55 protein-coding genes and 4 tRNA genes (2 of these 59 only partly in view) are annotated in these 56,557 nt (G+C 52.4%); 23 read left to right on the plus strand and 36 right to left on the minus strand.

Annotation, left to right across the window (positions count from 1 at the left end; translation table 11 throughout):
- On the minus strand, positions 1-227 hold the 5' end (the start) of the coding sequence (locus tag ACJJI6_RS21695) for a class I SAM-dependent DNA methyltransferase (protein WP_444896314.1). 373 nt of this gene lie to the left of the window's left edge; 227 of the gene's 600 nt are visible here — the first part of the coding sequence; the start codon lies at positions 225-227; its stop codon lies beyond the left edge, outside the window.
- A gap of 364 nt (positions 228-591) precedes the next feature.
- Positions 592-1,605, minus strand: coding sequence for a Vgb family protein (locus ACJJI6_RS21700; RefSeq protein ID WP_475712029.1), 1,014 nt, complete (start codon positions 1,603-1,605; stop codon positions 592-594).
- Positions 1,606-2,012: 407 nt separating this feature from the next.
- Between ACJJI6_RS21700 and ACJJI6_RS21705 the strand changes: the two genes are divergently transcribed.
- Both ACJJI6_RS21705 and ACJJI6_RS21710 read left to right on the plus strand, forming a co-directional pair.
- Entirely contained in the window at positions 2,013-3,194 is a 1,182-nt protein-coding gene (locus ACJJI6_RS21705) for an MFS transporter (RefSeq protein ID WP_475712030.1), read from the plus strand.
- A gap of 197 nt (positions 3,195-3,391) precedes the next feature.
- A tRNA-Cys gene (locus ACJJI6_RS21710) sits at positions 3,392-3,466 on the plus strand.
- 81 nt (positions 3,467-3,547) lie between these two features.
- On the opposite strand, the gene ACJJI6_RS21715 is transcribed toward ACJJI6_RS21710, so the two are convergent.
- Both ACJJI6_RS21715 and ACJJI6_RS21720 read right to left on the minus strand, forming a co-directional pair.
- Entirely contained in the window at positions 3,548-4,108 is a 561-nt protein-coding gene (locus tag ACJJI6_RS21715; protein WP_475712031.1) for a disulfide bond formation protein B, read from the minus strand.
- A gap of 10 nt (positions 4,109-4,118) precedes the next feature.
- Positions 4,119-4,274 carry a DUF5993 family protein gene (locus ACJJI6_RS21720; protein ID WP_444896318.1) on the minus strand — a complete coding sequence of 52 codons (156 nt, stop codon included), beginning with the start codon at positions 4,272-4,274 and terminating at the stop codon, positions 4,119-4,121.
- Positions 4,275-4,702: 428 nt separating this feature from the next.
- Between ACJJI6_RS21720 and ACJJI6_RS21725 the strand changes: the two genes are divergently transcribed.
- Entirely contained in the window at positions 4,703-5,410 is a 708-nt protein-coding gene (locus tag ACJJI6_RS21725) for a SapC family protein (protein WP_444907459.1), read from the plus strand.
- Positions 5,411-5,549: 139 nt separating this feature from the next.
- Positions 5,550-6,632 (plus strand): sulfite exporter TauE/SafE family protein, encoded by a 1,083-nt coding sequence (locus ACJJI6_RS21730; RefSeq protein WP_475712032.1) that lies wholly within the window; start codon positions 5,550-5,552, stop codon positions 6,630-6,632.
- 118 nt (positions 6,633-6,750) lie between these two features.
- On the opposite strand, the gene ACJJI6_RS21735 is transcribed toward ACJJI6_RS21730, so the two are convergent.
- The 11 genes from ACJJI6_RS21735 to ACJJI6_RS21785 all read right to left on the minus strand — a co-directional run bounded on the left by ACJJI6_RS21735 (position 6,751) and on the right by ACJJI6_RS21785 (position 15,567).
- Positions 6,751-6,825, minus strand: a tRNA-Gln gene (locus ACJJI6_RS21735).
- Positions 6,826-6,864: 39 nt separating this feature from the next.
- Positions 6,865-6,941: transfer RNA gene (locus ACJJI6_RS21740), tRNA-Met, on the minus strand.
- A gap of 92 nt (positions 6,942-7,033) precedes the next feature.
- Entirely contained in the window at positions 7,034-7,987 is a 954-nt protein-coding gene (locus ACJJI6_RS21745) for a DMT family transporter (protein WP_475712033.1), read from the minus strand.
- Between the two features lie 58 nt (positions 7,988-8,045).
- Positions 8,046-9,137, minus strand: a complete 1,092-nt coding sequence (ychF, locus tag ACJJI6_RS21750) for a redox-regulated ATPase YchF (RefSeq protein ID WP_475712034.1) — start codon at positions 9,135-9,137, stop codon at positions 8,046-8,048.
- Between the two features lie 206 nt (positions 9,138-9,343).
- Positions 9,344-9,940 (minus strand): aminoacyl-tRNA hydrolase, encoded by a 597-nt coding sequence (pth, locus tag ACJJI6_RS21755; protein WP_444933993.1) that lies wholly within the window; start codon positions 9,938-9,940, stop codon positions 9,344-9,346.
- A gap of 5 nt (positions 9,941-9,945) precedes the next feature.
- Positions 9,946-10,566 carry a 50S ribosomal protein L25/general stress protein Ctc gene (locus ACJJI6_RS21760; protein ID WP_413663073.1) on the minus strand — a complete coding sequence of 207 codons (621 nt, stop codon included), beginning with the start codon at positions 10,564-10,566 and terminating at the stop codon, positions 9,946-9,948.
- A gap of 189 nt (positions 10,567-10,755) precedes the next feature.
- Positions 10,756-11,685 (minus strand): ribose-phosphate pyrophosphokinase, encoded by a 930-nt coding sequence (locus ACJJI6_RS21765; protein ID WP_282934570.1) that lies wholly within the window; start codon positions 11,683-11,685, stop codon positions 10,756-10,758.
- A 355-nt stretch (positions 11,686-12,040) separates the two neighbouring features.
- Positions 12,041-12,115 (minus strand) — tRNA-Gln (locus tag ACJJI6_RS21770).
- Between the two features lie 11 nt (positions 12,116-12,126).
- Positions 12,127-13,032 carry a 4-(cytidine 5'-diphospho)-2-C-methyl-D-erythritol kinase gene (gene ispE / locus ACJJI6_RS21775; protein ID WP_444933991.1) on the minus strand — a complete coding sequence of 302 codons (906 nt, stop codon included), beginning with the start codon at positions 13,030-13,032 and terminating at the stop codon, positions 12,127-12,129.
- A gap of 86 nt (positions 13,033-13,118) precedes the next feature.
- Positions 13,119-13,766 carry a lipoprotein insertase outer membrane protein LolB gene (gene lolB / locus ACJJI6_RS21780; RefSeq protein WP_475712035.1) on the minus strand — a complete coding sequence of 216 codons (648 nt, stop codon included), beginning with the start codon at positions 13,764-13,766 and terminating at the stop codon, positions 13,119-13,121.
- Positions 13,750-15,567: a tetratricopeptide repeat protein gene (locus tag ACJJI6_RS21785; protein ID WP_475712036.1), complete on the minus strand. Its 1,818-nt coding sequence runs from the start codon at positions 15,565-15,567 to the stop codon at positions 13,750-13,752. The genes lolB and ACJJI6_RS21785 overlap by 17 nt, the downstream gene beginning before the upstream one ends.
- A 237-nt stretch (positions 15,568-15,804) precedes the next feature.
- Here ACJJI6_RS21785 and hemA point away from each other — a divergent pair, with 237 nt between their 5' ends.
- From hemA to ACJJI6_RS21805, 4 genes are read left to right on the plus strand one after another with little or no spacing between them, the layout of a single operon-like run.
- Complete coding sequence (hemA, locus tag ACJJI6_RS21790) at positions 15,805-17,082, plus strand: glutamyl-tRNA reductase (protein ID WP_475712037.1); 1,278 nt, start codon at positions 15,805-15,807, stop codon at positions 17,080-17,082.
- Entirely contained in the window at positions 17,079-18,161 is a 1,083-nt protein-coding gene (gene prfA, locus ACJJI6_RS21795) for a peptide chain release factor 1 (RefSeq protein ID WP_475712038.1), read from the plus strand. Before hemA ends, prfA begins: the two co-directional genes overlap by 4 nt.
- A gap of 50 nt (positions 18,162-18,211) precedes the next feature.
- Positions 18,212-19,039: a peptide chain release factor N(5)-glutamine methyltransferase gene (gene prmC / locus ACJJI6_RS21800; RefSeq protein WP_475712039.1), complete on the plus strand. Its 828-nt coding sequence runs from the start codon at positions 18,212-18,214 to the stop codon at positions 19,037-19,039.
- A 42-nt stretch (positions 19,040-19,081) separates the two neighbouring features.
- Positions 19,082-19,981: a cation diffusion facilitator family transporter gene (locus ACJJI6_RS21805; protein ID WP_444892994.1), complete on the plus strand. Its 900-nt coding sequence runs from the start codon at positions 19,082-19,084 to the stop codon at positions 19,979-19,981.
- Between the two features lie 11 nt (positions 19,982-19,992).
- Here the strand turns inward: ACJJI6_RS21805 and ACJJI6_RS21810 are convergent, their stop codons facing one another.
- From ACJJI6_RS21810 to ACJJI6_RS21820, 3 genes are all read right to left on the minus strand, one after another.
- A complete protein-coding gene (locus ACJJI6_RS21810) occupies positions 19,993-21,459 on the minus strand; it encodes a succinylglutamate desuccinylase/aspartoacylase family protein (RefSeq protein ID WP_475712040.1) in 1,467 nt (488 codons plus the stop codon).
- A gap of 121 nt (positions 21,460-21,580) precedes the next feature.
- The gene (locus tag ACJJI6_RS21815; protein ID WP_475712041.1) at positions 21,581-23,011 is read right to left on the minus strand and encodes an MATE family efflux transporter; all 1,431 of its coding nucleotides are present in this window, start codon (positions 23,009-23,011) and stop codon (positions 21,581-21,583) included.
- A 172-nt stretch (positions 23,012-23,183) separates the two neighbouring features.
- Complete coding sequence (locus tag ACJJI6_RS21820; protein WP_444933985.1) at positions 23,184-23,897, minus strand: alpha/beta fold hydrolase; 714 nt, start codon at positions 23,895-23,897, stop codon at positions 23,184-23,186.
- A 144-nt stretch (positions 23,898-24,041) separates the two neighbouring features.
- On the opposite strand from ACJJI6_RS21820, the gene ACJJI6_RS21825 reads away from it, so the two are divergent.
- The 3 genes from ACJJI6_RS21825 (at position 24,042) to ACJJI6_RS21835 (ending at position 27,642) form a co-directional block, all read left to right on the plus strand.
- On the plus strand, positions 24,042-24,659 hold the full coding sequence (locus ACJJI6_RS21825; RefSeq protein ID WP_475712042.1) for an HvfX family Cu-binding RiPP maturation protein: 618 nt from the start codon (positions 24,042-24,044) through the stop codon (positions 24,657-24,659).
- A 47-nt stretch (positions 24,660-24,706) separates the two neighbouring features.
- A complete protein-coding gene (gene rhlB / locus ACJJI6_RS21830; protein WP_444940933.1) occupies positions 24,707-26,215 on the plus strand; it encodes an ATP-dependent RNA helicase RhlB in 1,509 nt (502 codons plus the stop codon).
- 461 nt (positions 26,216-26,676) lie between these two features.
- A complete protein-coding gene (locus tag ACJJI6_RS21835) occupies positions 26,677-27,642 on the plus strand; it encodes a hypothetical protein (RefSeq protein ID WP_475712043.1) in 966 nt (321 codons plus the stop codon).
- A gap of 53 nt (positions 27,643-27,695) precedes the next feature.
- Here the strand turns inward: ACJJI6_RS21835 and cysZ are convergent, their stop codons facing one another.
- From cysZ to gatC, 5 genes are all read right to left on the minus strand, one after another.
- A complete protein-coding gene (gene cysZ / locus ACJJI6_RS21840) occupies positions 27,696-28,526 on the minus strand; it encodes a sulfate transporter CysZ (protein WP_475707854.1) in 831 nt (276 codons plus the stop codon).
- A gap of 43 nt (positions 28,527-28,569) precedes the next feature.
- Entirely contained in the window at positions 28,570-28,866 is a 297-nt protein-coding gene (locus ACJJI6_RS21845; protein WP_475712044.1) for a PA4642 family protein, read from the minus strand.
- 66 nt (positions 28,867-28,932) lie between these two features.
- Complete coding sequence (gene gatB / locus ACJJI6_RS21850) at positions 28,933-30,384, minus strand: Asp-tRNA(Asn)/Glu-tRNA(Gln) amidotransferase subunit GatB (protein WP_475712045.1); 1,452 nt, start codon at positions 30,382-30,384, stop codon at positions 28,933-28,935.
- A gap of 11 nt (positions 30,385-30,395) precedes the next feature.
- Positions 30,396-31,841, minus strand: coding sequence for an Asp-tRNA(Asn)/Glu-tRNA(Gln) amidotransferase subunit GatA (gene gatA, locus ACJJI6_RS21855; protein WP_475712046.1), 1,446 nt, complete (start codon positions 31,839-31,841; stop codon positions 30,396-30,398).
- 71 nt (positions 31,842-31,912) lie between these two features.
- A complete protein-coding gene (gatC, locus tag ACJJI6_RS21860; RefSeq protein ID WP_413663057.1) occupies positions 31,913-32,200 on the minus strand; it encodes an Asp-tRNA(Asn)/Glu-tRNA(Gln) amidotransferase subunit GatC in 288 nt (95 codons plus the stop codon).
- Between the two features lie 357 nt (positions 32,201-32,557).
- On the opposite strand from gatC, the gene ACJJI6_RS21865 reads away from it, so the two are divergent.
- From ACJJI6_RS21865 to msrB, 7 genes are all read left to right on the plus strand, one after another.
- Positions 32,558-33,592: a rod shape-determining protein gene (locus ACJJI6_RS21865; protein WP_475712047.1), complete on the plus strand. Its 1,035-nt coding sequence runs from the start codon at positions 32,558-32,560 to the stop codon at positions 33,590-33,592.
- A 139-nt stretch (positions 33,593-33,731) separates the two neighbouring features.
- The gene (gene mreC, locus ACJJI6_RS21870; RefSeq protein WP_413663056.1) at positions 33,732-34,574 is read left to right on the plus strand and encodes a rod shape-determining protein MreC; all 843 of its coding nucleotides are present in this window, start codon (positions 33,732-33,734) and stop codon (positions 34,572-34,574) included.
- Positions 34,561-35,040: a rod shape-determining protein MreD gene (mreD, locus tag ACJJI6_RS21875; RefSeq protein ID WP_413663055.1), complete on the plus strand. Its 480-nt coding sequence runs from the start codon at positions 34,561-34,563 to the stop codon at positions 35,038-35,040. The genes mreC and mreD overlap by 14 nt, the downstream gene beginning before the upstream one ends.
- A 97-nt stretch (positions 35,041-35,137) precedes the next feature.
- Positions 35,138-35,749: a Maf family protein gene (locus ACJJI6_RS21880; RefSeq protein ID WP_475712048.1), complete on the plus strand. Its 612-nt coding sequence runs from the start codon at positions 35,138-35,140 to the stop codon at positions 35,747-35,749.
- The gene (gene rng / locus ACJJI6_RS21885; protein ID WP_413663053.1) at positions 35,746-37,233 is read left to right on the plus strand and encodes a ribonuclease G; all 1,488 of its coding nucleotides are present in this window, start codon (positions 35,746-35,748) and stop codon (positions 37,231-37,233) included. Before ACJJI6_RS21880 ends, rng begins: the two co-directional genes overlap by 4 nt.
- Before the next feature lie 36 nt (positions 37,234-37,269).
- Complete coding sequence (locus ACJJI6_RS21890) at positions 37,270-41,472, plus strand: YhdP family protein (RefSeq protein ID WP_475712049.1); 4,203 nt, start codon at positions 37,270-37,272, stop codon at positions 41,470-41,472.
- A gap of 74 nt (positions 41,473-41,546) precedes the next feature.
- Complete coding sequence (gene msrB / locus ACJJI6_RS21895; protein WP_444907481.1) at positions 41,547-42,089, plus strand: peptide-methionine (R)-S-oxide reductase MsrB; 543 nt, start codon at positions 41,547-41,549, stop codon at positions 42,087-42,089.
- A 59-nt stretch (positions 42,090-42,148) separates the two neighbouring features.
- Here msrB and yjgA read toward each other — a convergent pair whose 3' ends face one another.
- From yjgA to ACJJI6_RS21955, 12 genes are all read right to left on the minus strand, one after another.
- Positions 42,149-42,664, minus strand: coding sequence for a ribosome biogenesis factor YjgA (gene yjgA / locus ACJJI6_RS21900; RefSeq protein ID WP_475712050.1), 516 nt, complete (start codon positions 42,662-42,664; stop codon positions 42,149-42,151).
- A gap of 46 nt (positions 42,665-42,710) precedes the next feature.
- Positions 42,711-44,078, minus strand: coding sequence for a magnesium transporter (gene mgtE / locus ACJJI6_RS21905; RefSeq protein WP_413663049.1), 1,368 nt, complete (start codon positions 44,076-44,078; stop codon positions 42,711-42,713).
- Between the two features lie 99 nt (positions 44,079-44,177).
- Positions 44,178-44,447: an HPr family phosphocarrier protein gene (locus tag ACJJI6_RS21910; protein ID WP_444918013.1), complete on the minus strand. Its 270-nt coding sequence runs from the start codon at positions 44,445-44,447 to the stop codon at positions 44,178-44,180.
- A gap of 19 nt (positions 44,448-44,466) precedes the next feature.
- The gene (rapZ, locus tag ACJJI6_RS21915) at positions 44,467-45,327 is read right to left on the minus strand and encodes an RNase adapter RapZ (protein WP_475712051.1); all 861 of its coding nucleotides are present in this window, start codon (positions 45,325-45,327) and stop codon (positions 44,467-44,469) included.
- A gap of 105 nt (positions 45,328-45,432) precedes the next feature.
- Positions 45,433-45,894, minus strand: coding sequence for a PTS IIA-like nitrogen regulatory protein PtsN (gene ptsN, locus ACJJI6_RS21920; RefSeq protein WP_444896344.1), 462 nt, complete (start codon positions 45,892-45,894; stop codon positions 45,433-45,435).
- A 3-nt stretch (positions 45,895-45,897) separates the two neighbouring features.
- Positions 45,898-46,188, minus strand: coding sequence for a ribosome hibernation-promoting factor, HPF/YfiA family (hpf, locus tag ACJJI6_RS21925; RefSeq protein ID WP_475712052.1), 291 nt, complete (start codon positions 46,186-46,188; stop codon positions 45,898-45,900).
- Positions 46,189-46,384: 196 nt separating this feature from the next.
- The gene (locus ACJJI6_RS21930; RefSeq protein WP_475712053.1) at positions 46,385-47,851 is read right to left on the minus strand and encodes an RNA polymerase factor sigma-54; all 1,467 of its coding nucleotides are present in this window, start codon (positions 47,849-47,851) and stop codon (positions 46,385-46,387) included.
- Between the two features lie 194 nt (positions 47,852-48,045).
- Positions 48,046-48,771, minus strand: a complete 726-nt coding sequence (lptB, locus tag ACJJI6_RS21935) for an LPS export ABC transporter ATP-binding protein (RefSeq protein WP_413663044.1) — start codon at positions 48,769-48,771, stop codon at positions 48,046-48,048.
- A 92-nt stretch (positions 48,772-48,863) separates the two neighbouring features.
- Complete coding sequence (gene lptA / locus ACJJI6_RS21940; RefSeq protein WP_444940946.1) at positions 48,864-49,421, minus strand: lipopolysaccharide transport periplasmic protein LptA; 558 nt, start codon at positions 49,419-49,421, stop codon at positions 48,864-48,866.
- Positions 49,408-49,974 (minus strand): LPS export ABC transporter periplasmic protein LptC, encoded by a 567-nt coding sequence (gene lptC, locus ACJJI6_RS21945; RefSeq protein ID WP_475712054.1) that lies wholly within the window; start codon positions 49,972-49,974, stop codon positions 49,408-49,410. The genes lptA and lptC overlap by 14 nt, the downstream gene beginning before the upstream one ends.
- Positions 49,974-50,513, minus strand: a complete 540-nt coding sequence (locus ACJJI6_RS21950; RefSeq protein WP_445362329.1) for a KdsC family phosphatase — start codon at positions 50,511-50,513, stop codon at positions 49,974-49,976. The genes lptC and ACJJI6_RS21950 overlap by 1 nt, the downstream gene beginning before the upstream one ends.
- 66 nt (positions 50,514-50,579) lie before the next feature.
- Positions 50,580-51,551 carry a KpsF/GutQ family sugar-phosphate isomerase gene (locus ACJJI6_RS21955; RefSeq protein WP_444896349.1) on the minus strand — a complete coding sequence of 324 codons (972 nt, stop codon included), beginning with the start codon at positions 51,549-51,551 and terminating at the stop codon, positions 50,580-50,582.
- A 409-nt stretch (positions 51,552-51,960) separates the two neighbouring features.
- On the opposite strand from ACJJI6_RS21955, the gene ACJJI6_RS21960 reads away from it, so the two are divergent.
- From ACJJI6_RS21960 to hisD, 5 genes are all read left to right on the plus strand, one after another.
- Positions 51,961-52,614: an MlaC/ttg2D family ABC transporter substrate-binding protein gene (locus ACJJI6_RS21960; protein ID WP_444896350.1), complete on the plus strand. Its 654-nt coding sequence runs from the start codon at positions 51,961-51,963 to the stop codon at positions 52,612-52,614.
- Positions 52,615-52,701: 87 nt separating this feature from the next.
- The gene (locus ACJJI6_RS21965; RefSeq protein ID WP_444896351.1) at positions 52,702-52,935 is read left to right on the plus strand and encodes a BolA family protein; all 234 of its coding nucleotides are present in this window, start codon (positions 52,702-52,704) and stop codon (positions 52,933-52,935) included.
- Positions 52,936-52,979: 44 nt separating this feature from the next.
- Complete coding sequence (gene murA / locus ACJJI6_RS21970) at positions 52,980-54,242, plus strand: UDP-N-acetylglucosamine 1-carboxyvinyltransferase (protein ID WP_444896352.1); 1,263 nt, start codon at positions 52,980-52,982, stop codon at positions 54,240-54,242.
- Between the two features lie 50 nt (positions 54,243-54,292).
- Positions 54,293-54,931 (plus strand): ATP phosphoribosyltransferase, encoded by a 639-nt coding sequence (hisG, locus tag ACJJI6_RS21975; protein WP_444925713.1) that lies wholly within the window; start codon positions 54,293-54,295, stop codon positions 54,929-54,931.
- A gap of 14 nt (positions 54,932-54,945) precedes the next feature.
- Positions 54,946-56,256, plus strand: a complete 1,311-nt coding sequence (gene hisD, locus ACJJI6_RS21980) for a histidinol dehydrogenase (RefSeq protein ID WP_445362328.1) — start codon at positions 54,946-54,948, stop codon at positions 56,254-56,256.
- 47 nt (positions 56,257-56,303) lie between these two features.
- Here the strand turns inward: hisD and ACJJI6_RS21985 are convergent, their stop codons facing one another.
- A protein-coding gene (locus ACJJI6_RS21985) for a nuclear transport factor 2 family protein (RefSeq protein WP_445362327.1) crosses the window boundary here: on the minus strand, positions 56,304-56,557 show its 3' portion. The gene runs 175 nt beyond the window's last position; only the last 254 of its 429 coding nucleotides appear in the window; its start codon lies beyond the right edge, outside the window; the stop codon is at positions 56,304-56,306.

Raw genomic sequence — 56,557 nt, forward strand, 5'->3', positions numbered from 1 at the left:
ATCATTTTCTCAGAAACATCAATTCCCTCGGGAGAAAATCCTTCAGTTAGCAGAAGCTCGATATGCCTTCCTGTACAACCACACCCTACATCTAGTGCAGAGCCTCTATTTTTTACAAAGCCAAGTGCCCGCTTATACTGGCTAATACCGTTGTTCCTGTTGAACTCTTTACGTTCCCATAGATGTGTGATGGTATCGTATGCTATCCCGGTTTGTTTCGGTTCCATAATTGTAAATTCTGTTTATGAGTTTTATATAATGATTGCTGCACGTTTTTTGTTTTTTAGATTCGTTAGAGTTTGATTTATTTGAGGCGAATACTTCAACACCTATAATTATAACGGTCGCCATGAGTATCCACGCGAGCCACTTCATGCCATTTTAAGCTAGTGTAACTTGTAGTGGGTTGCCAATAAGGTAATCCATCAATGGTTGCCTCATAAGGGCGCCGTGAATGGCTGTTAATAGAGCTGAAAAAATTAGAATTCTAAATGGAAGTCTGTATTTGAACAGTTTGTCCTGTATCAGGATATATAGAACTATTGCAGTGACGCCATACATCGATTGATGTCAATAGAGCTATATATGCTTCTATTTTGGTATTCCCTGGTCGATAAATCCAGAATCAACACCAAACCAAAAGCTTCCATCCATATTGTTAAAATACATATATCTTATATTTCCACCACTTGGAACTGGGGTCTTGCTTGTAAATTTCTCTTTTTCTGTGTTAAAGGCAAAAATGATATTTGGAACCTCTCCAGTATCAGCGAGCCAAAGTTGGTTATTGTTGTCCAGTGCTGTTCCGTAGGGGCGTGGATTCTTACTGGGTAGCTTCCACTCTTTAAACTCCTTGGTCGTCGGAGTATAACGCCCCAAATAGCCTTCTGGATAATCTACGTACCAAATATTGCCGGTAGGATCGATTTCCAGTCTGCGAGGGCGAGCATTTGGGCGTGGCAGGTTAACCTCATTTATGGTCATGGTTTTTGCGTCTACGCGAGCTAACTTATTGGTGCCGAATAGCGCTATCCAGGGGTTTCCCTGGGCATCAATCTTAATACCATAGGGGCGGGCATTAGCGGTTGTTGGGGTGACACTTAGAACTTTGCCACTCTGTACATTTAGCAGGCCTATGCGGTTACTTTGCTGGGCTGTGAACCAGATATTTCCCTCTCGATTGAAGACTAGCGTATGTGGGTCTTTGATACCTTCAGGCATTGGATATTGTTTAATTTGTCCATTATTGGTGTCTAATCGCCCAATATGCGCATTGCGATTACCTGCATACCAAACAATATCGTTTGAATCCACAATCAGGTTATGAGGATGAGTACCTTCAGGTATTTCATACTGCTTAAACTCTTCAGAAGTGGGTGTAAACTTCCCGATGTAGTTACCCGCTTGTCCACAGAACCAGACATTCCCTTTACTGTCCACATGCGGGTCTCTGGGGAGCCCCTCCCAAGGCACCTTCCATTCGTTTAATTTAAGTTTGTCAGGTAAGTTATCTTCTTGAACAACGGCGTTCGCCAGTAGGAAAGGGAGTGTGGTAAATAGCATGACTAAGGGAAGATGACAAATTCGCCAGGAATGAATACGCATTTTTCTCTCCAAGAGTTATCTATGTTAGTAATCAGTCATGCTGTGATATAAGGCGCCTAGATATATAGCATTTAAAGCATAGGTGAATTTAGGTTAGAGTTGTCTGACTCCAGTCATTATATGTAGTGAGCTGAGCTTCCTCATCTCATTAAAAATATATGATTTGCGGGAATTTATACATAATTAGATTGCTTGCTAATCTGCCAATTGGTAAGTCTTGTTCACCGATTTTTCGAGTAGTTAAGCAAGTGGTTGGTCTGTGTTACCACTATTTAGCAGCTTAATTAGTATTTAATTTTATGAGCTGCAATATTCTCGAAAAAACTTATTCTTCAGTACTATTTTTATAATTTTACAGTTGGATATTGAGGGCGTATATTGCAGGCCTTAGCTATAGGAGGTCATTTATGCTACAACGTCTTCGCCGGCCTGAAATTCTTTTGCTTATTCTGGCAGCTTCAATGCCGCTCTCATTTGCTGTTTGGAATACGCTACTTAATAACTTTGTCATTGAAAAGGCAGCATTTACCGGTGCAGATATTGGTTTGTTGCAAAGTGTGCGTGAGATACCTGGCTTTTTAGCCTTCCTAGTAGTCTTTGTTTTGCTTTTTGTCAGGGAGCAGAGGCTGGCGATAATCTCCCTGGTAGCAACTGGCCTTGGAGTGATGCTAACGGGACTGTATCCATCATTGACCGGGTTGTTACTCACTACACTTTTAATGTCTACCGGATTTCATTTTTATGAGACCTTGCAGACTTCCCTGGCACTCCAGTGGTTCCCCAAACAAACAGCAGCAGTTTGGATGGGGCGCATGGCTGCCGCAGGTTCCTTTGCTGCGCTTCTGGCTTATGGTTTGGTGTGGGGTTTAATGAACTTCGCAGGTTTGGATTATTCCTGGGTTTATCTAATTGGTGGTGGCGCGACCATTGTCATTGCTTTAGGTGCCTGGGTCCTTTTCCCTCAGTTTGCTCAGCCCCACAGCCAGCACAAGAAGCTTATTCTGCGAAAACGCTATTGGCTCTATTATGCGCTCACGATGATGAGTGGGGCTCGCAGGCAAATCTTTATAGTATTCGCTGGTTTTTTGATGGTGGAGAAATTTGGATACAGCGTGGGGGAGGTTGCTGCTCTCTATACGGTAAACCATTTACTTAATTTGTATATCGCACCGAAGATCGGACAGTTTATCGTTCGGTTTGGCGAGCGCCGTATCCTAACTTTGGAATATATTGGTTTGATACTGGTATTTGCGGGTTATGCGCTGGTAGAAAGTGCTGCGCTGGCGGCGGCATTATATATTGTTGACCATTTATTCTTTTCTATGGCAATTGCGATTAAAACCTACTTCCAGAAGATAGTCGACGAGCGGGATATCGCGGCTTCGGCTGGAGTCAGCTTTACTATTAATCATATTGCCGCAGTAGTTATCCCTGTAGTATTTGGCTTGCTGTGGCTTGTCTCTCCGCCAGTGGTATTCTTTGCGGGGTCTTTAATGGCCTTAATTTCTCTTGGGTTGGCACAGCTGGTTCCAGAGCAGCCGTTGCCCGGTAATGAGGTTAGGGTTGGGCAGTATTCTGGGGCTACCTAGAAAGAGTTGAAATGGAGTTTTTGTTCCATTATCCTTGGCGGCAACTTAAACAAGACTGTTTACTATGAAATACGCGCAAGAACTTCTTTCTATATGTTGCTGCCAGGCAACCTGCGTGCTTCTGTAAATTTATTCGGAAGCGTTTTTTGCTTCCGTAGAGTCAAAGAACCCGGAGCGGAAGCGCCGGGTTTTTTTATGGCCAGGTGGCAGAGAGGAAATGCGACGGTCTGCAACACCGTTTTTCACCGGTTCGAATCCGGTCCTGGCCTCCATCTATTCTGTTGATCTATGGATATATGCTTGGCAAGCTGTCTTTTGTATAGCCATACCCCTTTTCTTTTCTCAGCTTGCTTTTAAATTCCGTCGATAGCGCCAAAGAGCCAATAGTTGTCTGGATTATCCGGGCAGACAGTAGGTCCACACTCTGCGAAAGTTATAAATATATTAAGTGCGGTAATTGAAAATGCAGTTACGATGGCCATTTTTCCGAGAGCTCCCTGATCGCGGAAACTGATAAATATGGGTTTTCCATATTGCTTATCAAATGCACCGATAATCGCGATGCCAATAATTGTCATGTAGAAGATAATTAGTGCCCAGGTGTAATAGTGATATCCCATTAATGGATCGCCATAACCTGGCGTTCCGGGAATAACATGTAGGCTGACTTGGCGCAGTGCGGTAGCGGCGCCAAATAGCGCTGACAGTGTAGCCAGGCTGTAATGTAGTGGGCGATTGCCATAGAGTACATTTAGCATCAGGCCAAATAAGACTCCTGTGAGCCCAATCCGTTGAAGTAAACAGAGAGGGCAGGGCAGTTCTCCATTCACTAATTGAAAGTACTCTGCGGCGACGAGTACGGCACATACGGCAAGTATGCCCAGTGCATTAAGCTCTCGAAATATTTGCCCCATTCACCCTCCCCTACAAGGCTAAGTTGAGATTGTCGCCGGTGTGATAGCCTAGCCAGGCGATGCTTGATATCAAGGCAAAAATGAATGTTGCGGTTGCTAGGGTGTGGTAATTCTTCACGGCTAGAGACATTGCTAGGAGGTAAAAAATGAATAGTAGGCTCATCATAGTGAGGCGCCCCTCGGTTTTGACATCAAACTCACTCCAACCACTTCTTCAATCGTATAAAAAAGCACCACTTGTTACGATAGCTGTAGAGGTGAGGGAGGGCTGATACAGGTAATGCGCTACCTGTCAGGGTTGGCTAACTAATACTCGATTCGTTGATTTTGAAGGTTGCCGGGTCATTTTAAGGGGGGAGCAGTGAATTTAATTGGTTCGACAGTCTTGAATTGTGTGAATTTAACCAAATAAATTTGTCTTTAGATTAATGTTGGTGGACTTTGTTTGCCAGTTGGGCTTCTTCCCTGTTTAATGCTGGCTTTGGTTTCCGGCGACTGTCGGGAAGCACTTGTCATCGTAGATGCGTAGAAGAGTGGTACGTTAGGGTATCTCTGAAAATTTAGTAACTATAAAAGTAGCTAGGAGTTGTACTTATGGCACAGATCAAAGCTTTGGATAAAAAGGCACATGCCAACCTGAAACTCACCCAGGACATTACTTTTGACCATGTAAGCGGTAATCACATTTTGCCGCTGGTGGTTCAGGAAATCGTACAGGCAGCCCAGAGCTACCCGATCCTGTTCGTTAAAGACCAGAATACTGACCAGTTTAAAGTTGTGGCGCTTACCGGTCTGCGCCCCGGTGAAAACCTGTTCTCTGGCGCTGATGGCTGGAATGGCAGCTACATTCCTGTACAAGTGCGCACTTACCCGTTTGTTTTGGTGAAGAATCCAGACAACGCTGATCAGGCTGTTCTGTGCATCGACGAAGACTCCAAGATGCTGAGCGACTCTGAAGGTGAAGCGCTGTTCGATGGGGAAGGCGAGCAAACTGACTTCCTGAAGAATCGTGCTCAGGCAGTGGTTGAAACTGCACAGCGTGTTGCAGTGACTGAGTCTTTTATCGAGTTCCTGGTCTCCAAGGACTTGCTGACCCAGAAGAAGCTGACTTTGCGTGTTAGCGAAGATGATAAGCCTTACGATCTGACAGGTTTCTTTGTTATCGATGAAGAGAAGCTTAACAAGCTGTCTGATGAAGACTTCCTGGAACTGCGTAAACGTGGCGCCCTGCCGGCAATCTACGCCTCTATGATGTCCTCTATGCAGGTTCAAAACCTGATTCGCAAGAAGCGCTTGAACTAATCGCGCTTTGCCCGGCAGCTGCGGCTGTCGGGCGACCCTCCTGACCGGAATAGGCGAACTCGCCAAATCTTGTCTTGATCCCATCTCACGCTCGTACCACTATTGTCTCCCTCTGACGCTTTAGCTCACAAATAATAAGATGAAAAACGTGGCGCGATTCTCTCTTCGCTATTGGCTCGCTTGGTTGGTTCTGTTTTACGGTGTTTGGTTGTTCCTGATTTTACAGGGCGAGAACCTGGCCCTGGCGCTCGAGCATTGGTCCATGGCGCTGGCGATGGCGCTGGGTAGCTATGCCGCAGGTTCTACGCCGATGGGTGGCGGCACAGTTGGGTTTCCCGTGCTGGTGCTGTTTTTTGATATGCCGGCAAGCCTGGGTCGCGACTTTAGTTTTGCGGTTCAGTCGATAGGGATGGTCAGCGCCAGTTTGTTTATTCTCTGCCGACGCCAGCAGCTGGCTTGGTCGATGTTGCGGGGGGCGCTGCTGGGCTCCCTATTGGCGACTCCCGCCGGTATCCTGCTGTTTGCCCCTCTGATACCCGAACTCTGGGTGAAGCTCTCTTTTGCGGTCCTGTGGGGTAGTTTTGGTGTTTTTCATTTGTATCGCCTCAGCGAAATTACTGATTGTGAGCACGCGGGGGACCCCCAGTGCCCGACTGATTTTCGTGTCGGCTTGCTATTGGGTGCTTTTGCCGGATTTTGCGTGGTGGCAGTTACCGGTGTGGGTGTGGATATGCTGGTGTATGCGGCTCTTGTGCTATTGAGCAGGGTGGATCTCAAGGTGGCGATCCCTACATCCGTGGTGATCATGGCATTTTGCTCGGTACTCGGAGTAATAGTGAAGTCGCTGGCGGGAGATTGGCAGCCTGGGGTGTTTGGGAATTGGCTGGCGGCAGCACCGGTAGTGGCCCTTGGGGCGCCTCTGGGCGTTTTTGTCGTTAGTTTGCTGGGACGCAAGCCGACCCTGTTGATTGTGGCCTTCCTGTGCGTTGTGCAGCTTGTGTGGACCTGTATGTCCGAGAGTGAGGCTATGAAGGGATATGGCGGTCCGCTAGTGCTGCTGGCATTGCTGTGCTGCCTGGCGGGCTTCGAGTGGCTGCGGGCCCTGGGTTTGCGCAGGGAACAAGTGCGAACGCCTGCAGCAACTTCAGTTACTACTGCCCTTGAGCCCGATAGAGCTGGAGTGACAGTTGTGGAAGCGAATGGTGTGGTGCTGCCGGAGTAGTTGATTTTTGGATAGCGTTCGCGGACGAGTTCTGGCGAGCTATTCGCAGAAGCAGATAAAAAACGGTTGCGTTTTTGATTGCTGCCCAGACTTGGGCCTGCTAGATAATTTGGGAAGATGGCTGGGGCGGAAGGATTCGAACCTTCGCATGACGGGATCAAAACCCGCTGCCTTACCGCTTGGCTACGCCCCAGTTTCAAGTTTCACAAAGAATAGTCTTTGTGATTTGAAATGGTAGCAAGGGGGAGACTCGAACTCCCGACCTCAGCATTATGAGTGCTGCGCTCTAACCGGCTGAGCTACCTTGCCATTTCTTTTGTTGTCTCGGCTGTCCCGAGGGCGCGCATTATTAAACGATGGGCCGGGGGTGTCAACACTTTTTTTGTATTCTTTTCAGATAGTTAGCGATTTTTTTCATCTGATGCCCGGGACTGCTCAGAACCGCGCCTGGAACTGATTGCGGCAAGGGCGGAACCGAATACTACGGCGCCAGCGCCGGCCCAGCTGATCCAGTTGAGCGGCTCAACTGCAATATAGTCGGGCCAGATAGAGCTGATCAGCGTACTGAACAATAGGGTGATGACTGGCACTAATGACAGGGTTGCGCTGACACTGGATGCCTCCCAGTGCGCTAGTGCCTTGCTAAAAGCCCCATAGGCGATCAGCGTATTGGCGGTAAGAAACGCTAAAAGCGCCCACTCGAGCCAGCCCAGGTGGGAAACCTTCATTGGCTCCGCCATGGGCAGGAAGAACAGGGTCCCTGCGATATAAATCACTACCAGTAAATCCTGGGGTGTTGCGCGGCTCAATATTTTCTTCTGGAAAAAACCGTAAATAGCCCAGGTGACAGCGGCGATCAGGATATAGCCGAGCCCTAGCAGGTATTCGCCGCCGGCGCCACTGGTCAGCTCTTCCAGGCGCTGGTTAAAAAATAACAGCAGCCCAATTACTACCAGTACTACGCCGCTCCACTGGCGCGGAGAGAAGCGCTCTCCCAGCCAAAGCACACTGGATATCAGTAGAAGCAGGGGAGCCAGCTGGATCACAACCTGGGCGGCACCAGGGGTGATGTAATTGAGTCCACTGGCGTAGGCGAGGTAGTTCACCAGGAGGCCGGCAACGGCGAGGAAGGTGAAAAGCAGCAAGCCGCGACTGAATAGTGGCTTGAGTTGTAGTTTACGCGCCTGTCCGTAGTAGACGCCTGCTAACAGTGCTGCACCGGCAAAGCGATACCAGGTGGCGGTACCGGGACTGATGTATTCGAGAAGCCCTTTGAGGGCAATGGGCAGGGTTGCCCACATAAATACGGTAATCAGTGCCAGGGGCAGGCCGACTTTCCAGTTTGATTGAGCCATGGAATTTACACGGGTGGGCGTGCCTCCCCGGGGCGGGGAGGCAAAAAAGGAGAGGTGGTTAGACGTTAAAACGGAAGTGGATTACGTCGCCGTCGGCGACAATGTAGTCCTTGCCTTCCAGGCGCCACTTACCCGCGTCTTTAGCGCCGGCCTCACCATTGTTATCAATGTAATCGCTGTAGCTGATCACTTCTGCGCGAATAAAACCCTTTTCAAAATCGGTGTGGATTTTACCGGCGGCGTTGGGAGCGGTTGCGCCCAGTGGAATGGTCCAGGCACGAACTTCTTTCACGCCAGCGGTGAAGTAGGTGTGCAGGCCCAGCAGTTGGTAGCCGGCGCGGATCACACGGTTCAACCCCGGCTCTTCCATGCCCAGTTCTTCCAGGAACTCCTGCTTCTCTTCGTCGTCCAGCTCGGCAATTTCCGCTTCGAGCTTGTTGCAGATAGGTACCAGTACCGCGTTTTCTTCAGCGGCGATGGCAGCTACAGCATCCAGGTGCGGATTGTTCTCGAAGCCATCTTCGTCCACGTTAGCGATATACATGGTGGGCTTGATAGTGAGCAGGCTCAGTTCGCGCAGGTCCGCCAGTTCGTCTTCTGAAAGCTCGAAAGAGCGCAGCGGTTTGGCTTCATCCAGGTGTGGCTGGATTTTTTCCAGCAGCGCCTTCATCTTGATCGCGTGCTTGTCCTGCCCCTTGGCAGCGCGGGTAAAGCGCTGTAGGGCCTTTTCCACAGTGTCCAGATCGGCCAGGGCTAACTCGGTGTTGATCACCTCGATATCCGCTACCGGGTGTACCTGGTTGGCGACGTGGATAACGTTATCGTCTTCGAAGCAGCGCACAACGTGGGCGATAGCGTCGGTCTCGCGGATATTGGCGAGGAACTTGTTACCCAGGCCTTCCCCCTTGGAGGCGCCCGCAACCAGACCGGCGATATCGGTAAATTCCATGGCGGTGGGAATGACCTTTTCCGGTTTGACGATCTCAGCCAGCTTGTCGATGCGGGGATCTGGTACCGGCACGACACCGGCATTGGGTTCGATGGTGCAGAAGGGGAAGTTTTCCGCATCGATACCCGCTTTGGTCAATGCGTTGAATAGGGTGGATTTGCCCACATTAGGTAGGCCGACAATACCGCAAGTAAAACCCATGGTGATATTTTTTCCGTTTGCCCGAGGCGCATACAGCGCGCTCTGCTAATTGCGTTTGAGGTCCGGTAGTGGTTGCGCTGGCGGGATTTTGGATGGGCGGGATGTCTCGGCCACCACAGGGTCCGGGCCAGCCGGGAAAATACCGGCAATTTAGCGCAGCACACTATCGAGATTTCCGCGGCAAAAGGCAAGCCGGCGGGTGGGATCTATTTGTTGGTGTGCAGCGTTTTCATGGCTGCGCCCCAGTCGCCGGAAGCGGCGGTGGGCAGAACGTCGATCGAGCGATCGATCGCATCAGCCAGTGTTTCCTGTTCCGCCCTGGGGGCTCGCTGGAGTACAAACCGGGCCACTTCGCTCGAGCTGCCGGGGTGGCCAATGCCGAGTCGCAGGCGCATAAAGTTTCGGTTGTTGCCCAGTGCGGCAATGATATCCCGCAGGCCGTTGTGTCCGCCGTGACCGCCGCCGGCTTTCAGGCGCGCGGTACCGGGGGCTAGGTCCAGCTCATCGTGAGCGACCAGAATGGCTTCCGGGGGAATCTTGAAGAAGTTCGCCAGTGGGCCGACAGATTGGCCGCTGCGATTCATATAGGTGGTGGGAATCAGCAGCCGGATATCCTGGCTGCCGACTCGCACACGGCCAGTGAGGCCGTGGTACTTGCTGTCGAGGCTGAGCTGGGTGCCTTGTTGGCGGGCCAGCTCGACAACAAAGTCGGCACCGGCGTTGTGTCGCGTCCGATCGTATTCCGGTCCGGGGTTTCCCAGGCCGACAATCAACTGGATCGGAGTATCCGGTGCCGCAGCCAAGGCGATTACTCTTCGCCTTCGCCAGCTTCGGCTTCAGCTTCTACAGCGCCGCGAGGCTTGTGGATAGAAGCTACAACCAGGTCGTGGTCTGCACCGTGGCTCAGTGCCACAGACTCAACACCTTCCGGCAGTTTCAGGTCGGAGATGTGCAGTACGCCGTCCATTTCCAGGTCGGCTAGGTCCACTTCGATGAACTCAGGCAGCTTGCCGGCAGGAGCGTTAACTTCCAGCTCGGTCAGGGTGTGGGAAACGATACCGCCAGCCTTAACACCTTTGCTGCTCTCTTCGTTCAGGAAGTGCAGAGGTACTTTAACGTGTACTTTGGTGTTGGCAGATACACGCTGGAAGTCGATGTGCAGCAACAGGGCTTTAGCCGGGTGACGCTGCAGGTCGCGCAGGATAACTTTCTCTTCTTTGCCGTCTACGTCAACAGTCAGCATGGAGGAGAAGAAAGCTTCGTTTTCCAGAGCTTTGGTCAGGTCTTTGTGCAGCACGGAGATAGAAGCAGGCTCTGCTTCACCGCCGTAGATGATGCCGGGTACACGGCCTTCCAGGCGACGCAGGCGGCGGCTCGCACCTTTCCCTTCATCGCTGCGGGCAATGGCGTTCAATTTAATATCAGACATGGGATAAACCTCGGGTTGTCTGTCCAGAGTGACCTGCGACCGGACCGCTCTGGCATGGATGTTAAATGGGCACTGGGCCCAAAAGTAATTGCCCGGCAGTGCCGGGCGGGCGCGTATTCTACGGGAATCAGCGCTAAAGGCAAAGTGCCCCGGTATACGGGGCGCTGGGATACCTTGACCGGCAAGCTCCTAGCGGAACATTGCGGACAGGGATTCCTCATTGCTGATACGGCGCATGGACTCGGCCAGCATTGCAGACAGGGTCAGCTGGCGAATTTTTGGTGCCTTCTCCATTTTGTCACCCAGGGGGATGGAGTCGGTAACCACCAGCTCATCCAGAACGGAGTTGTTCAGGTTGGTGATGGCGTTGCCGGACAGTACCGGGTGGGTACAGTAGGCGACAACTTTCTCGGCGCCGTGCTCTTTCAGGGCGTTGGCGGCGTTACACAGGGTGCCGGCGGTGTCGACCATATCGTCTACCAGCAGGCAGGTGCGGCCGCTGACTTCACCGATAATGTTCATGACTTCGGCAACATTGGCGGCCGGACGGCGCTTGTCGATGATAGCCAGTTCGCAGTCGAGGCTCTTGGCCACGGCGCGGGCGCGCACAACGCCGCCGATATCCGGGGATACCACCACTAGGTTCTGGTACTTTTGGCGCTCGATATCGTCGAGCAGGACAGAGGAGCCGTAAACGTTATCCACAGGAACGTCGAAGAAGCCCTGGATCTGTTCCGCGTGCAGGTCGACGGTTAATACGCGGTCGATACCTACGCTTACCATCATATCGGCAACCACTTTTGCGGAAATCGGCACGCGCTGGGATCTTACGCGGCGATCCTGGCGGGCGTAGCCAAAGTAGGGGACTACAGCGGTAACGCGGCCGGCGGAGGCGCGGCGCAGGGCGTCTACCAGCAGGATCAATTCCATCAGGTTGCGGTTGGTGGGTTGGCAGGTGGATTGCACCACGAAAACGTCGCGGCCGCGTACGTTATCGGTAATTTCTACTGCAATCTCGCCGTCGGAGAAGCGCTTGACCGTGGCTTCACCCAGGGGGATCGCCATATGGTCGACAACCTTCTGTGCCAGTTCCGGGTTTGCGTTGCCGGTAAAGACCATTAAGTCAGCCACTGCGAGTTCCTTTAATTCTGTCTTGAAGTGAATTGAAGTGTAGATGCCTGCATATTTGCTAGCAGTCAGGGTTTTTGCTGCAACACTTTTGTGTTGAGCGGCGCACTGTTGCGCGGATAAAAACAGGGTTTTGGCCACAGTTTTTTTCCTTGCTCAACGGGTTGCTCTGGGTGCGTGCTCGCACAACCATCGGGCGCTTGCACTCAAGCCTGCCTTCAGGATTCTTTAAAAATTGGGGGGTGGCTCTGTAAAGCCCTGTGCGAATGGCCTGGGCCGGCTGGATCAGCGTAGACTGAATCATGTCGGAACCGGTTTTTGACTGTGCCATTGCATATAAAGAAAGTGGCTGGGGCGGAAGGATTCGAACCTTCGCATGACGGGATCAAAACCCGCTGCCTTACCGCTTGGCTACGCCCCAGTAATGTTTCCTCAAAAATCTGAGGAGATTTTCGCTAGCGCTTGATGTGTTGGTGAAACCAATACACCCGCTGCTGTAAAACCCTGCCACGCTTCAGGCAGTTTGGCGTGTGCCTCAATGGCTGCCTCTGCCGTAGGGAATGCTGCAAAAATGCAGCCCCCGGTGCCGGTGAGTTGTGCTGGAGCAAATTGCTCGAGCCATTCTCTGGCATCGCGTATTTCAGGGTAGAGCTTTTCAACTAATGGCTGGCAGTCATTGCCGGAAAATGTTTCCAGTTTTTCGCTGCCGAGTCGCATCTCGTTGGCCTGCTCCTCGCGAAGGGCCGCTAATGTAATTGCGACTGAATCTCTTGTCAAACGTGAATCGCGAAAAATTTTTGCAGTGCTCACTTCGCAACCAGTTGAGACAACCAGGTAGTGGCGTTGCTCGGTGGTTATTGGGGTTAATTTTTCACCAACCCCTTCCGCCCAAGCGGTGCGCCCGCGCACAAAAACTGGAACATCGGCGCCTAATTGTCGTCCCAGCTCTGCCAGTTTATCGATCGATAAATTGCACTGCCATAAGTGGTTGAGCCCGAGCAAAGTGGTGGCGGCATCGCTACTGCCTCCACCGATGCCGCCGCCGTGAGGCAACTTCTTTATCAACCGAATAGAGGCGCCGAGAGAATTTTGTCGGTCCGGCTCAGCTTGTTTGCGCAGCAATTGAGCTGCGCGATAAACCAGGTTGTCTTCTTCAGCTACATCCAGCTGGCCGGCATCGACACTGACAATGCCATCGCTGCGCTCACTGAATTCCAATAAGTCGCCGAAATCGAGCAGTTGGAACAGGGTTTGTAACTCGTGGTAGCCATCCGGGCGACGGCCGAGAATGCGCAGAATCAGGTTGAGTTTTGCTGGAGCGGGCAGGGTTAGCAGCATGAGGCAAAAAGGAGTCAATCAATTACAGGATCGCCATAATACCTGCATGCTGCGATTTGGGCATTGGCAGAGTTATGTGAAACTCTCTACAACCCCCAGTCTTTAATCACCAGGGTGACGGATACCGGGCCAGTGGGACTGTTGGTTTGTGCTTTGATCCGGGTTGGCAGCATAAAGGAGCCTTCGCTGCGATACTCACTGAAACTCAAGGCCCAGCCGGATTGTTGCAGGCTTTGCAGCTGGCCCTGGGCGTTGCGCTGCTCACCACTTTTGGCGCCGGGCGCGGGAAGACCGCGCACCCAGTAGAACATCTCCCGGGCGGGCAGGGGCCAGCCCAGTGCTTCCTGGGTTAGCTGTGCCGGGTTGCGCGCATAAATTGGCGGCTCGCTACCGCGCACCAAACTGACTCCACCGGCTGAGCCGGTGATGACGGTAGTGCCCGCTCCGAGCGGACCGCTGAGATGCAGGCGAAAATTCTCCGCGCCGCCCTGAAGCCAGGCCAGGTTAGCGCTGCCGTTTTCTTTGGGGGAGCGAACACCCAGCTTGCCCTTGAGATTCCACTGGGTAAATTCAGCTACTGTTTGCGGTACTGGATTTTGATTTTCAGTGGGAGAGCCTGGCTCCGGTTCCTGTTTGGTTTTTTGTCCGGCACAGGCGGAAATCATTATTGCCAGACATGCCAGCAATAACAGATAGAATCTTCGCGCGGTTGTCTTGTCAGCTATCTGATGCATGTTGTTCCAGTGACTCTTCGATTTGTAGGCGCTTCATGGCAGCCGGAATAATTTTGCTGTGGGGATTCAGCAGAAGACCTTTTCTCCACATTTTCATGGCGGCTTCTCTGTTTCCCTGAACCCAGAGTACTTCACCGAGGTGTGCGGCAATTTCGTGATCGGGCAACTTTTCCATCGCCTGCCGCAGATACTTTTCCGCAGCTTCGTGATTGCCGAGACGGTACTCTATCCACCCCATGCTGTCGATTATTGCCGGGTCCTCAGGCTCGAGTTCCAAAGCGCGGCTGATCAACTGGTAGGCTTCTGCGTGCCGGGATTTATCTTCAATCAGTTTATAGCCGAGTGCGTTGAGAACTGTGGCGTTATCGGGATTTCTTTCCAGCAGGTTTCTCAAGTCCTTTTCGAATTGTTGTGCGTTGCCGAGTTGGTCATGCAACAGCGCGCGGGTGTACATCAAGCGACCGCTGGTGCTGTTGGTTTGTAATGCCTCGTCTACTCGCTGTAAAGCCATACTGGCTTCACCACTTTTGCGAAGTAATTCGACCTCCATCAGGTAAAAATGTTCTTCCTGAGTGGGGTGTTTTTTTCTCAGTTCAGCAAACCACTCCCGGTTAGTGTTGTACTGTCCGAGGCTCGCCAGTAATTCCGTACCGCGAGTAATGGCTTCTACGTAATCACTACCGGGCCCCACTTCGCGGAAATATTTAATTGCATGGGAAAAATCTCCAGATTTTTCTGCGATGCTGCCCAGGTAAAAATAAGCAGCGGATTCGTGCTGCTGTAATTCAAGTAGTTGGGTAAAGAGGACTTTGGCTTCGTCAGTTTGCTCGGTCTCGTACTGAATTAGGGCCAACGACAAAATCAGATTGCCATCTTTAGGGCGCTGCTTAACCAGTTCGGCAAACTGCTTGCGTGCCAGGGCCAGGTCCTCCCGAATTAACAGGCGGGCGTACTGAAGGCGCAGGCGGCTCTCGGAAGGATGGATGCCGACGAGTCGCTCGAGAAGGGAAATGGCTTCCTTGCGCTTGCCCTGATCAACCAATAGATGACTTTCCAGCAGTGGTGCATCCAGTTGGTCTGGATGGTGCTCTTGGACGCGGCGCACCAGGGACAGGGCGCGGGCAAATTCCCTTTCGGTGCGCAGTACCATGGCATAGGCGAGCACGACCTCGTCATCGAGGGGATAGACTTTTGCCAGTCGGGCAAACTCCCGCTTGGCTTGTTCCGTGAGTTGCTCGTGCCCAATAGCGGTTGCTGCGAGAGATTGCATGGGTGGGTTGCCGCCGAGTTCCAGGGTTTTACTGGCGTGAATCAGGGCTGTGTGTAAGTCGCCGGACAAAGTCAGCTCGGCTGTAAGGGCCAGCTGTGCATCGGCGTTTTGTGGCTCAAGCTCTACCCATAGCCTGGCTGAATCCAAGGCGGCCTGGCGGGCATTTAAAAAGCGGGCAATGCGTGTAGCGCGGGCGGCAACCCCGGGATCTTTGGTGACCTCCGCCTGGTGGTAGTAATTGGCTAGTGCAACGTCGTACTGCTCGCGGATACCGGCGACTTCGGCCACCAGAAGGGTGTAGAAGGTATCAATAGGGAAAGTTTTAGCTTCCGGCTCTTCTGACTCAGTGGTTTCCTTTCCCTTAAGGTTGCTCGGCTCCAGTGCTGTGTTCACGGTTTCTGTAGAGGGGGCTGCCGGCGTCTGGTGCTGGGTACAAGAAGCAAGCATTACGGATACTACAAGGAAAGCGGCAAGCTTGAGCAGGTGGCTGGAAATTCGGGCTGGAAGCTGATGTGCGCGAGGTGGGAGCATAGATCGTGTCCATACGTTACGTTGTCGCTGAAAGCGGGGTGTTACTGGCGTGTTTTAAACGATTATCGCCATATAATTCTAGTCGTGAATCGGGTTTGGAACGGTAGTGGGCAGGGGCTCTTGCCAAATCGGCGGGCAATTTTACTGCCTCATACGCTTGCAAGGGAGGCGGCTGCCTATGAAAATGCGCTCCCAGTGCGGTTTCCGCCTTTTAAGATTTAATGCTAACGGAAGTCTATGCCAATTCTTACCCTGGGTATCAACCACGATAGCGCGTCGGTCGAAGTGCGCGAGCGGGTGGCCTTTGCCCCCGAGGTGATGCCCGGCGCACTGGGAGATGCGCGAAAAGCACTGGGGTGCCGCGAGCTGGCCATCCTGTCTACCTGCAATCGCACCGAAATATACGGAGATGTGGAGTCAGAAGCCCTGTTGCAATGGCTGTCTGAATACCACCAGGTGCCCCTGGAGCAGCTCAAGGGCTGTGCCTATGTGTACAGCGATGAAGAAGCGGTACGCCATATGATGCGCGTTGCCTGTGGTCTCGATTCCCTGGTGTTGGGTGAGCCGCAGATCCTCGGCCAGATCAAGTCCGCCTATGCGGTGGCGCGGGAATCCGGCAGTGTGGGCAGTGAACTACACCGGGTTTTCCAGCGGGTGTTTACCGTCGCCAAGAAGGTTCGCACCGAAACTGCAATCGGTGAAAACCCGGTTTCTGTTGCCTACGCTGCTGTTTCTCTGGCTTCGCGTATCTTCACCGACCTGAAAAAGCAGACTGCCCTGTTGATCGGTGCGGGAGAGACTGTGGAGCTGGTTGCCCGCCATTTGCTCGATCAGGGAATCAAGCAGGTCATTGTTGCCAACCGCACATTGAGCCGGGCCCAGTTGCTCGCAGAGAGCTTTGGTGCCGAGGCAATCCTGCTTGCGGATATCCCCGAGCATCTGGCGCGTGCGGATATCGTTATCAGTTCCACCGCGAGCCAGCTGCCGATCCTGGGTAAGGGAGCGGTCGAATCGGCGCTGCGCAAGCGTCGGCACAGCCCCATGTTTATGGTGGATATTGCGGTACCCCGTGATATCGAATCGGAAGTTGGCGAGCTGGATGATGTTTATCTGTATACGGTGGACGATCTGCGCGGGGTTATTGATGAGGGCAAGCGCTCCCGTGAGAAAGCGGCGGAGGCAGCTCAGGAAATCGTAAATGCTGCAGCGGCTGAATTTACTAAAGAGAGCCGCTCTTTGGAGGCTGTGGATAGTATTCGCAGTTACCGGCAGCGAGCCCAGGAAGTGAGCACTTCCGAACTTGAACGGGTACTTTTGCAGTTGGAAAAAGGCGAGGATCCTCGTCGACTGATGGAGCAGCTCGCTCGCTCTCTCACTAATAAATTAATTCATGCACCCACCGTTAGTCTGAAAAAAGCTACGGCGGAGGGTGATATTGAGCGTTTGCGTATCGCTCGCGAGGTCGTTGGGTTGGATGATCTCACCGATATCGATTTAGAGAAAAAGCATCAATGAAAGAATCGTTACTGAATAAACTGGAAACCTTGCTTGAGCGCCACGAGGAAGTATCTGCGCTGTTGGGCGACGCCGACGTAATTGCTGATCAGGATCAATTCCGCGATCTTTCCCGCGAGTATTCTGAGCTGGAAGAAGTGGTGAAATGCTACGGCGCTTACAAACAGTTGCAGGAAGATATGGTCGCGGCTCGGGAGATGATGGGGGAAGATGACCCGGAAATGCGCGAGATGGCTCAGGAGGAGCTGCGCGAGGCTGAAGGTCAAGTGGAGCCGCTGGAGCGAGAGTTGCAGACTTTGCTGCTGCCGCGCGACCCCAATGACAGAAAAAATGTCTTCCTGGAGATTCGCGCAGGAACCGGTGGTGATGAAGCAGCTATTTTCTCCGGCGACCTGTTCCGCATGTACTCTCGCTATGCGGAGAAGCAGGGGTGGCGAATAGAAATTGTCAGTGAAAATCTTGGTGAGCACGGTGGTTACAAGGAAATTATCACTCGCGTCGCCGGTGAAGATGTCTACGCAAAATTAAAATTTGAGTCCGGTGCGCACCGGGTACAAAGGGTTCCCGAAACAGAATCCCAGGGTCGTATTCACACTTCGGCTTGTACGGTCGCGGTGATGCCGGAGCCGGATGAGCGCGATGCGATTGAAATTAATAAAGCGGATTTGCGTGTGGATACCTACCGTGCATCCGGTGCCGGTGGTCAGCACGTTAACAAAACCGATTCCGCTGTGCGCTTAACCCATATTCCCACGGGGATTGTGGTGGAGTGTCAGGATGAGCGCTCCCAGCACAAGAACAAAGCCAAGGCGATGGCACTGTTGCAAGCGAAGCTCAATACTGCGCAGGAAACGGCGGCGGCCCAGGAAATTTCCGATGCCCGCCGCAGCCTGGTGGGCAGCGGTGATCGCTCTGAGCGAATCCGTACCTACAACTATCCCCAAGGTCGGGTTACCGATCACCGTATCGGCCTCACCCTCTACAAACTCGATGAGATTATGCAGGGGTCTCTGGGGGAGGTGATCGGGCCATTGCGCACGGAATACCAGGCCGACCAGTTGGCGGCCCTGGCCCAATAAATCCAGATTTTTTACGCCGCCTCGAGCGGCGTTTTTATAGGTTTTTCTCCATGACCAGCGTCAAGGAAAATATCGCACGCTGTGCCCAATTAACCGATAGCGACAGCGCGCGCCTGGATGCAGAGCTTCTGCTCGGCAGTGTGTTGGGGCGTGAGCGCACCTGGCTCTATACCTGGCCGGAATACGAATTGAATGAAGCTGAGCAAATGCGCTATGAGCAGTTGCTCCAGCGCCGGCAAGCGGGGGAGCCGGTGGCACACCTTATCGGTGAGCGCGAATTTTGGTCCCTGCCGCTAAAGGTGGATTCCTCCACCCTGATCCCCCGCCCGGACACTGAATTATTGGTGGAGACCGCGCTGGAGTTTTTCCCCCAGGGCAGGTTGCGAGCATTGGACCTGGGCACTGGCACTGGTGCTATTGCACTGGCTCTGGCATCGGAGCGACCGGGGTGGGAAATTATTGCAGCGGAGAAATCACCCGCTGCGTTAGCACTGGCAGAGGAAAACCGGCGCTCCCTCAAGCTGCAAAATGTGCAAGTTATCCAGAGCGATTGGTTTTCCAGTTTGGAGCCACAGCCGTTTTCCCTGATCGTCAGCAACCCTCCCTATATCGATGCATCTGACCCGCACTTGGTGCAGGGCGATGTGCGCTTTGAGCCCCGCACTGCGTTGGTGGCAGAGCGACAGGGTTTGGCAGATATTGAACATATCGCCACAACCGCTAGTGATTATCTGGAAAGCGGTGGCTGGCTAATGGTGGAGCACGGTTGGCAGCAAGCCGAGAGCGTGCGGGATATTTTTTCTGCGGCGGGATTGAATAAAGTTTCAAGTCGCAGGGATTATTCCGGTTGGGAGCGAATTACCTTAGGGCAAAAATAGTGATACCTGCGGAGCTGCCACAGGGACTTGAGGAGGGAGCCTATGCATGATCATGTCCACCACCGAACCGGCAATGGGGCTTTGCGCCCATTAATTATTGCACTGGTTCTCACTCTCAGTTTTTCCATAGTTGAAGCCATAGGTGGTTGGCTATCTGGCTCACTGGCATTGCTCGGTGATGCCGCCCATATGCTGACCGATACTTTTGCCTTGGCACTGGGGGCTATTGCCGCAGTACTGGCGAAAAAACCCGCCGATCGGGAATTGTCGTTTGGCTGGGGGCGAGCGGAGGTCTTAGCTGCGGTAACCAACGGCCTGATTATGCTACTGATCGTGGTCGGTATTTCTTTTATGGCTATTGATAGGTTGCGCAATCCCCAGCCGGTGCACGGCAGTACAGTGATGTTGATTGCGGCCATGGGGTTGCTGATTAATATTCTGGCGGCCTGGGTTTTATTAAAAGGCGAGCGCACACTCAATATTCGCGGTGCGCTTTTGCATGTGATGGGCGATATGCTGGGCTCTGTTGCGGCACTGGCTTCCGGAGCTGTGATTTATTTTACCGGTTGGGTACCCATCGACCCCCTGCTTTCACTGCTTATTTGTCTGTTAATCCTGGTTTCCTGCGTGCGACTGCTCAGGGATGCGATCGATGTATTGATGGAGCGGGTACCCAGGGAGTTGAGCCTTCCGGTTGTGGGCGAGACATTGGCGGCGGTAACCGGGGTACGCTCTGTGCACGATCTCCATATTTGGCGCTTGGATTCCAGTACTATTTCCCTGTCGGCCCATATTGTGGTGGATGACTTGCAGGCTTGGCCCAGCGTACTGGAGCGCTTGCGGGAAACCCTGGTCAAGCGCTTCGATATTGACCATATCACCCTTCAACCGGAACCTTTGGCAATGCCCGAAGTGACGGTGATCGATAAGGTCAGTGATTAACAGGTGAGGATTTACTCCTCACCTTCTGTCGGCGGCTGGCGGTTTTCTGGGGTGGCTGGTACTTTGCTCTCTGATTTGTCAGCGACCGATTCTTCCGCTACTACTTCCTGGGGCTGGCTGATTTGTTCCTGGGGAGCCTGGATACCGATATGGTAGGCGGCAAATCCCGGTTGCACGACCTGGTTTAATGCCATGCCGAGAATACGGCCGTTGTGCTCAGAGCGAATTTCTGTGCGCACATTGGTAATAGGGTTGGTTACCGTTCCCAGTAAATCGCCTTTACGCACAAACTCACCGAGCTGTACCTCACTAAAGATAACCCCGCCGGTCGATGTCCGCTGCCAGGTGGAGGTGTAGTAAACCGGTTCGGGATCGCCCCAGAGGCGGAATTTACTCACCATACCCAGCTGGTTGAGCAGAGTGCGTATACCTTTCACACTGTGACTTACCGATAGTTCATCCAGCACCATGGGTGCTCCGGCTTCCAGCGTGACGGTTGGGATACCTGCCTCCACAGCGGCGCGGCGCAGGGTACCCTTGGCTCCGGCGCTGTGCAGCACCACCGTGGAGCCAAAACCCTGGGTCATTTTCACTACCTTGGGATTGGTTAAGTCGCCGCGCAATTGTGGCAAGTTGGTGCGATAAAAAGAACCCGTATGTAAGTCCACCACGGCGTTACAGTGGCTGATCACTTCGTGGAAAAATGAATTGGCAATTCGCGAAGCCGAAGAGCCATTGGGATCGCCGGGGAAGTGCCGGTTCAGGTCGCGTCGATCAGTCAGGTAGCGGGAGCCTCGATGGAAGCCTTGCAGGTTGACGATGGGTACGCCAATTACCGCACCGCTCAAATGGTCTGCGTCCAGGTCGTACATAACCCGCCGCACGGTTTCCACACCGTTCAGCTCATCACCGTGCACTGCCGCAGTAAGGCAGAGAACTGGCCCTGGCTTGGCGCCGTTAACCACCAACACAGCGGTGGGGCTATAGACCCCTTCAAAGTGTTGGCTGGGAGACCAGGCCAGGCGCGTAGAGGTCGCAGGGGGAACCTCTGAGCCTAATAATCGCAGAGGCTTGGCAGTCTCTCCCGGAACCAGGGAAATGGTGCCGGGCTCCGGTAATTCGGGTTGAGGTTTAACTGTTTCAGTTTCTTTATCGGCAGTGGGAGCAGTCTCGGTAGGGGCTGTCGGTTTATCCAGTTCCTGGATAGGTTGGTCCAGCTCCAGATTTTCCGCTTGGGGCAGCGAAATTTCTTCAGAACCAGCATCTGTCGACTGGGATTGCTCCTCAGTAGGAGCAACGTTGGTGGGTGGCCCCAGCTCTGTGATCACCGGTTGGTCCAGCTGCATATTGGCAGCCTGGGGGACCGCTTCTGTCTCTTCGCCAGTGCTGTCATCGGCGCTCAGGGCCTGGGTGGATGAAAGCAGTAAAGCCAGGCTTAGCAGGTGTCGGGTCCTTCGGGAGGATTGGCGCGGGATCATTCGGCACTCCGGTCAACTTCGTATATCTGGGTGTGCCGGAGAGCCTTGTGTCCGGCACAGATTGGGACTTTGGAGCGCCAGTATAGTCAATACGTTCCCGAGGAATGTGATACGCGCCGAATTACACGTATCCGTAGGTTCGCTCGATGGCTCTGCGGCTGGTTCGCCAAAAGCGAATTCCCAGCAGGATTGAAGCCGTTCCCAGGCCGATACAGACACCGGTCCAATAACCGTATACCCCCCAAAAGCTCTCTCCCAGCCAGTAGGCGGTAGAAAGCCCCACCAGCCAGTAGGAAAATAGCTGTATAAACATGGGCGCACTGGTGTCCTTATATCCGCGCAATGCGCCCCAGGTCATTGCCTGGGTGACATCCACCAGCTGGAATGCGGCACACAGCAATAGCAGGTTGGTGGCCACCGCAATAATTTCTTCATTGCTGGTGTAGGCCTGAACAAACAGGGTACGCAGGGTAATCAAAAGTACACCGGTGCCCAGTGCGTAGATTAGCCCGCTACTGATGCCCACTTTGCCACAGAAGCGCGCGCGCTTTGGCCGTCCCTGACCGAGTAGTTGGGCGGTGCGGATACTCAGGGCCTGGGCCAGTGCGAGTGCGACCAAGTAAAAAATTGAGCCCACATTCATGCTGATCTGATGGGCGGCGACAATGGCTGCGCCATAGGGGGCAAGCAAAATGGTAAGACTGGCAAAAAAAGTAACTTCACTGGCTGCACCCACACAAATTGGCAGGCCCACTGCGAGTAAGTGGCGCAGGGTTGGCCAGTGGGGGCGAGGCGGTAACAGCCTAAGTTTTAGCTTGTGGTAGACCGGATCAGTGTTCGCGTGCCAGAAGAGTGCCAGTGCGATCAGGCAGCTGACCGCTGCGGTAGCCCACCCACATCCTGCGCCTCCCATTGCCGGTATGGGGCCGGCACCAAACACCAAAAGAATATCCAGGGGAATATTTAAAATTGCGGCAGTGATATAGATGCGCATTACCGGACGCACTTGTCCCATGCCCTCACAGTAGCCGCGCAACGCCGTGCCGAGTGCAAAAGGCAGGGTGCCGACAGTCAGGGCCAGTACATAGCCCTCCATCACTTTGCGAACCGGCTCTTCCGTGTCTATCCAGTGACTCCAGATAGGAACCGCAAGCAGGGCGGAGAATACCAGGATGCCACCGATCAGTGCGATCCACAGCGCTTGGTGCAATTGCCTGGCGCAGCCGGCTTCATCGCGACCACCGCGCAAGTGTGCAACAACCGGGGAGATAGCAGCGAGCAGGCCGATTAGTGTCACTGCGCAAACAGCCCAAATACTGGCTCCCAAGGCGAGCCCGGCGAGACTTACTTCTCCAGCGCGTCCTGCTACCAGAGTATCGACAACTCCCATGCTCACCACAGCCAGGTTACTGACCACCAGAGGGCCTCCCAAGGTGGTTAGGTGCGACAGTTCGGTTTTAGTGGCATTTCGGTAAAGCTTGAACAAAGAAAAACCTGAGCTCTTGTTACTGGTCTCGATAGAGGGTTCTGGGGTCTGGGCTAATTTTGACAAAAAATTAATCCTGCGGGGGGTTGTTAACAGGTCCTGGCCTTCGCAAATACAGCTGAAAACGGGCGGCGGGCCAAAATTCGGAGAGGCTTTCAGTCTGCCGGGAGAAGGCGGGGTAGTACTGCAAAAAGGTTCGACATTCTACGGTACAAACGGCGCCTGCGCCCAGTGCTGATTACGGACTTTCCTCAAGTAGTTTGGCCACAATTTCTGCCTTATTAATGATGCAGTCGTGGTTTATTGCTGCCTCCCGATAAACCCACCCGCTTATCCGCTTTGCTTTGCGGCTACTGTAGATGGCTGGCGGGTACTCGGGTTGGGTACAGTGAATAAAAGTGCATGGAGGGCCCTGTTCTGGGGGGCGTTGCAAATGGATCGGGTCCAGTAGTGTTTTGATGGGATGTGGGGTCATACGGCGGTTTAGCCAGCGAATATCATCGGGGTGGGTTATCCCCAGGTCTTCTGGTGGCGGCGGCATAATGCACAGAGTGCCGTCAATATTCTGCGCTTGTTTTAGTCGCTGCTCCTCTATACCGCTGGGGAGCTGTCTACTAAATGGACGCCCCGGCTCAGGAACAGCGCCATCCAGGTAGATTAATCGGTGTACCCGCTCGGGTAGAGCGTCGGCGGCACCGGTTGCGGCCATTCCCCCAAAGCTGTGGCCCACAAGGGTGACTTGCTGCAACTCCTCCCAAAGGATTGTATTGATCAGGTCTTGGATAAAAGTATCCAGGCCAACGGAGGGTGAGAGTAGGTGTTTACGCTCCCCCAGACCACTGTGGGTGGGGGTGAATACTCGATGCCCATTACGCTGCAGGAGGTTGGCGACCCTGCTCCAGCACCAGCCTCCATGAAATAGCCCGTGGACCAGTACGTAAGTTTTCCCCACCAGGTTGCTCTCAAGTTACTTGGGTTCTGCAAGCATAGATGTGCTTTGTGGGGCGCTGAGATCGGGCTGTGTAAGAGTTGGCGATATCACTCGACTAAAGTGAACAAAGACACTGATAAGAGAGTGAGCTAAATGAGTGGAGCTATGAATAGCCTGAGCGGTTGGTACAACTGCTTTGTACATTATGTACGCAAAATAGACTGGCTGGGGCCATTATTACTACGGATTTATTTGGCGCCAATTTTTATCCTGGCCGGTATGAATAAGATGAATAACATCGAAGATGTCGCTGCCTGGTTTGGCAATCCCGATTGGGGCTTGGGGCTTCCAGCGCCGATGTTGATGGCGTGGATAGCTGCCTTGGTGGAATTCTTTGGTGGTATCGCCATCTTGCTGGGCGTAGCGACTCGGTTGGTAGCGATTCCCCTGATGTTTGTGATGGCAGTGGCAGCATTTACGGCCCACTGGGAGAACGGTTGGTCAGCGTTACCGGATAAAACACTGAGTGTGCCCTGGGAATGGCGCAAGGACCTTATTGACGAAGCCTCGGTGCGTAAAGAGAAGATTGTCGGCTTGCTCAAGGAGCACGGCAACTATGAGTGGTTGGTGGAAACTGGAGGGGTGACCATCCTGAAAAATGGTATTGAGTTCGCTGCTACCTACTTCATTATGCTGCTAGCGCTATTTTGTAGTGGGGCAGGGCGGTTTTTCAGTGTGGATTACTGGCTGTGCCGTCACTATAGCGGGCCGAGTGCCCCCTAGAGATGGTATACTCGCCGATTATTTGAACATTTGAGCGAGTATTTCACTTGATAGGAAAGTTGTTCCGCCGTTCCTCCTCCAAAGAGGATAAGGGCTCCCGCCGGGGAGAAGACAGCTCCGGACGCCGAAAAGAAGGGCAAAAGCCGTCTGATAAGGCTGCCAAGGGGCGTACAAAATCCGCACAGGCGGAGGGGAAGTCGCGCCGGGGCGGTAGCAGAAACGCTCAAAAAGGGCGCCAGCGTAGCAGAAAGCCAGCGGCACCCGCAGCGCCCTGGTCCCTGGATGAATTCCAGGTTCCAGAACAGGAGGGCAAGGTCCGCTTCCACGACCTGGGACTGCCCAACGAGCTGATGCACGCTATTCACGACCTGGGTTTCCAGTATTGCTCGCCAATTCAGGGTCGCTCCCTTCCCCACACCCTCAATGGCCACGACCTGGTGGGTAAGGCACAAACCGGTACCGGTAAGACAGCGGCCTTCCTGATCACAGTGATTGACGATCTGCTCAAGCACCCGTTTGAAGGTGAGCGCTATGCCGGCGAAGCCCGCTCCCTGATTATCGCTCCGACCCGTGAGCTAGTAATGCAGATTGCCGATGATGCCAAGGCACTGTGTAAACACACCGAGCTGGAAATTCATACCCTGGTGGGCGGTATGGATTATGACAAGCAGCAGAGAAACCTGAATGAGCGGTTGGTGGATATCCTGGTGGCGACACCGGGTCGCCTGCTGGACTTTGTCAGCAATCGGGACTGCTTCCTGGATCAGGTGGAAGTCCTGGTGATCGATGAGGCGGATCGCATGTTGGATATGGGCTTTATCCCCCAAGTGCGCCGTATTGTTCGTCAGACGCCGCGTAAAACCCATCGCCAAACTATGTTCTTTTCCGCCACATTTACTCCCGAAGTTGATGATCTGGTGGAGCAGTGGACGGATGATCCGGTAGTTGTGGAGATTGAGCCGGAGAGGGTTGCGACAGATACCGTGGAGCAGCATGTTTACCTGTCCGCCAGCGAAGAAAAGTACACCTTGCTTTACAACATTGTGCAGCGGGAAGAGGTGGATAGCCTGATTGTATTTGCCAACCGCCGCGATCAATGCCGCCGCTTGCACGAGCAGCTTCTCGCTCACGGCATTTCTGCGGGCCTGCTGTCTGGTGAAGTGGCACAAAACAAGCGGGTTCGCACCCTTGATGACTTTAAGTCTGGCAAAACCAAGGTGCTGGTAGCTACCGATGTCGCCGGGCGTGGTATTCATATCGACGGCATCAGCCATGTGGTGAATTTCACTTTGCCTGAAGAGCCGGAGGATTACGTTCACCGCATTGGCCGAACTGGCCGGGCGGGTAAAACGGGCACTTCTATCAGTTTCGCCTGTGAAGATGATGCCATGCGCCTGGAGCCCATTGAGCAGCTGCTCGGGGGCAAGCTCAAGTGCGAAGTGCCCCCCGAAGAACTTTTGGTTGAACCACCCAAAGTGAAAGTTCAGCGCAGTCACGGTGATCGCGATGGGCGTCGCGGTGGCTCTGGAGGCCACCGTCGTCCACGTCGGCACTGATTATTTTCTTATGCTGCGAGGGAGTTTGTGTCCCTTGCAGCCCCCCCCCAATTTACCAGAGAAAGTCATTGTTAACTCTTACTTTTCAATGCCTTAACTTATTGTGGGATTTGGAATATATAAGATAATTACGTTAGTGATTTTATTTCCCCCTAAATTAAAAAAGATATAGTTGATTAGAATCAAAGCTCAGCAGTTGGAGGCTAACTCTGTAGTGTTGGGCTTAGTGTTTACTTTGGTAGCCCTCATTCAATAAAAAGTTAGTAAATACTCGAATAATGCGTACCCTCTATCTACATATAGGTTTCCATAAAACCGGCTCAAGTTCTCTTCAGTTAGCGATGAAAGAGCAGGAACAAGCTCTAAGTGAAGCCGGGTATGAGTTTTTGTCCTTGGGAAAAAAGGGTAACTCTTCGGGATGTGTGGAAGTCTCTAGCTGTACTGGTCAGCTCAGATTTCAGTTGAATACAAGACTGGATGAATTGCTCGCATCAAGTAGCGGTGAGAAAGCGATAATATCGGCAGAGCATCTCTGTTTTTTGCATCAACGTGAAAGTGTCGAATTGGTTCAGCGTACCTGTGCCAAGTATTTCGATAAAGTTAATGTGATTGTGTATTTACGCAGACAGGACTTGCAGGCGATATCCTTTAAAAAGCAAGGAGCCAGAGGAGCTGTTGCTTACCGTAGCTCTTCCAGTAAATTGTTTGGACATAGTGAAGGTGCTTTCCCAGCTTTCACTAAGGATATCGAGACTTACTATGATTATTTCTCCAAGTTAATTCTGTGGGAGTCTGTATTCGGCAAGGCTGCTTTAAGCGTTCGCTCTTTTACCCGTGAGGCCCTTCAGGGGGGAGATATTGTCAGTGACTTTCTCGCATTGCTGGGAGGTAACATAGGCATTTCAGGAAGGCGGGTCAATGAGGGGGTGGGAAGAAGGGAATTCCTATTGACTCACAAGTTATTGGAATTGGGAGTGGCTGAGTCGGAGCTGCTGAAGCTGAAACCAATGATGCTGGAAGAAAATACTCGGTTGGTACCTTCTGAAAAGGATGCCCAAAGTTTCTTTATGCACTTTAGCGATTCAAATCGCCAATTGAATGATCACTTTTTGAAGAATCAATCTGGCTTGGCATTTGATAGTGATTTTTCAGGGTATCCTGAGTGGGGAAATGACCGGATTACAGCGCAGGATTTATTCAGTTGGAGCCCGCAAATCTTGGCGTCTGGAATTCAAAAACCAGAGGGTTTACGCGATGCATTACTGGCTGACAGGATTCGACAAATACGGAGCAAGAGTCTCTCGGGCGAGGTGCTTAACAGTGAGCTGGAGTACTTGGAAAAATGCTTGTCGGCTACAGCTTGTGTTTCTAAGGGTAGGCAACCTTGGTATCGCTGGCTGAAAAAGAAAAAAGCTACAGGCCGCTAATATAAAAAGCCCTCTATTCCTGAGGGCTTTTTTGGGGGGTATTTGAAGTTAGATTACTGAAGAATAGGAGTTTCAGTTCCCAGATCCCCTTCAATACGCAATCTTTCAATCCACAGAGCCGTACCGCCAGCAACTGCCGCAGGCATAATAAAGATATTTAAAATCGGCACCATTTTGGCAAGCATCACGGTCCCACCAAAGGTAAGGCTAGTGAGTTTACGGCGGCGCAGTACCGTTTTTAATTCATCGAATGGCCGCTGGTGGTTATCCAGTGGGTAATCAACGTATTGAATAGCCATACACCAAGCGCCCCAAACTGCGGTGAGCACTGCGGGGATAATAATGGTCCAGCTGGTGATGGTGGCAATTATAAATACGATTAAACCCCAAAATATAAAGTAACCCAGCTTGCGCAATTCCCGGCCAAGGGTACGCCATACCATTTGCATTATCGGCTCGGCAGGAGGGGCTTTACCGGTTAGCAGTTCCTCTACTTTCTCAGCGAGCAAACCGTTAAAGGGGGCGGCAATAATATTGGTGATAACGCTAAATAAATAGCCGTAGGCAAGGAAAAATAAGAAAAGCACTATTAATGCAATAATCCAGGCCAGCCAGCGAAAAACACTGGCGGTCCATGCTGCACCCTTGGCCATAATGGCTTCCCACCAGGACATATTCTCCGTATTTACCGGCGTGTGGGAAAGCAGGCTACTGATATAATCGGTAATCCCTCCGAGCTGTGAAATCATTATGCTACTGATAATAATAAACAGCACCAGATTTATTAGTAATGGCACCAGGATAAATGGGCGTAACTCACGCCGGGTAATCAAGTGGATACCGCGCACCAATGCGTCGATACCGTGAACGGGATTTGAAGTCATACTCTCACCTTTCGCTGGTACGATGCCTAAATTTCCAGAGTTCTCAGTTGGCGCCAGCGGCTTTTAAAATCTCGCTATATTCTGCGCCCTGGCGGTGTTCAGCAATACGTGCCAGCAGAGTTTTCCCATCGGGACCAGGACTGTTCAGATCCAGGCCTTCAGCGAGAAACAGCTTAACAAATGTGGCAAAACTCTCTGCTTTCATGCTTCGGTAGGCGCGCTCGAGCAGGTGAAAATCCCGGTTTACGCCTGAGGGGGCTTCACCAATCAAGAATCCAGCAATACGCTCCTCGTCAAAAACTTCTCCGAGTACTTTCTGTTTGTCTTTTTTCAGGCTCAAAACTATATCCTTGCTACATAAATAGGGGGCGGGCGAAGCCCGACCCAGGTCTTGAAATGTTGAGGGTTAAAGCAGTGCGTCCAATTTTTTCTTGAGGATTTTATTAATCATCTGCGGGTTTGCCTGCCCTTTGGACGCTTTCATAATTTGCCCGACGAAATACCCCATCATTTTGGGGCGTTTTGATTCATCGGCCTTGCGGTAGTTTTCTACTTGCGAACCGCTTGCAGCGATCACTTCATCCACCATTTTTTCGATAGCGCTGCTGTCGGAAACCTGTTTCAGGCCGCGTTTTTCGATGACTTCGTCGGCACTGCCCTCTCCGTCGGCAATAGCCTCGAATACCTGTTTGGCGATTTTGCTGGAAATGGTGTTGTCTTTGATCCGTGCGATTAGTCCAGCTAGCTGGTCGGCAGAAACCGGAGATTGTGAAATAGTAAGTTCACGACGGTTGAGCAGCGCTGCCAGTTCACCGTTAATCCAGTTGGCGGCAAGCTTGGATTCGCCACAGGATTTACTCACAGTTTCAAAATAGTCTGCACTGGCACGCTCCTGTGTCAGCTGGTCTGCATCATAAGCGGATAGCTGGTATTCCGTTTGGAAGCGGGCTGCTTTTGCATCAGGCAGTTCAGGTAGAATGCTGCGCAGTTGCTCGACATATTCATCGGTGAGTACAACTGGCAGCAGGTCAGGGCAGGGGAAGTAGCGGTAATCATTGGCCACTTCTTTGCTGCGCATAGAGCGGGTTTCATTTTTGTCTGCGTCGTAGAGGCGGGTTTCCTGGGTAATGGTACCGCCGTCTTCCAGGATGTCGATCTGACGTTCAGCCTCGACTTTAATTGCGCGCTCGACAAAACGGAAAGAATTGATGTTTTTTAATTCTGTGCGGGTGCCGAGTTTTTCTTCGCCTTTTAAACGCACGGATACATTGGCATCACAGCGCAGTGAGCCCTGGGACATATCACCATCGGAAATGCCCAGGTAGGTTACGATACTGTGAATTTTTTTCAGGTAGGCCACAGCCTCGGCGGCACTGCGCATATCCGGTTCAGAGACAATCTCGATCAGCGGCGTACCTGCGCGGTTCAGATCGATACCGGACATTCCGTGGAAGTCTTCATGCAGGGATTTACCGGCATCCTCCTCCAGGTGGGCGTGGTGCAAACGCACTTTCTTACTGCTGCCATCTTCCAGGTGAATTTCCACTTCACCTGGGCCGACAATAGGCTGATCCAATTGAGTGGTTTGATAGCCCTTGGGCAAATCTGGGTAGAAATAGTTTTTGCGTTCAAAAACGGAGCGCTTGCCGATCTCTGCGTTCATCGCCAGGCCGAACATTACTGCAAAGCGAAATGCTTCCTCATTCGGTACCGGCAGTGTGCCCGGCATGGCCAGGTCCACGGCGCAAGCCTGGGTATTCGGCTCGGCGCCAAAGCGGGTGCTGGCGCCGGAAAAGAGTTTTGACTGGGTGGAGAGCTGGACGTGAATTTCCAACCCGATAACGATTTCCCATTCCACAATTTATCTCCTTATACGGCGCTGGCTTTGTGCCAGTCGGTTACCTGTTGGTATTGGTGGGCGATGTTGAGCATGCGCGCCTCTTCCAGGTAATTACCGGTAATTTGCAGGCCCACCGGCATATTGTCCACCAGGCCACAGGGTACAGACATACCCGGCAGCCCCGCCAGGTTGGTGGCGATGGTGTAGATATCCTCCAGGTACATAGCTACTGGGTCAGCGCTCTTTGCGCCAAGCTCGAAAGCGGGGGAGGGGGTCGTGGGGCCCATAATCACATCCACTTTTTCGAATGCTTCGACAAAGTCCTGCTTGATCAGGCGTCGGGCCTGTTGGGCTTTGTTGTAATAAGCATCGTAATAACCGGCGGACAGGGCGTAGGTGCCTACCAGGATGCGACGCTGCACTTCTTCGCCAAAGCCTTCACCACGGGAGCGCATATAGAGATCGCGCAGGTCCTTGGGTTCTTCACAGCGGTAGCCATAGCGCACCCCATCGAATCGAGAAAGGTTGGCTGAGGCTTCAGCGGGGGCAATCACGTAGTAAGCAGGTATCGCTAACTCGGTGTGTGGCAGGCTGATATCTACCAATTTTGCCCCCAGCTTCTCGAACTCTTTCAAAGCCTGTTGAACCCGGCTTGCGGTGTCTGGGTTAAGGCCCTCACCAAAATACTCCCGGGGTACTCCGATCCGCAGCCCAGCAATCGGGTTATTCAGTTCGGCGGTGTAATCAGAGGGCTGCTGCTTCAGGCTGGCGGAATCTTTCGGGTCGTGGCTGGCCATAGCGGACAGCAGGTAAGCCGCATCTTCGGCGTTGCGGGCGATGGGGCCAGCCTGGTCCAGGCTGGAGGCGTAGGCCACGATGCCATAGCGGGAAATACGCCCGTAGGTGGGCTTCAGCCCGGTGGTATTTGTCAACGCCGCCGGCTGGCGAATAGAGCCGCCGGTATCGGTAGCTGTGGCGCCGGGTATCAGTTGTGCAGCAACTGCCGCAGCTGAGCCGCCGGAGGAGCCGCCGGGCACACGGCGAGTATTCCAGGGGTTTTTTACCGGGCCGTAAAAGCTGCTTTCGTTGGATGAGCCCATGGCGAATTCATCCATATTGGTTTTGCCTAGGGATACGGTACCGACAGCGTTGAGGTTCGCTGCCACCGTGGCATCGTAGGGAGGGATAAAATTATCCAGCATTTTTGAGGCACAGCTGGTGCGCACGCCGTTAGTGCAAATAATATCTTTGTGGGCGATGGGCACACCGCACAGTGCCGGTGCCTGACCATTAGCGAGGCGCTGGTCGGCAGCTGCGGCCTGTGCCAGAGCGCTTTCTTCGGTGACGGTAATAAAACTGTTGTAGTTGCTGTCCAGTTGCTGGATGCGGCCGAGTAAATGGTGGGTAAGCTCTGTACTTGAGAACTCTTTGCTCCGCAATCCACGGATGATCTCGGCGATAGTAAGCTGATGCATGTTATTCCCTTAAAGGCTCTTTACGGGCTGAGGGCTGGGTATTTAGGTGGACTTCGTTAGTGTTGGACCGGTTAATCAATCACTTTGGGAACCAGGTAGAGGCCTTCTTCGGTTTGGGGAGCCAGTTCTAGGAAGTCTTTGCGCTTGTCAGCCTCTGTCACTGCGTCGGTACGCAGCTCCTGGACTTCGTCCAATGGGTGCGCCATCGGGGCGATACCATCGGTATTGGTGGATTGCAGCTGGTCGACCAGTTGCAATACATCGCCGAGGCGGTTGCTGACTTCTTCGATGGTTTCTTTGGATATGGCGATACGGGCCAGTTCCGCGAGCTTTTCTACAGTTTGCGTATCCACTGCCATGGTGATGGACTCCTCCAGCTTGAGTTGCGAGTCGAAAACTGCCCGGATTATTTGCGGCGGGCAGAACCGGCAAATTTAGCACATTGGGGTTATATTCTCACCGGCTCCGGCAGTAATGGATAGTGGGCCTCAAATGAACTCCCTTCAGCCTTGCCCTGATGCCTAGCGGTTGTTAGAGTTTGCCGAATCCTGCCGAGTGATGAGAGACTCCGGTGTTTTGCGTAGAATCCGATTCGAAATGCGGCTCGGAACTCAGAATTATTTTTGCGGACTAATTAGGATTTGTATCCATAAAAGAAGCCGCGCCCGCAGTGCCCGACCTGGGGGCTGATAATTAGTACAAGGTAATCGAATTCCATGTTTAAACGTTTGCGGGGTATGTTTTCCAGTGATCTCTCCATCGACCTGGGAACTGCCAACACGCTGATTTACGTTCGCGATCGCGGCGTAGTACTCGACGAACCCTCTGTCGTCGCAATCCGTCACTACAATGGCCAGAAAATCGTTGAGGCTGTCGGAGTAGAAGCCAAACGCATGCTCGGCCGGACTCCTGGCAATATTACCGCTATTCGCCCGCTGAAGGACGGTGTTATCGCCGACTTCCAAGTGACCGAGAAAATGTTGCAGCACTTTATCAAGAAAGTGCATGAAAATAGCTGGATGCGCCCGAGTCCGAGAGTGCTGGTGTGTGTTCCCTGCCAGTCCACAGAAGTGGAGCGCCGCGCGATTCGCGAGTCGGCCCTGGGTGCAGGTGCTCGCGAAGTGTCACTGATCGAAGAGCCCATGGCCGCTGCCATAGGCGCAGGCTTGAATGTCGAGGAAGCGAGCGGCTCCATGGTGGTGGATATCGGTGGGGGCACCACTGAGATCGCCATTATCTCCCTGAATGGTGTGGTTTATTCCGATTCGGTGCGTATCGGCGGTGACCGTTTTGATGAAGCTATCGTCAACTACGTGCGTCGCAACTACGGCAGTGTGATTGGTGATGCAACTGCTGAACGGATCAAAGAGGAAATTGGCTGTGCTTATGCAGGCAGTGAAGTTCGCGAAATCGATGTGCGCGGACGCAATCTGGCCGAGGGCGTGCCTCGCAGCTTTACCTTGAACTCCGACGAAATTCTCGAGGCCCTGCAAGAGCCTCTGACTGGTATTGTGCAGGCTGTTAAAAGTGCGCTGGAACAATCCCCTCCCGAATTGGCTTCTGATATCGCTGAGCGCGGTATGGTGCTGACTGGTGGTGGTGCTCTGTTACGCGATCTGGACCGCCTGTTGATGGAAGAATCGGGCTTACCGGTGATTGTTGCCGATGACCCGCTGACCTGTGTGACGCGGGGTGGCGGTAAAGCGCTGGATATGTTGGATCGCAGCCGCCTCTACCTGATGTCTAACTAGTAGACATCGGTATTATGTGACCTGCGAGGGAGCTTGTGGCTATATCCGCAAGCTCCTTGTAATAAAAAAATGCGAGTCATCTTTTGTGGCTTGCACTGTTCTCACCATCTTTGATTGACCTGTTAAGAGGGGATTGCCTGTGAAACCGCTATTTACCCGCGGTCCCTCTGCCGAATACCGCCTGGGCTTTCTCATCATACTCGCGATCTCGCTGATCGTTTCCGATCATTACACCAATTGGTTTCAGCCTGTCAGAGAACGCTTATCAGGAGTTATTGCTCCACTGTACTGGGTTACAGGAGCCCCCGAGCGTGTGGGCGATTGGGCCGATGAGCAGTTTCGCTCGCGCGAAGAACTGCAAGAGGAAAATAGCCGTCTCAAGCGCCAGGTTTTACTGCTGGAACAGCGCAGCCAACTATTGGCGGCCGTAAAAGCGGAAAACACTCAGCTCAAAGAACTGATGAACTCAGCAGAAATGGTCGATGACCGAGTATTGGTGGCTCAGGTAATTGGTGTTACCCCGGACCCTTTGGAGCATGTGCTGCTGATTGACAAAGGCCGCGATGACGGCATTGATATCGGTACCCCGGTAATGGATGCCAGTGGATTGCTGGGGCAGGTGATTGAAGCTGGTGACTCCTACAGTCGTATCCTGCTGATAACTGATTCCAGTCATGCCATTCCCGTCCAGGTTCTGCGCAACAGTATGCGCACCGTCGCCGAGGGTACAGGTGATCTGTACCGCTTGAAGTTACGCCATCTTGCTAATACCAGTGATATTCGTGAGGGGGATCTACTGCTCAGCTCCGGCTTGGGTAGCCGCTTTCCCGCAGGTTATCCGGTCGGGGAGGTCATTTCGGTACAGAGAGACCCGGGTAAACCTTTTGCGGAGGCTGAAGTGTTGCCGAGGGGACGGATGAATCGCAGCCGCTTTGTATTGGCGGTCATTGGCAGCGGAGGACATTCTGTTGCAAGCGAATAACCGCTGGTTTATCGCGGTCACTATTCTGCTGTCACTGCTTCTCTCGGTTATGCCCCTGCCACAGCAGTGGCTCTGGTTTCGGCCGGCATTTCCGGCTTTGCTGGTGATATTCTGGATTACCCGAATGCCCCAGACCTTTGGGGTGGGGTTCGCTTGGATGATCGGTATTGCCCAGGATTTGGCTACGGGGGCGAGCTTGGGAACCCATGCCCTGGCCCTATCGGTACTCGCCTATTTCAGCTTACTGACTTACCAGCGCACTCGGGCATTTAATCCGGCCCAGCAATTGTTGTGGGTATTTGTTCTGGTGGGCATTCATCAAGTGGTGGGCAATTGGGTGCACGGCCTTGAAGGTAAATCGGTACCCGGGCTGACGTTCCTTTGGCCCGCTCTGACTACAGCCCTGCTCTGGCCCTGGGTGACCCCGTGGCTCAGGGGGCTTTCCGGGCGTTTACACGTTCGTTGACCGTCTCGTCGGCACTGTAAATCAGTGTAAAAAATCGATCATTTTTCGAACAGTGCCGCTATAATCAGCCGCTGACCCACAGGGAATATGTAATAGAGTGACAACAAGCGCTTCAGAAAATCGACTTCTTTTGGCCTCTGGTTCGCCGCGCCGCGCCGAACTGTTGGCCCAGATTGGGGTGCCTTTCTCCCAATTGTCCCCCGCTGTTGTAGAACAACGCCAACCTGCTGAAAGCCCTCTTGAGTACATAGAACGCTTGGCCCACGACAAGGCTGTCGCCGGGTTTCAAGCCGCTGACAGCCCCCAGGGACTCTGGTCTTTGGGAGCGGATACGGTGGTTATGGCAGGTGAGAGGCTGCTGGAAAAACCCCAAGATTTTGCTGACTTTGAGTCCATGATGCTGGCGCTATCGGGAGTAGAGCACTCTGTTTTCACGGCAGTGTGCTTGCGTTCACAGGATCGACAGTTTAGCCGTGTAGTGGAAACTCGAGTCAGGTTCCGCCACTTGTCCAAAGTTCAAATAGCGAATTACTGGAGTACCGGAGAGCCTGTCGATAAAGCTGGCGGTTACGGTATTCAGGGTTTTGGTGCCGCCTTGGTAGAAGCTTTTAGTGGCAGTTACAGCAATGTTGTAGGGCTCCCATTGGAAGCAGTAGTCCCCATGCTGGATCATGCGGGCATTCCCTATTGGCAGGAGGGCCAATCTTGAGCGAAGAGCTGTTAATTAATGTTGCGCCGACTGAGACCCGGGTTGCGCTGGTAGAAAATGGTGTGCTCCAGGAGGTCTACCTGGAGCGGAGTGCGCGGCGAGGGATTGTAGGAAATATCTATAAGGGAAAGGTGATTCGCGTACTGCCCGGGATGCAGGCCGCTTTTGTCGACATAGGCCTCGAGCGTGCGGGCTTTATCCATGCCTCGGATATCGCGCCTCTCGACGAAGAAGGCATGGAGGCGCGGGATGCCGAGGTGGCGGATATCCGCGCGCTAGTCAGAGAGGGGCAGTCACTGATCGTGCAAGTCGTGAAGGACCCTATCAGCAGTAAAGGTGCCCGGCTGACTACCCATCTGTCGGTTTCTGCACGTTACCTGGTGTATATGCCGCAGACGCGCCATATCGGTATCTCTAATCGAATTGAAGACGAGAACGAACGCGAGCGATTGCGCCAGTTGGTTGAAGCAGCTTCTCTACGCCTTGCAGAGGATGGTTTGTCGGCCGATGGAGGCTTCATTTTGCGTACCGTTGCCGAGGGGGTGAGTGAGGAAGAGCTGCTGAGAGATATCCCCTTTCTGTACAAATTATGGGGGGAGCTGGATGAGCGCATTAAGGAGCGTCCAGTGCCTTCGGTTATCTATGAGGACCTTCCACTATTTATGCGCGCATTGCGTGACCTTGCGCGCCCTTATACCGAAAAGATTCGTATAGACTCCCGAGAGGCCCACGGCCGTGCGGCAGAATTTGCCGGTAAATATGCGCCGGAAATTGCCGGTCGCCTGGAACACTATCCCGGTGAGCGCCCACTGTTTGACTTATACGGTGTTGAAGAGGAAATAAGAAGGGCACTACACAACAAAGTCACCTTGAAGTCTGGCGGCTACTTGATCGTAGAGCAGACAGAGGCGATGAGTACAATTGATGTCAATACGGGTGCTTTTGTTGGGCATCGAAACCTTGAAGAGACTATCTTCAAGACCAACCTGGAGGCCGCTACAGCGATTGCCCGCCAGCTGCGTTTGAGGAATCTGGGTGGGATTATCATTATTGATTTTATCGATATGAAAGACCCCGAGCACCAGCGACAAGTCTTGCGCACCCTGGAAAAGACCCTGGAGCGCGATCATGCCAAGTCCAGTATCACCGGGGTCTCCGAACTGGGGTTGGTGGAAATGACTCGCAAACGCACCCGTGAGTCACTGGGGCAGATTTTATGTGAGCCTTGCTCTGTTTGCAGTGGGAGGGGCACCTTAAAGAGTGCGGAGACAGTTTGCTTCGAGATTTTCCGCGAGATTATTCGAGAGGCGCGCTCTTACGATAGTGAAAAAATTATGGTACTGGCCAGTCAGGTGGTTATAGATCTTTTACTGGATGAAGAGTCGGCTAATGTCGCCGATCTTGAAGAATTTATTGGTCGGCCGATTCAGTTCCAGGTAGAGCCCATTTACAACCAGGAGCAATATGACATTGTTCTTGTGTAATCCATTATTCACTCGCCAGCAAGCTAAGAGAGCTTATTGTCAGCGCTCGGTCCATGCCTGTTTGGTGGTGAGGGTATAGCGATGGTTGTAATACGCTGGATTGCAAGAAAGTTCTGGTTACTGTCGGTAAGTTTGGTGATTGCACTGGCAATCATCGTGCAAACAGGCCGACTGCTGTCCCCGCAGGTAGAGAACTATCGTCCGCAGATTAGTCATTGGCTTAGTGAGCAGCTAGGCGTTCCTGTACAGATGGATCGTATTTCCCTGCGTTGGGAGGCCCTTGAAGTTGCATTGCAGCTGGATGGACTGCGCCTGGGGGAACACGGTGAGCTGAGAATGGGGCACGGCCTATTCCAGCTGGATCTACTTTCCAGTATCTGGAACCGGGAATTGGTCTGGAAAGACCTGCAAATGAATCAGTTTTCGGCCGGGCTCAACCGCGATGAAAATGGCCTCTGGTATCTGCAGGGGTTTCCCGATGCCCCGCTTAAGCTTGAAGGCAGCACTGCACCCGACCCCGAAGCGGCAGATCCGGCCCGCCTATTCCAGTTGAGCCCCAAAATTCAAATCAGTGATGCAGCGATCACTGTGCGCCTTCCCGATGAGCAGCTGGCAGAAATCAATTTGCCTGAAATCCAGCTGGAAAATAGCGGAGATTTTCACCGACTGACTGCACGGGCTTTTATTTCCCGTGAAGGGGAGAGCAGCCAGGTTGATGAAGAGACCCTACGGATTGTGTTAGAAGGGCGGGGCAACCCCAAAGATAAAGAGCACTTCTCACTGCGCGGCTATATGCAGCTTAATGAGTTGCTACTGGATGAAGACATTGTCAGCTTGCTTCACGAACTCACCCCGTTACCTGACCGGTTTCACTGGCAGGGGAAGAAGTGGGCAGACGGCCGCTTGTGGTTGCATAGTGATGCCGTAAGTGGGTATCGCATAGTGGGCCAGGTGGACTTGGCCCAAGTAGAAAGCCTGACCGATATGCAAAGGGCAGGAGATGATATAGAAGAGCATACACTGGCTCCGTTACGCGCTTTTTCTGGCAACTTGTCGGGCCGCTGGTTGCCGGGAGAGCACTGGCGATTAGCGCTGCAGGATATTGAAATCGATTGGCAGGGCTTGAAAATGCCATCGCTGAACCTGCAGGTTAACAGTGACCAAGAGGGTATAGCCCTGATGGCCGATCTGGTCGATCTCGCTGGTTGGAGCAGTATCTTAAATCGCTTGTCGTTACTAGAGGGAGCTGCAGATGAATGGTTGCGTGCACTAAAACCCCAAGGTCAGTTGCGCAGCCTGCGTCTGCGAGCTGGTGCAGACCGGCAGTTAGAGATCAGCGCAAACTTGGAAGATATTGCGGTCGAGGCGTTTCGAGGAGCCCCGGCAATTACCCAGTTGAGTGGATATCTACAGGTTGAGGGCGCCAGTGGCCGGGTTGAACTCGACGGTTCCCCCCTCGGAACGCACTTTCCCAGTCTGTATAAGAATGCTTTTGGGTTCGAGCAAGCCAGCGGCACCATAGCCTGGGATGTCGATAAGGCGTTGAACGAAGTCTACGTATTGTCGGGCCCGCTGATGCTTGGCGGTGAACTTGGTCAGGTCGGTGGTCAGTTTATGCTGTCACTACCCTTCCACGCCCAAACACGACCTGTGGATCTGGTGCTTTCCCTATCGATAAAAGATGCGGGGGTGATTACCCAGGAAGAGCTGGTGCCATTTGTGGTTAGCGATGATTTGCGCAGCTGGTTGAAAACTGGCCTGGGTAAGAACAATCAAGGGCGCGTTGAGAGTGCGGCCTTTATCTATCGCGGTAGCAGTTATAGCAAAGAGGGTAAAGAAGAATCCCTTAAAGCATTCGCGACTCACCAGAAGCGCAGAACGATTCAGTTGGCGCTCGACTTTTCAAATGCGAGCCTGGACTACGCCAGTGAGTGGCCTGAGGTCAGGGATGTGGATGGCCGTTTGTTGCTCGATGATGAAATTGTGCGGGTCAATGCCGATAAAGCCAAGCTCTGGAATATGGATGCTGGAAATATTCTGGTTGCGGTAACCCCTCAGAAGGGTGGAGGCTCACGCCTTGATGTACAAACTGAGGTGGTTGGACCCGCTACCGATGGGTTGCGACTATTGCGTGAATCACCACTCAGGGATCACCTTGGAAGTGCCTTTGATGATTGGAGTCTGACGGGGAATTTGGATGGCGTTGTATCCTTAACTCTACCCTTGGGACAGTCATCCGTAGTTCCCGAGCAACAGGTTGAAGTCAACCTGAAGCACGGTGACCTTCAACTGAAAGGGCTCCGCCTCGATGCGACTGCGTTGAATGGTTTGGTGAAATACGATAGTGCGACAGGCCTTGAAGGGACCCAGCTGAATGGCAAATTGTGGGGCCGCCCGCTGACTGCTCGTATCCAACATATTGGCGAGGGGGATGCACGGGATACCCAGGTGGTTATCGACGGCAATGCATTGGTTGAGTCGGTACACGCTTGGAGTTCGCGGCCAGAACTGCAGTGGCTGGAAGGAGAAATGGATTATCAAGCCCTGGTGACCATTCCTGCAAAATCAGCGGAAACCCCTTACGCCGCAGTATTTGAGCTCACTTCCAACCTGGCCGGTGTGGCTGTAAACCTACCTGACCCACTTGGCAAGACGGCGGAAACAGAAACCAATTTTGTATTGCGAGTGCCGATTGGAGAGCAGGGCAGCTTGTTCCACTTGGACTATGGAGAACATTTACAGGGGCAATTCTGGCTGATTGATGGAGAGTTAGATCGGGCTGCAATCGCCTTGAATGCTGAGGCAAATTTGCCCTCCAAACGGGAGTTGACGGTCACTGGAGATATTTCCACTGTTGACTTGCCTCGCTGGCAGTCTCTGCTGGATATTTACCAGTTGTCTGAACCAGCGAAGCCAAGCGCTGCCAGTTCTGTTGCAAGTAATGCAGAAAATCCAGGAGAGGCTGCGGGTAGTGCCAGTGAGCCACTTCCGATACGCCTGGATCTCAGTACAGATCAGCTTCGGTTGGGCTCTGCAGAAATTGAGCATATCCATGTTACCGGTGAGGGAGTGGGGACGGATTGGAAGCTCAAATTTGACAGTGAAATGATTGCAGGAAATCTAACAGGCTTATTGGATGGCAGTACACCGTTACGCCTCAAACTGGCTCATTTGCGTCTGCCTCAGCCAGAGAAACCGGCTGAAGTCAGTGATGAAGCTTTTCCCTTAGACCCCTTTGCGGAGGAGGTAGTAGCGGATCCTTTGGCGCAGTTTGATTTTACTAGTTTGCCTCAAATCAATTTTAGTGCTGATAACCTGCAAATAGGTGAAGAGGCCCTGGGCCCCTGGTCATTTAAGTTGAGGACAGCTGCAGATCGTTTGGTGGTGAGTGATATCCACGGCACGGTGAGAGGGCTCCGCATCGAGGGACAGGGCAAACACAATGGCGAGCTAGGTGCAGAATTGGTGTGGATGAGGGGTGCCGAGGGGCAGCAATCATCACAATTTATCGGCCGATTGGTGGCTGATGATCTTGCAGATATCCAGCGCAAGATGGGCCATGAGCCGTTGATTGAGAGTAAATCGGCGATCTTTGAAACTGCTTTGAAGTGGGAGGGGGCCCCGACTCAGGTGAAAGGAAGCCTTCTCTCCGGAGAGCTTAAGGTTGATATTCGCGATGGCCGATTCCTGCGATCAACCGGTGCGACAGGCTCTACCGTGTTGCGTCTATTGTCACTGTTTAATTTTGATACCTGGGCGCGACGTTTGCGTCTTGATTTCACTGACCTTTACAAGAGTGGTATGGCTTTTGATAGGGTGCGTGGCGAAGTAGTCTTTGAAGGCGATGGTCAGCTTTTAATCGCTGTACCCATCCAGGTAGAGGGACCCACCAGTGAACTGCAGATGGCGGGGCGGGTTAATTTAGTCCGCGAAGATCTGGATTTAACGTTGGTGGCTACTTTGCCAGTTGGGAATAACCTGGCTTTGGTTGCAGCTCTAGCCGGTGGCTTACCTGCAGCTGCGGGTGTCTACCTGATCAGTAAGGCATTTAAAAAGCAGGTGAAAAAGGTCGCCAGTGTCAGTTACCGAATTAGTGGTGGCTGGTCAGACCCGCAAATGCGATTTGAGAAATTGTTTGATGGAGATGGCGCCAAGCGAGAGGGCGCGGTTCTGGACCACGAGGGGAACAAGACACAGGTTGGGGTCGGCTCTGAAGAGAGGTCTCCTCCTGCAGCTTGAGTTTTAATATCCAGAGGCAGTGTGCAATAGCCATCTAATCTTAGTGAGGATCCCCTGTAAAAGGAGCACTGTAGATGGCGTTGCATTCATTATTGCCCCTCCTTCTTTTTACAGCCGTCACTCTTTCGGCGTGTTCTGAGGCAGATGACCATCAGCGCGACCAGAATATGACGGTCGCTCAAGCTGAAAAGCATATTGCAGAGGGGACTGATCTCGATCAGATCCCTAAGTCTGTGTGGAAGCAGATCCTGCCAGAGGATCGCTATAAGGTTCTCTGGAAAAAAGGTACCGAGCCCGCTTTTAGTGGCAAGCTTCTGAATAACAAAGAGAAAGGGATTTATGTCACAGCGGGTTGCCGTTTACCGGTTTTCAGCTCTGAGCAGAAGTTTGAATCGGGCACTGGTTGGCCCAGCTTTTGGGATGTTGCCTACCCACAAAATATTGTCTTAAAGGACGATTACAGCTGGGGCTTGAAGCGGACTGAGGTGTTATCAAAGTGCGGGGAACACTTGGGGCATGTTTTTAAAGATGGCCCGGAGCCCACTGGTTTACGCTACTGCCTAAATTCTCTCGCCCTGGACTTTGTGCCGGCTTCTGGGGATAAGAAATCGCAATAACTTCTGGTGTCTAGATTGCGGGCGCTGCCAGCCAGTTAACTCTGGAGCGCCCGGAGCCCTTATTCCGCTTCCTGGATAAAGAAGTCGCGAAGATAGCGGAATAATTTTCGTTGATTGGTTGGTGGCTTATTGTTTTTGATTTCTCGATGGGAGTCCCTAATCAGTTGGCGCAGCTGTTGATGGTCGACACCGGGATGCTGGTCAAAGAACTCACCCTGGGCACTATTGCCTTCTTCCAGTAGTCGTTTGCGCCAGTCTTCAGCCATTTTATCGAAACGCAGGTGTTGTTGGTCGCGCTCTTTAAAGCGGCTCAGCACTGTTTCTATCGCTTCTTGGTCGGCACTGCGCATCAACTTGCCGATGTACTGCATCTGGCGCCGGCGAGCTTCATTGGATTTGATCCGATGTAGCGTAGCAATAGCCTCCTGCAAGTCCTCATCTATGGGGACTTCAGCCAGTTGGGCCTTGGAGAGCTCGGTTAGTTGCTTGCCGAGATCCTGCAGCTCGAGCATTTCTTTTTTGACCTGAGTTTTACTTTTCGGCAGGTCGTCATCGTAGTCGTCGTATTCGTACATCTTTGATTCGCTTTCGGTAAATAAGGGGGCTTGGTTCAGAGGTGGTTTAGCTAAAGTACCAAGTGGCCAAGCCCAGAAAAGACATAAAGCCTACTACATCGGTGACTGTAGTAAGGGCTACCCCGCCGGCCAGTGCCGGGTCTATATTCATGGCACGCAATGCTACTGGTAATATCGCTCCAGCGAGTGCGGCGGTTAATAGGTTGATTATCATGGCGGCAAGGATAATTACCGCAATCCATATATCGCCAAACCACATGGCGGTTATCAAGCCCATCACAAGCGCCCACAAAAGAGCATTGAGTGCCGCCGAACCCAGCTCACGGGAAAGTAGCCAGCTTAAATTACTGCGTCCTATCTGGCCTAAGGCCATACCGCGAATGACCACTGTCAGCGTTTGGCTACCGGCCACGCCCCCCATGCTGGCGACGATGGGCATTAGGACTGCTAGGGCTACCACCTTGTCCAGGGTATTTTGGAACAAACTGATCACCCAGGAGGCAAGCAGAGCTGTGAGCAGATTAATACCCAGCCAAACGGCCCGACGCCGAGCAGTGCGCCCAACTGGGGCAAAGGTGTCTTCCTCCTCATCGAGGCCGGCAAGGCTCATCAGGGAGTGATCTGCATCCTCTCGGATAACATCTACTACATCGTCAATGGTGATTCGCCCCAGCAGGCGGTTATCTTCGTCGACTACTGGTGCGGTAATCCAATCATATTTCTCAAACAAGCGCGCGACTTCAGTGTCGGGCATATCTGCGGGTATGGGTTCCACATCGGTATTGACCACTTCGCGAACTGTCACCGATGGATCTGTGGTGAGAAGTTTGGATAGTGGCAAGAGACCGATATATTGGCCCCTCCGGTTAATCACAAAAAGGCTGTCGGTAGATTCCGGTAGTTGTTCATGGCGCCTAAGGTAGCGAAGTACCACATCTAGAGTCAGATTGGGGCGGACAGAGATGGTGTCCGTATCCATTAAACCGCCAGCAGTGTTCTCATCATAGGCGAGAACACTTTCAACCCGGAGACGGTCGGTTTCCGTCATCGATGAGAGCACTTCGGCAACAACCCGCTCCGGCAGCTGCTGAAGTATATCGGCGATGTCGTCGGCATCCAGGCCTTCCATCACCTCCACCATCTCCTCGGTATCCATAGTGGCGAGGATCTGGCTGCGCACATCGTCGGTGAGTTCCTGCAGGACCTCACCCTCTATTTCCCTATCCACCAAATTCCAAAGTACCTGGCGGATACGCGGTGGAGAGCTCTCCAGCAATTGCGCAACACTCTGGGGAGTCAGGGTCTTGAGCATGCGCCGGACTTCTTGTCCCGTACCGCTATCCAGCGCGGCATACAGCTCACCCAGCTGATTCTGTGCGCGGAATTTGATTTCGGCTTGGGGAGAGCTGGGCACAACAAGTCCTTACTGCTAGTGGTGGATTTGGGAGGCGATGTAAAAGCTTAGCGATTTAATGTTTAGAGTGAGCTTTTCGTGGCAATAGTATACTGGCCTCTATTCAGCTTCGCCGAATCGATTGGAGATCAGTGTGCTGATAGCTTCTAGGGCGGCACTTTCATCTGTCCCCTCTATTTCCAGTTCCAGCTCCGTGCCTTTGCCTGCAGCTAGTAACATTAGGGCCATCACACTTTTTCCATCTACGGCTTTACCCTGGCAATGCACTTTAATATTGGAGCAGAACTTGGAGGAAGTCTGCGCGAACTTGCTTGCAGCGCGGGCGTGCAAGCCGAGTTTATTGATGATGGTCAGTTGGTGTTTCTGCATTGCGCTGCTCGACAAAAATCTATTTTTGTTGCTCCCTGTGGCGTATCTGGACGTTATCAAACTCTTTGGAAAATTTCTTTACCAGCTGTTCAACCATATAAACTGATCGATGTCGGCCCCCAGTGCAGCCGATAGAGACACAGGTGTAGCTGCAATTACTTTTCTGGTAGGAGGGCAGCCAGTTTTCCAAAAAGTTGGTGATGTCAGCCTCCATCTTTGCGGTCTCTGGGTGAGAGCGCAAGAATTCAGCGACCTCGATATCCTTACCGGTTTTTTCTCTTAGAGCTGGTTCCCAGTAGGGATTGGGTAGACAGCGTAAGTCAAAAATCAAGTCTGAATCCACAGGCACGCCATACTTGAACCCGAAGGACTGGAAGAGAATCGCCATGCTGTTTGATTGTTCACCAACAACACGATTTTTAATCAGTTCGCGCAGTTGGTGCAAACTCAGGGTGCTGGTATCAACAACCATATCCGCAATGGTTGAGATAGGGGTGAGCAGCTCTTTTTCCTGATTGAGAGCTTCTAGCAAATGGGTGCAATCATTGCTGAGAGGGTGCTTCCGTCTGGTCTCACTGAATCGCTGTACTAAAACCGGCTCGCGGGCATCGAGATAGATAACATCACATTGAACTCCTGCCTCGCGCAAGGACTCAATAACACTGGGAGCCTGTCTTATGTCTTGCCAGAGGTTGCGGGCATCGACGCCCAGGGCCAGGGGTGTGTTTTCTTTTGGCGGTTGTGCCTTGACCCTCTTAACCAGCTCCGGGAGCAGGCTGGTGGGAAGGTTGTCGATACAATTGAAGCCGACATCTTCCAGTAATTGCAGTGCAGAACTTTTTCCGGAGCCGGAGCGTCCACTAATTATCACCAAGCGCATGGAGAGCCCTTTTCTTTGATCAAGTCTTTATTATTTCGCTTGTTGCACTACCTGAACAATGAGGCGAATGTCAGCTCTGAGACTCAGTTACTAACAAAACCTCCTCTAGGCGGCTGCGGTACTATCAATAGCGAGGGCATATAGCTCATCACTACTTTGTGCTTGCCTTAGCTTATCTCTAACCTGGCTGTTGGAAAACAGAGCGGCAATTTCGGCTAGTGTATCCAGATGTTCCTGCTCAGCATCTTCGGGGACCAGAAGAGTAAATAGCAAATCGACAGGCTGGCGGTCGACAGAGTCAAAATCAATGGCGGGCTGGGTGGTACAGAGAACCCCAATGGGGCTATCACAGCCGGGTAACCTGCAATGGGGAATGGCAACACCATCGCCGATACCGGTGGAACCAAGGCGCTCACGGGCGATCAGTTGGTTAAAAACTGTATCGGAGTCGTGTTGGGGATATTGTTCGGCGATGGCCTGGGCAATATTGAGCAGTAGCTTTTTTTTGCTGCTCCCCGCCAGATGGCAAAGGCTAAGGCGGGGAGAGAGTAATGCTTCCAGTGTCATAGTTCAGCGATGGTTCTGCAACTTCTCTTTGTGTTTTTTCAGTTGGCGGTCCAGCTTATCGGTGAGCGCATCAATTGCCGCGTACATATCTCTGTCTTCGGATCCAGCACAGAGGTCGTGACCATTTATGTGTACCGTCGCCTCAGCTTTTTGGATCAGTTTTTCGACGGATAAAATTACTTGCGCGTTGGTGATGTTGTCGTAATGTCTGGACAGCTTCTCCATTTTGTTTTCGCAGTAGCTGCGCATAGGTGAGGTAACGTCGACGTGGTGGCCACTAATATTGATCTGCATGGATTTCTCCTTAAAGGTGCATCACAAGCCGGCGCTCACCCCCTATCGGGTCGCAACCCTACTAGGAAGTGGGCCAGAATGGAAGGATACACTCAAATTTTGGATTTTGGTTGCAGGTTGGGGGCGGAAGGCGCCAGTAGCGTATGACTGGAGGTGGGTTGGGGGTCAAATTTATTGGCTGTGTTTGGGGTGTGACTCAAATGAGCCTCTTTCTCTCACTTGAGGAGGGGATACCCATAGATTCGCGGTATTTCGCTACCGTTCGGCGCGCAACCTTGATGCCTTGCTTGTCCAGCTCCTGAGTGATCTTGTTATCTGATAGCGGCTTTCGAGGTACTTCTGTGTCAATCAGCTTGCGAATTAGGGCTCGAATGGCGGTGGATGACGCATCCTCACCGGAATCTGTACTGACGTGGCTTGAGAAGAAATATTTGAGTTCGAAAACTCCCCGTGGAGTCAACATATATTTTTGGGTGGTCACTCGGGATATGGTGGATTCATGCATGCCAATGGTTTCAGCAATATCTGCCAGAACCATTGGTCGCATTGCCTCTGGGCCTTCCTCAAAAAAGCCTTGCTGCTTATCCACAATGGACGTGGCGACCTTTAGCAGGGTGTCGTGGCGGCTCTGTAGGCTCTTCAAGAACCAGCGGGCCTCCTGCAAGTGATCCCGCATGAAATTGTTTTCCCGGGAGTTATCCGCCCGTTTTACCAAGGAGGCGTAGTGGCCATTAATCCGGATCTTTGGAGTGATTTCTGGATTAAGTTCGACCAGCCAGCGGTGATCCTTACGGGACACAATAATGTCGGGAATGACATAAGCGGGCTGTTCCCCGCTGAACTCCTCACCTGGGTTGGGGGTTAGTGTCTGGATAAGGCGGATCACTTCGCCGAGCTGAGCTTCGTTGAGGCGTGTGCGTCGGGTGAGTTGCCTGAAATCCCTTTTACCAAGTAATTCCAGGTGGCGCTCAATAATGGTCTGCGCCTCCTTTAGCCACAGAGTTTCCGCTGGTAGCTGCTTGAGCTGGAGTAGAAGGCACTCTTGGAGGTTTCTGGCCCCACAGCCAGCTGGTTCGAATTGTTGTACAGCTTTAAGGACTGCAACTACCTCATCTTCTTCGAGCTGAAGGGAGGTGGCTACGTCATCAACGGTGGTATTGAGAAGACCGTTTGGGTCGATGGCGTCAATAAGGTGCTCGCCGATCCATTTATCGTGACTGGAAAGTGCTGTCAGGTTTAATTGCCAGCGCAAGTGGTCTTGAAGTGTGTCGGTGGAAGAGTTGCGCTCAAAATTGGGGTCGTCGCCCTCGGCGGGGCCACTGTAGCTGCTGTAAATGTCGTCCCACTGAGAATCAACGGGCAGCTCTGTTGGAATATCCTGGTTCCAGTCGGAATCACCAACCTCTTTTTCCTCAGCGGCTGCGTGGTTTAAATCCTCCCCTACAGCGGCTGGTGGCTCTTGTTGTGCGTTGCTCTCGGTATTGGCTGTTGCTTGTTGAGCCAGATCTTCACCCTCAGCTTCCAGCATTGGGTTGCTGTCGAGGGCTGCCTGGACTTCTTGCTGTAAATCTAGTGTGGAGAGCTGCAGGAGGCGTATTGCCTGCTGCAACTGGGGGGTCATAGTTAGCTGTGCGCCGAGTTTGAGCTGGAGAGACTGCTTCATAATTTAAAGTTGCAGGCCAGTGCGACAAAGGGTTCGTCAAAATTAACCCGAGATGGCGCAGACTACCTTGGCCCTCAAACTATTACAAGCAATAAGCATGCCGACTATTGCCTGCCAGGAGGTCGATTTCTATGTGGAGTATGATATGTTTTTCGAAATTTTACCTATTGAGTTACGCCTGTCATCATTTGCCATTAAATGGTGAACTCGTGTCCCAAATAGACTTCGCGCACTTGCTGGTTAGCGAGGACATCATCGGGCGTGCCTGAGGCAATAATATGTCCCTCGCTAACGATATAGGCGGTTTCACAGATATCCAAGGTTTCCCTTACGTTGTGATCTGTGATCAAGACGCCAATATCCCTGTCCCGCAAGTGGCGAATAATGTGTTTGATATCGTTCACTGAAATAGGGTCGACACCAGCAAAAGGTTCATCGAGCAAGACAAAGCTTGGGTCTGTAGCCAGGGCTCGTGCAATCTCTACCCTGCGCCGCTCTCCGCCGGATAGAGCCATTCCTAGGCTGTTTTCGATGTGTGTAATGTTGAACTCTTCGAGCAACTCCTGGGCCTGCTCTTCGCGCTTTGCACGATTGAGCCCTTTTCGGGTTTCGAGGATTGCGAGAATATTGTCACGTACTGACAGACGTCGAAAAACAGAGGCTTCTTGGGGTAGGTAACCGATTCCCTTGCGGGCGCGCCCGTGCATTGATAGGCGGGTAATATCTTCGTTGTCGATTAGGACTTGCCCGGCATCGGCCTGCACCAGTCCTGCGATCATATAGAAGCAGGTGGTTTTCCCGGCTCCATTGGGGCCAAGTAAGCCAACGACCTGTCCACTTGAGACGCTGACAGAGACATCTTGGACAACTTTTCTTTTCTTATATTGTTTGGCGAGGTGTAACGCTTGTAGCGTTGGCATAATGAGTCCTGAAATCTAACCGCAGCCGAGACAGGCCGCGGATTACATCATTGTAAATAGCGCTGTTTTACAGGCATTGAAATTTGGGTGGATTACTGATCTGTGTCGGTATTTGTTTCAGTTGGCTCGCTGGATTCGGTGCTCTCAGGTTTCCAGATCATCTCAACTCTGCCTTGACCAGGTTGGCTGCGAGCGCTCATTTGCTCAGTAGCGAGATCGTAGTCGATTTTCTCGGCAGTCAGGGTGTTGCCATCGCGATCGATATAAGCTTGCCCTGTGAGCTGCAGTTCTTCAGAGCTGATGACATACTCTATGCGCTCAGCGCGGGCTTTAACTGGTTCCTCGCTCTCCAGTATCTTTTGCTGGAAGTGCGCGGGGCGGCCCACAGCAATGACCCGGCTGATTTCATCGCTGGCCGTAAAGTACACTTCCACGCGATCTGCCCTGATTTGGAGTGAGCCCTGTGTGATGACCACATTGTCACTATATACCACTAAGTTATTGGCGCGGTCGGCTGACATAGATTCCGAGCCCACAGAGATTCTCTGGGTTCTATCATCAGGTAAAGCCTGTGCTACGGTGGTAATAGCTGCCAGCGTAATCGCAGTGAAGGTCTTAAGCATAGAGGGATAGCGGTTATTGGGTGTCATAGCTGCTCTTCACGTCGGATAGAATTTCCATCCGGTTTTCTTTCAGGTAAGCGCGCATCCCCGTTCCTTTAGTGCGGTTGGGGCCGGAGCTAATAGTAACAACTTTGTCGGTCTCGGCGAATTCCCTGTCAGGGAAGATTGTGATTCGCGGTGTCTCCAATTGGATGCCATTCGGGCCAGGGAGTTCATCAATTTGAACGTCGCCACTAAGTACGATACGTTCTCCTCGATTGAAGGCCACCCCCCTTTTGGACCGAGTTGCCCACTTGGGCTGGTCGTCCGTATAGAACAGCATGCGCGGCTCTTTAAGGTTGGCTCGATCCCGACGTTTAAATTGAAAATAGGTGATTTGCTCTGCATCCACTCGATAAGCTAGGTTGCCTGCCTGGTCAAAATGGCGAGTTTCAGCCCCTTTGATAACAAGGTCCGCAGCCCGATTTTGTTGCTGAGGAGTGGGTCTTTTGCCTAAGAACTGTTCTGGTGGACTCTCGGAAAACCAGAGCCCGGCACTTATAAGCAGAATGACCAGTATGAGAGGCAACCACGAGCGCATCATTTTTCTCCGATATAGGGGGCGAGCGCCGCGTCAAAGGTCCCTTGTGCAATCATAATGCGGTCGCAGACTTCGCGTACAGCACCCTCGCCGCCACGGGCCTCTGTGATCCACAGGGCTCGCTCCCGTACGGGGGGGGCTGCATTAGGTGGTGCGATGGGACATCCGATCTTGGTCATTACCAGTAGATCGGGATAATCATCCCCGACATAGGCGATATCTTCCAGGCGGCATGACTCTTCAGAAAGTAACTCCTGTAGTGCGGCAAACTTGTCCTCCCGGCCCTGAATCAATTTATTGATACCCAGGTCGTGTGCTCGGCGCTCTACAACATTACTGCGCCGGCCGGTAATGATTGCTACACGTACACCAGAGTTTTGCAGCATTTTAATGCCGTGCCCATCCAGAGTGTGAAAGGTTTTGAGTTCGTTGCCGCTATTGTCAAAATAAAGCTTGCCATCTGTCAGAACACCGTCCACATCCAGAACAAGCCAGCGGATATTATTCAGGGAATCATTTAATTTTTGTTCGGGTATCACCGGAGTAATCTCTCTTCGCCTTTGATTGTGAGGGCAAAACCTGCGTATTAATTGTCCGGTATTATCTCAGATAACTCCGGCGCGCAGAATATCGTGCATATGGAGTACGCCGACAGGGTGGTGGGCTTCATCTTCTACTACTAATGCAGTGATTTTGTAGTCCTCCATAATTCTCAGGGACTCTGCAGCGAGAGTGTCAGCAGAAACCGTTTTAGGGCGGCGGCTCATCACCTCTTCCATTACAGCTTTGTCGAGTGCGATTTTTTGATCTATTACTCGGCGCAAATCGCCGTCGGTGAAAACGCCGAGTAATTCACCGTCGCTATTTACAATAGTTGTCATACCGAACCCTTTGCTGGTCATCTCTAGCAGGGCTTTTGATAGCAGCGTCTCTGGAGTTACCTGGGGGAGTTCATCGCCCGCATGCATCACATCCTCAACCTTTAGAAGAAGTCGGCGTCCGAGGGCTCCGCCGGGGTGGGAGAAGGCAAAATCTTCGGCAGTAAAACCCCTGGCCTCGAGCAGGGCGACTGCAAGTGCGTCTCCCATCACCAGAGTAACTGTTGTCGATGAGGTGGGGGCCAAATTGAGCGGGCAAGCCTCTGTGGCTACTGAGATATCCAAATTGACTTCCGCAGCTTGAGCCAGAGGGGAGTCAGTTTTTCCTGCCATGCTAATCAGTGGAATGCCCAGGCGTTTTAGCAGAGGCAGTAGGGTGAGGACTTCAGCGGAGGAGCCAGAGTTGGATATGGCTATGACTACATCATCCCGGGTGATCATACCGAGATCACCGTGGCTCGCCTCGCCGGGGTGAACAAAAAAGCTTGGTGTGCCAGTACTGGCAAGCGTAGCAGCGATCTTGCGGCCAATATGCCCAGATTTCCCCATGCCGGTAACTATCGTACGGCCGCGGCATTGCATGATCATTTCACAAGCACGCTGAAATTCGCCATTAACTCTGTTTTCCAGTGCTGCTACCGCTTCGGTCTCCATGCGGACGGTGCGGCGCCCGGCTTCCAAGATCAGATCCTGTGTCATCAACTGCCTCAAATCGCTTACTAGTGCTTAATAGGTGGTAATCAAGCCGTCTTATTATGCGACAGCTTCAATATTTACTTATGCGACAGCGTGAATAATTTTTGTCATAAGATTCCAGTAGTTTGAGGAAAGCTCAGTTTTTTGCTGTCGTGCTAATCTATATTAGCGGGCTGCTGGCGGCTGAAAAAGCCAGTGTGCTTTTCCTGGGTGTCAAATGACACGCTCGTACACCACCACATTACCGTGTGCGGCCATGGTATAGTTTGCCGTCACCGCTGTCAGCTATGTCACTCAATGGATGATCGACACACTCTCAGTTGGACTGCGGGAAGGTTGGTATGTGGTATTGCTATGGCACTAAATTGCGCCATATGCGTCCAAGGAATGATTTGCTAATTGGAGATAATTTGTGAACGTATCATTTTGGATTGGCCGGTACGGTTTGTCGCGATGGATTAGGTTTGCGCTTTGTGCTGTTTTTGCATCTGCAATAGTGCCTGTAGCTAATGCTGCCCAAAACCCTTATGTAATGATTAAAGGGGTTTCTGATGAGTTGCTGGGGGTGATCCGATCCAATGCCCAGTATGCAAATTCAGACCCACAAAGATACTACAGTGCTGTTGAGGGGGTTTTGACCCCGGTTGTTGATTTTGACTTTATCGCTCGCGGTGTAATGGGGCGCTATGCCAAGCAGGCGACTGCCGACCAACGCTCTCGCTTTACGGATGCTTTTCGTCGCGATCTTGTAGCGACATTTGCTCGCGGTGTGGCAAATTTTGGCGACCTGGATGTAAAAGTGGTCAATCCCGGCACCACACCTCAAGGTAATCGTGTAAATGTGCTGCAAGAAGTTCGCAGTAAAGAGGGTATAACAAAAGTTTCGTATACCTTGGTGCGCAATCGGGCAGGCCAGTGGAAGTTGATCAATGTGATTCTGAATGGGGTCAACCTGGGTAAGACTTTCCGCAGTCAGTTCTCACAGTCAATGCAGACTTATGGGGACATCGACAAGGTGATTTCTAATTGGTCAGCGGCAGACGATGCCGCAAATAAAGTGAGTTGATCCGCGAACTTTGGGGTGCGTAGCTGCGCACTCCGCTTGATTCAAGTACACTTGCGTGCTGTTTTTAACCAATCGCAAGTCCCTCCTATGCAACCAGACGAAATCAAGGCCCTGATCGAAGGGCAAATTCCCGACAGCACTGTTGAAGTGGCTTTTGAAGGTAGTCACCTGATGGTCACTGTAGTGAGCAGTTCCTTTGAAGGTCTGAGTCGTTTAAAAAAGCAACAGCTTGTCTATGCCGCTCTTGGTGAAAAGATCGCCGATGGCACCTTGCATGCCGTGCAAATGCAGACTCTGACCCCAGAAGAAGCCAGTCGTTAACTTGCCATTGCCACTGAGGTGTTGGCTATCTAGAAAGAGATTGAATGGATAAGTTGATAATAGAGGGCGGCAGCCCAATTTCCGGGACTCTGCGGATTTCTGGAGCTAAGAATTCAGCCTTGCCGATATTGGCTGCTGCTTTATTGGCTGACGGGCCTGTGCAAATCGATAATTTGCCGCATCTCAACGATATTACCACCATGATCACCTTGCTCCGGTGTATGGGGTGTGACGTCACTATTGATGAAAAGCTGGGTGTTGAGATTGACCCTCGCTCAGTCAATGACCTGACCGCTCCCTATGAGCTGGTTAAGACGATGCGGGCCTCAATCTTGGTTCTTGGGCCCCTGTTGGCTAGGCATGGGGTTGCGAATGTCTCCTTCCCTGGTGGTTGTGCAATTGGCAGTCGCCCGGTCGATATTCACCTAAAGGGCCTTGAGGCAATGGGTGCTGAGATAACTATCGATGGTGGTTTCATTCGGGCGCGCTCCAATGGTCGTCTTAAGGGAGCCAATATTGTCATGGAGAAAGTGACAGTTGGCGGCACTGAAAACCTGTTGATGGCAGCGGCACTGGCAGAGGGAACTACGACTTTGCACAACGCCGCTCGCGAGCCCGAAATCGTCGATTTGGCAGAGTTCCTTATTGCTATGGGGGCTCAGATTGAAGGGGTTGGCACTGACACCCTGCGTGTTCACGGTGTACCTAAGCTTACCCCCTGCAAGTTCACTGTTATGCCGGACCGTATTGAAACCGGAACCTTCCTTGCGGCAGCTGCTGCGGCGAGGGGCAAAGTGCGCCTGCTCAATACTCGTGCCGATATCCTCGATGCGGTTATGGTTAAGTTCGAAGAGGCCGGAGCTCATATCAGTTGTGGCGACGATTGGATTGAGCTGGATATGAAAGGCAATCGCCCTAAAGCGGTGAGCTTCCGTACCGCGCCTTACCCAGCCTTCCCTACAGATATGCAATCCCAGTTCACAGCAATGAATGCTGTTGCCGAAGGGAAGGGAACTGTAGTTGAGACAATCTTTGAAAACCGCTTAATCCAGGTTCATGAGCTGAATCGAATGGGGGCGGATATCACTCTGGAGGGCAATACAGCAATTGTTACCGGGGTGGAGAAGCTTAAGGGCGCTCCAGTAATGGCTTCAGATCTGCGCGCGTCAGCTAGCTTGGTTATAGCTGGTATGGTGGCGGAGGGTACTACTATGGTAGATCGTATTTATCATATTGACCGCGGCTACGAGTGTATTGAGGAAAAGCTACGACAGCTCGGCGCGAATATTCGGCGTGTCCCTGGCTGATTGCTGCCAAGTTAACCTTAAGAGCCAATGACGGACTGGCATAAATCAAAATGACTGCACAAATTACAATCGCACTGACAAAAGGGCGGATTCTTCAGGAGACTCTACCGCTTCTTAAGGCGGCGGGGTTGGAGCCTACTGAAGACCTAACTAAAAGCCGAAAGTTGATATTTCCGACGAATCGCGAAGGGGTACATCTCCTCCTCCTGAGGGGAGTGGATGTACCAACTTATGTGCAGCATGGAGCCGCAGATATTGGCGTGGCGGGGAAAGACACTCTTCTCGAGCATAGTTCTGATGGTATTTACGAGCCTCTCGATTTGGGCATTGCCCGCTGCCGCCTGATGACAGCTGGTGTCAAGGGCGGGCAACTGCCCAGCGGTCGAATTAAGGTCGCTACCAAGTTTGTGCAAAGTGCCAAAAAGCACTATGCCTCTATTGGTCGTCAGGTTGACATCATTAAGCTGTATGGAGCTATGGAGCTTGCTCCACTAATGAATTTGGCTGACGAGATTGTCGATATTGTAGATAGTGGCAATACGCTAAAGGCCAATGGCCTTGAGGCCCGAGAAACCATCGCGCAAATCAGCAGTCGATTGATCGTCAATAAAGCAGCCATGAAGATGAAATATTCGCCAATCAATAGTTTGATTGAGAGGCTGGCATCGGCTGTGGCACAAACCAAATAGATACCCGAAGCATTATGACGAGCAAAGTAATTCGTCGGCTAAATACGGTCGATAGAGATTTCGATGGCCAATTGAAGCAGCTATTGGCTTGGGAGGCAGTGGCGAATCAAGAGGTCGAAAGTATCGTTGCAGAAATATTGCGGCGTGTTCGCTCCCTTGGTGATAAGGCTGTTATCGAGTTCACCAACCGCTTTGATCATCGGCATCTGGAAAGCGCGAAAGACTTTGCTCTATCGGCCGCTGAGCTTACCGCAGCTCTAGGTCGTATTGGTATCGAGGAGCGCGAGGCCCTGGAGGCAGCCGCTGATAGGGTGAGGCGCTATCACGAGCATCAAAGGCAGGAGTCCTGGCGCTATACGGAAGCCGATGGGACTGTCTTGGGGCAGCAGATTACCCCTATGCAAAGTGTTGGCATTTATGTTCCCGGCGGGAAGGCTAGTTACCCTTCCTCCGTGCTTATGAATGCAATTCCAGCAAAAGTAGCTGGCGTAGATACTGTTTATATGGTGGTGCCGGCTCCGAAGGGGGAGCTGAACGACCTGGTGTTGGCGGCAGCGGCAATAGCTGGAGTGGACCAGGTGTTTACGATTGGTGGTGCCCAGGCAGTAGCGGCGCTAGCCTATGGTACTGAGTCTATTCCCGCGGTGGATAAAATAGTTGGCCCGGGGAATATCTTTGTGGCCAGTGCCAAGCGAGCTGTTTTTGGTCATGTTGCTATCGACATGATTGCAGGCCCCTCTGAAATTCTGGTGATTTGTGATGGGCAAACAAATCCTGACTGGATTGCCATGGATCTGTTGTCACAGGCAGAGCACGATGAACAGGCGCAGTCAATTCTGTTGTGTCCTGACTCCAAGTACTTAGATCGGGTTGAGAGTTCGCTGCAAAGGCTTTTGGTCGAGTTACCTCGGGCTGAGATTGCTTCCCGTTCCCTTGCTGATCGTGGAGCGTTGATCCAAGTGGAGTCCATACAGCAGGCGATCGAAATCTCTAATCGGATTGCACCGGAGCACCTGGAAGTTTCAGTAGATAATCCTGAGGCTTACCTTCCTGAGATCCGGAATGCCGGAGCCATTTTCCTTGGGCGCTATACGGCAGAGGCATTGGGGGATTACTGTGCTGGCCCCAATCATGTCCTTCCTACCAGTGGCACTGCCCGTTTTTCCTCACCGCTGGGAGTTTACGATTTCCAGAAGCGAAGTTCGGTGATCCACTGTTCTGAAAAAGGTGCTGATACCTTGGGGCGTGTAGCGCATACTCTTGCGCTCGGGGAGGGGTTAGAAGCTCATGCCCGCTCTGCGGGTTTTCGGGTCAAGGATCTCTGAGTAATACACCCCGACAGGTTCCTCTATGCGGGGTGTACATAACGCACTTATTCTATAGGGGGGATGCGGGTAGCCTGCCAGGCTAGCGCGCGCCACTCACCGTCCCGTTTAATAAATGTGCCGGTATTAAAGTAGTAGCTTTGTTCACCCTTGCCGCTGTCATTTGCAGATAACTTGAATGCAATGATAGCGATATTCCCTAGCAACCGAATGTCGATCTCCTCGGCGGCATAGCTCGTAGTTACAGGCTCGGTGGGAGATGTTTGCATTCCTTGCATAATCTCGCTTTTTCCAAAGCGTT

Source organism: Microbulbifer maximicatervae (SeqCode) (genome assembly GCF_056232625.1).

Excerpts from the sequence above, each read along its gene's own strand:
- ACJJI6_RS21930 (WP_475712053.1), bottom strand. The coding sequence starts at position 47,851 with ATGAAGCAGTCTCTCCAGCTCAAACTCGGCGCACAGCTAACTATGACC.
- hisG (WP_444925713.1), top strand. The coding sequence starts at position 54,293 with ATGACTGCACAAATTACAATCGCACTGACAAAAGGGCGGATTCTTCAG.
- lolB (WP_475712035.1), bottom strand. The coding sequence starts at position 13,766 with ATGCATCAGATAGCTGACAAGACAACCGCGCGAAGATTCTATCTGTTA.
- ACJJI6_RS21955 (WP_444896349.1), bottom strand. The coding sequence starts at position 51,551 with ATGACACAGGATCTGATCTTGGAAGCCGGGCGCCGCACCGTCCGCATG.
- ispE (WP_444933991.1), bottom strand. The coding sequence starts at position 13,032 with ATGCTGCTAACCCTGCCCGCTCCAGCAAAACTCAACCTGATTCTGCGC.
- gatA (WP_475712046.1), bottom strand. The coding sequence starts at position 31,841 with ATGCATCAGCTTACTATCGCCGAGATCATCCGTGGATTGCGGAGCAAA.
- ACJJI6_RS21865 (WP_475712047.1), top strand. The coding sequence starts at position 32,558 with ATGTTTAAACGTTTGCGGGGTATGTTTTCCAGTGATCTCTCCATCGAC.
- lptA (WP_444940946.1), bottom strand. The coding sequence starts at position 49,421 with ATGACACCCAATAACCGCTATCCCTCTATGCTTAAGACCTTCACTGCG.
- ACJJI6_RS21725 (WP_444907459.1), top strand. The coding sequence starts at position 4,703 with ATGGCACAGATCAAAGCTTTGGATAAAAAGGCACATGCCAACCTGAAA.
- prmC (WP_475712039.1), top strand. The coding sequence starts at position 18,212 with ATGACCAGCGTCAAGGAAAATATCGCACGCTGTGCCCAATTAACCGAT.
- ACJJI6_RS21765 (WP_282934570.1), bottom strand. The coding sequence starts at position 11,685 with ATGGTCTTTACCGGCAACGCAAACCCGGAACTGGCACAGAAGGTTGTC.
- hemA (WP_475712037.1), top strand. The coding sequence starts at position 15,805 with ATGCCAATTCTTACCCTGGGTATCAACCACGATAGCGCGTCGGTCGAA.
- ptsN (WP_444896344.1), bottom strand. The coding sequence starts at position 45,894 with ATGACACTGGAAGCATTACTCTCTCCCCGCCTTAGCCTTTGCCATCTG.
- rapZ (WP_475712051.1), bottom strand. The coding sequence starts at position 45,327 with ATGCGCTTGGTGATAATTAGTGGACGCTCCGGCTCCGGAAAAAGTTCT.
- ACJJI6_RS21715 (WP_475712031.1), bottom strand. The coding sequence starts at position 4,108 with ATGGGGCAAATATTTCGAGAGCTTAATGCACTGGGCATACTTGCCGTA.
- ACJJI6_RS21785 (WP_475712036.1), bottom strand. The coding sequence starts at position 15,567 with ATGCTCCCACCTCGCGCACATCAGCTTCCAGCCCGAATTTCCAGCCAC.
- ACJJI6_RS21730 (WP_475712032.1), top strand. The coding sequence starts at position 5,550 with ATGAAAAACGTGGCGCGATTCTCTCTTCGCTATTGGCTCGCTTGGTTG.
- yjgA (WP_475712050.1), bottom strand. The coding sequence starts at position 42,664 with ATGTACGAATACGACGACTACGATGACGACCTGCCGAAAAGTAAAACT.
- ACJJI6_RS21805 (WP_444892994.1), top strand. The coding sequence starts at position 19,082 with ATGCATGATCATGTCCACCACCGAACCGGCAATGGGGCTTTGCGCCCA.
- lptC (WP_475712054.1), bottom strand. The coding sequence starts at position 49,974 with ATGCGCTCGTGGTTGCCTCTCATACTGGTCATTCTGCTTATAAGTGCC.
- ACJJI6_RS21760 (WP_413663073.1), bottom strand. The coding sequence starts at position 10,566 with ATGTCTGATATTAAATTGAACGCCATTGCCCGCAGCGATGAAGGGAAA.
- prfA (WP_475712038.1), top strand. The coding sequence starts at position 17,079 with ATGAAAGAATCGTTACTGAATAAACTGGAAACCTTGCTTGAGCGCCAC.
- ACJJI6_RS21720 (WP_444896318.1), bottom strand. The coding sequence starts at position 4,274 with ATGATGAGCCTACTATTCATTTTTTACCTCCTAGCAATGTCTCTAGCC.
- hpf (WP_475712052.1), bottom strand. The coding sequence starts at position 46,188 with ATGCAGATCAATATTAGTGGCCACCACGTCGACGTTACCTCACCTATG.
- ACJJI6_RS21700 (WP_475712029.1), bottom strand. The coding sequence starts at position 1,605 with ATGCGTATTCATTCCTGGCGAATTTGTCATCTTCCCTTAGTCATGCTA.
- hisD (WP_445362328.1), top strand. The coding sequence starts at position 54,946 with ATGACGAGCAAAGTAATTCGTCGGCTAAATACGGTCGATAGAGATTTC.
- ACJJI6_RS21705 (WP_475712030.1), top strand. The coding sequence starts at position 2,013 with ATGCTACAACGTCTTCGCCGGCCTGAAATTCTTTTGCTTATTCTGGCA.
- gatC (WP_413663057.1), bottom strand. The coding sequence starts at position 32,200 with ATGGCAGTGGATACGCAAACTGTAGAAAAGCTCGCGGAACTGGCCCGT.
- ACJJI6_RS21965 (WP_444896351.1), top strand. The coding sequence starts at position 52,702 with ATGCAACCAGACGAAATCAAGGCCCTGATCGAAGGGCAAATTCCCGAC.
- ACJJI6_RS21745 (WP_475712033.1), bottom strand. The coding sequence starts at position 7,987 with ATGGCTCAATCAAACTGGAAAGTCGGCCTGCCCCTGGCACTGATTACC.
- ACJJI6_RS21810 (WP_475712040.1), bottom strand. The coding sequence starts at position 21,459 with ATGATCCCGCGCCAATCCTCCCGAAGGACCCGACACCTGCTAAGCCTG.
- cysZ (WP_475707854.1), bottom strand. The coding sequence starts at position 28,526 with ATGACTTCAAATCCCGTTCACGGTATCGACGCATTGGTGCGCGGTATC.
- ACJJI6_RS21825 (WP_475712042.1), top strand. The coding sequence starts at position 24,042 with ATGAATAGCCTGAGCGGTTGGTACAACTGCTTTGTACATTATGTACGC.
- msrB (WP_444907481.1), top strand. The coding sequence starts at position 41,547 with ATGGCGTTGCATTCATTATTGCCCCTCCTTCTTTTTACAGCCGTCACT.
- lptB (WP_413663044.1), bottom strand. The coding sequence starts at position 48,771 with ATGCCAACGCTACAAGCGTTACACCTCGCCAAACAATATAAGAAAAGA.
- ACJJI6_RS21910 (WP_444918013.1), bottom strand. The coding sequence starts at position 44,447 with ATGCAGAAACACCAACTGACCATCATCAATAAACTCGGCTTGCACGCC.
- ychF (WP_475712034.1), bottom strand. The coding sequence starts at position 9,137 with ATGGGTTTTACTTGCGGTATTGTCGGCCTACCTAATGTGGGCAAATCC.
- murA (WP_444896352.1), top strand. The coding sequence starts at position 52,980 with ATGGATAAGTTGATAATAGAGGGCGGCAGCCCAATTTCCGGGACTCTG.